This window comes from Corynebacterium yonathiae (assembly GCF_027570195.1).
GTDB classification, from domain to species: domain Bacteria; phylum Actinomycetota; class Actinomycetes; order Mycobacteriales; family Mycobacteriaceae; genus Corynebacterium; species Corynebacterium yonathiae.
The window spans coordinates 55,490-109,941 of the sequence record NZ_JAKMUZ010000004.1 but is presented as its reverse complement, the minus strand read 5'-3'; the positions used below and the strand labels follow the sequence as shown (position 1 = coordinate 109,941).

General features: G+C 58.9%; 66 protein-coding genes (2 of these 66 running past the window's edge). 46 read left to right on the top strand and 20 right to left on the bottom strand.

Features of this window, described 5'->3' with window-relative positions; genetic code table 11:
* The 3 genes in view from L8V22_RS03250 to L8V22_RS03240 are tightly spaced (each overlapping or abutting the next) and all read right to left on the bottom strand, a layout consistent with a single transcriptional unit that may run on beyond the window.
* A protein-coding gene (locus tag L8V22_RS03250; protein ID WP_238800408.1) for a dipeptide ABC transporter ATP-binding protein crosses the window boundary here: on the bottom strand, positions 1-1,293 show its 5' portion. 612 nt of this gene lie to the left of the window's left edge; the window shows 1,293 of its 1,905 coding nt (coding positions 1-1,293); it begins with the start codon at positions 1,291-1,293; its stop codon lies beyond the left edge, outside the window.
* On the bottom strand, positions 1,290-2,282 hold the full coding sequence (locus L8V22_RS03245; RefSeq protein WP_238800406.1) for an ABC transporter permease: 993 nt from the start codon (positions 2,280-2,282) through the stop codon (positions 1,290-1,292). Before L8V22_RS03245 ends, L8V22_RS03250 begins: the two co-directional genes overlap by 4 nt.
* A complete protein-coding gene (locus tag L8V22_RS03240) occupies positions 2,283-3,266 on the bottom strand; it encodes an ABC transporter permease (protein WP_238800404.1) in 984 nt (327 codons plus the stop codon).
* A 330-nt stretch (positions 3,267-3,596) separates the two neighbouring features.
* On the opposite strand from L8V22_RS03240, the gene L8V22_RS03235 reads away from it, so the two are divergent.
* Positions 3,597-4,295, top strand: coding sequence for a hypothetical protein (locus L8V22_RS03235; RefSeq protein ID WP_269966393.1), 699 nt, complete (start codon positions 3,597-3,599; stop codon positions 4,293-4,295).
* On the opposite strand, the gene amaP is transcribed toward L8V22_RS03235, so the two are convergent.
* From amaP to L8V22_RS03205, 6 genes are read right to left on the bottom strand one after another with little or no spacing between them, the layout of a single operon-like run.
* Entirely contained in the window at positions 4,284-4,859 is a 576-nt protein-coding gene (gene amaP, locus L8V22_RS03230; protein WP_238800402.1) for an alkaline shock response membrane anchor protein AmaP, read from the bottom strand. The two genes, L8V22_RS03235 and amaP, sit on opposite strands and share 12 nt — an antisense overlap.
* Positions 4,852-5,418 carry a DUF6286 domain-containing protein gene (locus tag L8V22_RS03225; RefSeq protein WP_238800400.1) on the bottom strand — a complete coding sequence of 189 codons (567 nt, stop codon included), beginning with the start codon at positions 5,416-5,418 and terminating at the stop codon, positions 4,852-4,854. Before L8V22_RS03225 ends, amaP begins: the two co-directional genes overlap by 8 nt.
* Positions 5,411-6,376: an Asp23/Gls24 family envelope stress response protein gene (locus L8V22_RS03220; RefSeq protein WP_238800398.1), complete on the bottom strand. Its 966-nt coding sequence runs from the start codon at positions 6,374-6,376 to the stop codon at positions 5,411-5,413. The genes L8V22_RS03225 and L8V22_RS03220 overlap by 8 nt, the downstream gene beginning before the upstream one ends.
* A complete protein-coding gene (locus L8V22_RS03215) occupies positions 6,376-6,570 on the bottom strand; it encodes a hypothetical protein (RefSeq protein ID WP_238800396.1) in 195 nt (64 codons plus the stop codon). The genes L8V22_RS03220 and L8V22_RS03215 overlap by 1 nt, the downstream gene beginning before the upstream one ends.
* Before the next feature lie 2 nt (positions 6,571-6,572).
* A complete protein-coding gene (locus L8V22_RS03210) occupies positions 6,573-6,920 on the bottom strand; it encodes a hypothetical protein (RefSeq protein WP_238800394.1) in 348 nt (115 codons plus the stop codon).
* A gap of 5 nt (positions 6,921-6,925) precedes the next feature.
* Positions 6,926-7,405 (bottom strand): Asp23/Gls24 family envelope stress response protein, encoded by a 480-nt coding sequence (locus tag L8V22_RS03205; RefSeq protein ID WP_238800392.1) that lies wholly within the window; start codon positions 7,403-7,405, stop codon positions 6,926-6,928.
* Positions 7,406-8,122: 717 nt separating this feature from the next.
* Between L8V22_RS03205 and rpsJ the strand changes: the two genes are divergently transcribed.
* Genes rpsJ through rpsQ form a run of 11 tightly spaced genes read left to right on the top strand, consistent with a single transcriptional unit; the run spans position 8,123 to position 13,294 of the window.
* Entirely contained in the window at positions 8,123-8,428 is a 306-nt protein-coding gene (gene rpsJ / locus L8V22_RS03200) for a 30S ribosomal protein S10 (protein ID WP_003848085.1), read from the top strand.
* Between the two features lie 23 nt (positions 8,429-8,451).
* Positions 8,452-9,108, top strand: coding sequence for a 50S ribosomal protein L3 (gene rplC, locus L8V22_RS03195; RefSeq protein WP_238800390.1), 657 nt, complete (start codon positions 8,452-8,454; stop codon positions 9,106-9,108).
* A complete protein-coding gene (gene rplD, locus L8V22_RS03190) occupies positions 9,105-9,758 on the top strand; it encodes a 50S ribosomal protein L4 (RefSeq protein WP_005322847.1) in 654 nt (217 codons plus the stop codon). Before rplC ends, rplD begins: the two co-directional genes overlap by 4 nt.
* A complete protein-coding gene (rplW, locus tag L8V22_RS03185; protein WP_238800388.1) occupies positions 9,758-10,060 on the top strand; it encodes a 50S ribosomal protein L23 in 303 nt (100 codons plus the stop codon). Before rplD ends, rplW begins: the two co-directional genes overlap by 1 nt.
* Positions 10,061-10,095: 35 nt before the next feature.
* Positions 10,096-10,932, top strand: coding sequence for a 50S ribosomal protein L2 (gene rplB / locus L8V22_RS03180; protein WP_204610252.1), 837 nt, complete (start codon positions 10,096-10,098; stop codon positions 10,930-10,932).
* 13 nt (positions 10,933-10,945) lie between these two features.
* Positions 10,946-11,224, top strand: a complete 279-nt coding sequence (gene rpsS, locus L8V22_RS03175; RefSeq protein ID WP_005276936.1) for a 30S ribosomal protein S19 — start codon at positions 10,946-10,948, stop codon at positions 11,222-11,224.
* 3 nt (positions 11,225-11,227) lie between these two features.
* Entirely contained in the window at positions 11,228-11,590 is a 363-nt protein-coding gene (rplV, locus tag L8V22_RS03170; RefSeq protein ID WP_005276938.1) for a 50S ribosomal protein L22, read from the top strand.
* Positions 11,590-12,333 (top strand): 30S ribosomal protein S3, encoded by a 744-nt coding sequence (gene rpsC / locus L8V22_RS03165; RefSeq protein WP_023027807.1) that lies wholly within the window; start codon positions 11,590-11,592, stop codon positions 12,331-12,333. Before rplV ends, rpsC begins: the two co-directional genes overlap by 1 nt.
* Before the next feature lie 3 nt (positions 12,334-12,336).
* Positions 12,337-12,753 carry a 50S ribosomal protein L16 gene (gene rplP / locus L8V22_RS03160; protein ID WP_238800386.1) on the top strand — a complete coding sequence of 139 codons (417 nt, stop codon included), beginning with the start codon at positions 12,337-12,339 and terminating at the stop codon, positions 12,751-12,753.
* Positions 12,753-12,983, top strand: a complete 231-nt coding sequence (gene rpmC / locus L8V22_RS03155; RefSeq protein ID WP_005322842.1) for a 50S ribosomal protein L29 — start codon at positions 12,753-12,755, stop codon at positions 12,981-12,983. The genes rplP and rpmC overlap by 1 nt, the downstream gene beginning before the upstream one ends.
* Positions 12,984-12,985: 2 nt before the next feature.
* A complete protein-coding gene (gene rpsQ / locus L8V22_RS03150; protein WP_123563197.1) occupies positions 12,986-13,294 on the top strand; it encodes a 30S ribosomal protein S17 in 309 nt (102 codons plus the stop codon).
* A gap of 73 nt (positions 13,295-13,367) precedes the next feature.
* Here rpsQ and L8V22_RS03145 read toward each other — a convergent pair whose 3' ends face one another.
* Positions 13,368-14,162: a siderophore-interacting protein gene (locus L8V22_RS03145; RefSeq protein ID WP_238800380.1), complete on the bottom strand. Its 795-nt coding sequence runs from the start codon at positions 14,160-14,162 to the stop codon at positions 13,368-13,370.
* 128 nt (positions 14,163-14,290) lie between these two features.
* Between L8V22_RS03145 and L8V22_RS03140 the strand changes: the two genes are divergently transcribed.
* The 4 genes from L8V22_RS03140 to L8V22_RS03125 all read left to right on the top strand — a co-directional run bounded on the left by L8V22_RS03140 (position 14,291) and on the right by L8V22_RS03125 (position 18,288).
* Positions 14,291-15,238 carry an ABC transporter substrate-binding protein gene (locus L8V22_RS03140; protein WP_238800378.1) on the top strand — a complete coding sequence of 316 codons (948 nt, stop codon included), beginning with the start codon at positions 14,291-14,293 and terminating at the stop codon, positions 15,236-15,238.
* Complete coding sequence (locus L8V22_RS03135; RefSeq protein WP_238800375.1) at positions 15,239-16,321, top strand: FecCD family ABC transporter permease; 1,083 nt, start codon at positions 15,239-15,241, stop codon at positions 16,319-16,321. It abuts the gene before it with no gap.
* Between the two features lie 5 nt (positions 16,322-16,326).
* A complete protein-coding gene (locus L8V22_RS03130) occupies positions 16,327-17,361 on the top strand; it encodes a FecCD family ABC transporter permease (protein WP_238800373.1) in 1,035 nt (344 codons plus the stop codon).
* 84 nt (positions 17,362-17,445) lie between these two features.
* A complete protein-coding gene (locus L8V22_RS03125; RefSeq protein ID WP_238800744.1) occupies positions 17,446-18,288 on the top strand; it encodes an ABC transporter ATP-binding protein in 843 nt (280 codons plus the stop codon).
* A 36-nt stretch (positions 18,289-18,324) separates the two neighbouring features.
* Here L8V22_RS03125 and L8V22_RS03120 read toward each other — a convergent pair whose 3' ends face one another.
* Both L8V22_RS03120 and L8V22_RS03115 read right to left on the bottom strand, forming a co-directional pair.
* The gene (locus L8V22_RS03120) at positions 18,325-18,717 is read right to left on the bottom strand and encodes a multidrug transporter (protein ID WP_238800359.1); all 393 of its coding nucleotides are present in this window, start codon (positions 18,715-18,717) and stop codon (positions 18,325-18,327) included.
* 176 nt (positions 18,718-18,893) lie between these two features.
* A complete protein-coding gene (locus L8V22_RS03115; RefSeq protein ID WP_238800357.1) occupies positions 18,894-19,814 on the bottom strand; it encodes a hypothetical protein in 921 nt (306 codons plus the stop codon).
* Positions 19,815-20,345: 531 nt separating this feature from the next.
* Between L8V22_RS03115 and rplN the strand changes: the two genes are divergently transcribed.
* The 3 genes from rplN to rplE are packed head-to-tail and all read left to right on the top strand — an operon-like array spanning position 20,346 to position 21,587.
* Positions 20,346-20,714: a 50S ribosomal protein L14 gene (gene rplN, locus L8V22_RS03110; RefSeq protein WP_049378875.1), complete on the top strand. Its 369-nt coding sequence runs from the start codon at positions 20,346-20,348 to the stop codon at positions 20,712-20,714.
* A 4-nt stretch (positions 20,715-20,718) separates the two neighbouring features.
* The gene (rplX, locus tag L8V22_RS03105) at positions 20,719-21,033 is read left to right on the top strand and encodes a 50S ribosomal protein L24 (RefSeq protein WP_005276967.1); all 315 of its coding nucleotides are present in this window, start codon (positions 20,719-20,721) and stop codon (positions 21,031-21,033) included.
* Positions 21,034-21,035: 2 nt separating this feature from the next.
* Positions 21,036-21,587, top strand: a complete 552-nt coding sequence (gene rplE / locus L8V22_RS03100; protein ID WP_049358620.1) for a 50S ribosomal protein L5 — start codon at positions 21,036-21,038, stop codon at positions 21,585-21,587.
* 109 nt (positions 21,588-21,696) lie between these two features.
* Here rplE and L8V22_RS03095 read toward each other — a convergent pair whose 3' ends face one another.
* Complete coding sequence (locus tag L8V22_RS03095; protein WP_238800355.1) at positions 21,697-22,278, bottom strand: sortase family protein; 582 nt, start codon at positions 22,276-22,278, stop codon at positions 21,697-21,699.
* 440 nt (positions 22,279-22,718) lie between these two features.
* Between L8V22_RS03095 and L8V22_RS03090 the strand changes: the two genes are divergently transcribed.
* Positions 22,719-23,504, top strand: a complete 786-nt coding sequence (locus L8V22_RS03090; RefSeq protein WP_238800353.1) for a formate/nitrite transporter family protein — start codon at positions 22,719-22,721, stop codon at positions 23,502-23,504.
* On the opposite strand, the gene fdhD is transcribed toward L8V22_RS03090, so the two are convergent.
* Together fdhD and L8V22_RS03080 are read right to left on the bottom strand one after the other, a co-directional pair.
* Positions 23,501-24,319, bottom strand: coding sequence for a formate dehydrogenase accessory sulfurtransferase FdhD (fdhD, locus tag L8V22_RS03085; RefSeq protein WP_238800351.1), 819 nt, complete (start codon positions 24,317-24,319; stop codon positions 23,501-23,503). The two genes, L8V22_RS03090 and fdhD, sit on opposite strands and share 4 nt — an antisense overlap.
* Entirely contained in the window at positions 24,319-24,567 is a 249-nt protein-coding gene (locus L8V22_RS03080; protein WP_238800349.1) for a DUF6457 domain-containing protein, read from the bottom strand. The genes fdhD and L8V22_RS03080 overlap by 1 nt, the downstream gene beginning before the upstream one ends.
* A 355-nt stretch (positions 24,568-24,922) precedes the next feature.
* On the opposite strand from L8V22_RS03080, the gene rpsH reads away from it, so the two are divergent.
* The 7 genes from rpsH (at position 24,923) to L8V22_RS03045 (ending at position 28,294) form a co-directional block, all read left to right on the top strand.
* Complete coding sequence (rpsH, locus tag L8V22_RS03075) at positions 24,923-25,306, top strand: 30S ribosomal protein S8 (protein WP_005322799.1); 384 nt, start codon at positions 24,923-24,925, stop codon at positions 25,304-25,306.
* A 15-nt stretch (positions 25,307-25,321) separates the two neighbouring features.
* A complete protein-coding gene (gene rplF, locus L8V22_RS03070; RefSeq protein WP_005322792.1) occupies positions 25,322-25,858 on the top strand; it encodes a 50S ribosomal protein L6 in 537 nt (178 codons plus the stop codon).
* Between the two features lie 3 nt (positions 25,859-25,861).
* Entirely contained in the window at positions 25,862-26,263 is a 402-nt protein-coding gene (gene rplR, locus L8V22_RS03065) for a 50S ribosomal protein L18 (protein ID WP_005322788.1), read from the top strand.
* A gap of 40 nt (positions 26,264-26,303) precedes the next feature.
* Entirely contained in the window at positions 26,304-26,927 is a 624-nt protein-coding gene (gene rpsE, locus L8V22_RS03060; protein ID WP_023020586.1) for a 30S ribosomal protein S5, read from the top strand.
* A gap of 3 nt (positions 26,928-26,930) precedes the next feature.
* Positions 26,931-27,116, top strand: coding sequence for a 50S ribosomal protein L30 (gene rpmD, locus L8V22_RS03055; RefSeq protein WP_238800347.1), 186 nt, complete (start codon positions 26,931-26,933; stop codon positions 27,114-27,116).
* Positions 27,117-27,119: 3 nt separating this feature from the next.
* Entirely contained in the window at positions 27,120-27,566 is a 447-nt protein-coding gene (rplO, locus tag L8V22_RS03050; protein WP_005322777.1) for a 50S ribosomal protein L15, read from the top strand.
* Between the two features lie 239 nt (positions 27,567-27,805).
* A complete protein-coding gene (locus L8V22_RS03045; RefSeq protein WP_238800344.1) occupies positions 27,806-28,294 on the top strand; it encodes a hypothetical protein in 489 nt (162 codons plus the stop codon).
* 109 nt (positions 28,295-28,403) lie between these two features.
* Here L8V22_RS03045 and L8V22_RS03040 read toward each other — a convergent pair whose 3' ends face one another.
* Entirely contained in the window at positions 28,404-29,906 is a 1,503-nt protein-coding gene (locus tag L8V22_RS03040) for an FAD-binding oxidoreductase (RefSeq protein ID WP_238800342.1), read from the bottom strand.
* Between the two features lie 11 nt (positions 29,907-29,917).
* Complete coding sequence (locus L8V22_RS03035) at positions 29,918-31,225, bottom strand: class I SAM-dependent methyltransferase (protein ID WP_238800337.1); 1,308 nt, start codon at positions 31,223-31,225, stop codon at positions 29,918-29,920.
* Between the two features lie 372 nt (positions 31,226-31,597).
* Between L8V22_RS03035 and secY the strand changes: the two genes are divergently transcribed.
* From secY to eccB, 12 genes are all read left to right on the top strand, one after another.
* Positions 31,598-32,923 (top strand): preprotein translocase subunit SecY, encoded by a 1,326-nt coding sequence (secY, locus tag L8V22_RS03030; protein WP_238800335.1) that lies wholly within the window; start codon positions 31,598-31,600, stop codon positions 32,921-32,923.
* Positions 32,923-33,468, top strand: a complete 546-nt coding sequence (locus L8V22_RS03025; protein WP_238800333.1) for an adenylate kinase — start codon at positions 32,923-32,925, stop codon at positions 33,466-33,468. The genes secY and L8V22_RS03025 overlap by 1 nt, the downstream gene beginning before the upstream one ends.
* A gap of 2 nt (positions 33,469-33,470) precedes the next feature.
* Positions 33,471-34,265 carry a type I methionyl aminopeptidase gene (map, locus tag L8V22_RS03020; RefSeq protein WP_238800331.1) on the top strand — a complete coding sequence of 265 codons (795 nt, stop codon included), beginning with the start codon at positions 33,471-33,473 and terminating at the stop codon, positions 34,263-34,265.
* A gap of 65 nt (positions 34,266-34,330) precedes the next feature.
* Positions 34,331-35,182, top strand: a complete 852-nt coding sequence (locus tag L8V22_RS03015) for a L,D-transpeptidase (protein WP_238800316.1) — start codon at positions 34,331-34,333, stop codon at positions 35,180-35,182.
* Between the two features lie 298 nt (positions 35,183-35,480).
* Positions 35,481-35,699, top strand: a complete 219-nt coding sequence (gene infA / locus L8V22_RS03010) for a translation initiation factor IF-1 (RefSeq protein WP_004566852.1) — start codon at positions 35,481-35,483, stop codon at positions 35,697-35,699.
* Between the two features lie 183 nt (positions 35,700-35,882).
* Positions 35,883-36,251 carry a 30S ribosomal protein S13 gene (rpsM, locus tag L8V22_RS03005; protein WP_005322765.1) on the top strand — a complete coding sequence of 123 codons (369 nt, stop codon included), beginning with the start codon at positions 35,883-35,885 and terminating at the stop codon, positions 36,249-36,251.
* A 3-nt stretch (positions 36,252-36,254) separates the two neighbouring features.
* Positions 36,255-36,659, top strand: a complete 405-nt coding sequence (gene rpsK, locus L8V22_RS03000; RefSeq protein WP_005322764.1) for a 30S ribosomal protein S11 — start codon at positions 36,255-36,257, stop codon at positions 36,657-36,659.
* 21 nt (positions 36,660-36,680) lie between these two features.
* Entirely contained in the window at positions 36,681-37,286 is a 606-nt protein-coding gene (rpsD, locus tag L8V22_RS02995) for a 30S ribosomal protein S4 (RefSeq protein ID WP_005322762.1), read from the top strand.
* Between the two features lie 114 nt (positions 37,287-37,400).
* Positions 37,401-38,411, top strand: a complete 1,011-nt coding sequence (locus L8V22_RS02990; RefSeq protein ID WP_005322760.1) for a DNA-directed RNA polymerase subunit alpha — start codon at positions 37,401-37,403, stop codon at positions 38,409-38,411.
* 76 nt (positions 38,412-38,487) lie between these two features.
* Positions 38,488-38,985 (top strand): 50S ribosomal protein L17, encoded by a 498-nt coding sequence (gene rplQ, locus L8V22_RS02985; protein ID WP_238800312.1) that lies wholly within the window; start codon positions 38,488-38,490, stop codon positions 38,983-38,985.
* A 136-nt stretch (positions 38,986-39,121) separates the two neighbouring features.
* Positions 39,122-40,015, top strand: coding sequence for a tRNA pseudouridine(38-40) synthase TruA (truA, locus tag L8V22_RS02980; RefSeq protein WP_420839941.1), 894 nt, complete (start codon positions 39,122-39,124; stop codon positions 40,013-40,015).
* 75 nt (positions 40,016-40,090) lie between these two features.
* Positions 40,091-41,377, top strand: coding sequence for a type VII secretion protein EccB (gene eccB, locus L8V22_RS02975; RefSeq protein WP_269966392.1), 1,287 nt, complete (start codon positions 40,091-40,093; stop codon positions 41,375-41,377).
* On the opposite strand, the gene L8V22_RS02970 is transcribed toward eccB, so the two are convergent.
* The gene (locus L8V22_RS02970; protein WP_269966391.1) at positions 41,367-42,515 is read right to left on the bottom strand and encodes a S8 family serine peptidase; all 1,149 of its coding nucleotides are present in this window, start codon (positions 42,513-42,515) and stop codon (positions 41,367-41,369) included. The two genes, eccB and L8V22_RS02970, sit on opposite strands and share 11 nt — an antisense overlap.
* Positions 42,515-43,942, bottom strand: a complete 1,428-nt coding sequence (gene eccD, locus L8V22_RS02965; RefSeq protein ID WP_238800286.1) for a type VII secretion integral membrane protein EccD — start codon at positions 43,940-43,942, stop codon at positions 42,515-42,517. Before eccD ends, L8V22_RS02970 begins: the two co-directional genes overlap by 1 nt.
* A 155-nt stretch (positions 43,943-44,097) precedes the next feature.
* Between eccD and eccCa the strand changes: the two genes are divergently transcribed.
* From eccCa to rpsI, 6 genes are all read left to right on the top strand, one after another.
* On the top strand, positions 44,098-47,817 hold the full coding sequence (gene eccCa / locus L8V22_RS02960; RefSeq protein ID WP_238800284.1) for a type VII secretion protein EccCa: 3,720 nt from the start codon (positions 44,098-44,100) through the stop codon (positions 47,815-47,817).
* The gene (locus L8V22_RS02955; RefSeq protein ID WP_238800275.1) at positions 47,818-48,951 is read left to right on the top strand and encodes a type VII secretion-associated protein; all 1,134 of its coding nucleotides are present in this window, start codon (positions 47,818-47,820) and stop codon (positions 48,949-48,951) included.
* Positions 48,952-49,084: 133 nt separating this feature from the next.
* Positions 49,085-49,399 carry a WXG100 family type VII secretion target gene (locus L8V22_RS02950; protein WP_238800269.1) on the top strand — a complete coding sequence of 105 codons (315 nt, stop codon included), beginning with the start codon at positions 49,085-49,087 and terminating at the stop codon, positions 49,397-49,399.
* 70 nt (positions 49,400-49,469) lie between these two features.
* Positions 49,470-49,757 carry a WXG100 family type VII secretion target gene (locus tag L8V22_RS02945; protein ID WP_005322746.1) on the top strand — a complete coding sequence of 96 codons (288 nt, stop codon included), beginning with the start codon at positions 49,470-49,472 and terminating at the stop codon, positions 49,755-49,757.
* Positions 49,758-50,160: 403 nt separating this feature from the next.
* Positions 50,161-50,604, top strand: coding sequence for a 50S ribosomal protein L13 (gene rplM / locus L8V22_RS02940; RefSeq protein ID WP_238800742.1), 444 nt, complete (start codon positions 50,161-50,163; stop codon positions 50,602-50,604).
* On the top strand, positions 50,604-51,137 hold the full coding sequence (gene rpsI, locus L8V22_RS02935) for a 30S ribosomal protein S9 (RefSeq protein WP_238800267.1): 534 nt from the start codon (positions 50,604-50,606) through the stop codon (positions 51,135-51,137). The genes rplM and rpsI overlap by 1 nt, the downstream gene beginning before the upstream one ends.
* Positions 51,138-51,349: 212 nt before the next feature.
* Here rpsI and L8V22_RS02930 read toward each other — a convergent pair whose 3' ends face one another.
* On the bottom strand, positions 51,350-53,269 hold the full coding sequence (locus L8V22_RS02930) for a BCCT family transporter (RefSeq protein WP_238800265.1): 1,920 nt from the start codon (positions 53,267-53,269) through the stop codon (positions 51,350-51,352).
* 181 nt (positions 53,270-53,450) lie between these two features.
* Between L8V22_RS02930 and glmM the strand changes: the two genes are divergently transcribed.
* Positions 53,451-54,452 carry the 5' portion of a phosphoglucosamine mutase gene (glmM, locus tag L8V22_RS02925; protein WP_269966390.1) on the top strand. The gene runs 342 nt beyond the window's last position, so only the first 1,002 of its 1,344 coding nucleotides appear in the window; it begins with the start codon at positions 53,451-53,453; its stop codon lies beyond the right edge, outside the window.

The following is a 54,452-nucleotide window of genomic DNA, read 5'->3' as shown; positions in this document are numbered from 1 at the left end:
ATCTTTCCCATTGAGCACCACCGTGCCGTTTTCAGGCTTTAAGTCCATGATTTCCAGCAAGGTGGTGGTCTTGCCGCAACCGGACTCGCCCACGATGGCCATGCATTCGCCCTTGCGGATATCGAAGGTGAGACCGTCAACTGCCTTGACCGTTCCTACCCGGCGCTTGACCAGTGCGCCCTTGGTGAGCGGGAATTCTTTGCGCAGGTCCGTGACTTCCAAGGTGGCGGGACGCTCATCGCGGGGAATGCTAGCCATGACATCCTCGGACAGCTGCGGCGGTTTGAACATGAGCTCGCCGTCGATCTTGCGGTTGCGGATTTCGGGCGCGCGCAGGCAAGCACTTTGGTGCGAAGGGGCATCGTCTAGCGGGATAAGCGGCGGCTCGCCGTCGGAGCAGGCGGGCTGCGCCACGGGGCAGCGTGGCGCAAATTGGCAGCGTTGTTTCAGGTCTACCAGCACCGGCGGACTGCCCACAATGGGAGTGAGCGGTTCTTCGGCCGATACGTCGGGGCGTGGCGTGGAGCCGAGCAGGCCCACCGTATAAGGCATACGGGGCTGGGAGAAAATGGTATCCACATCGCCGCGCTCGACGGGACGGCCGGCGTACATGACCATGACATCATCGGCCGTTTCTGCCACCACGCCCATGTCGTGGGTAATCATGATGGTTGCAGCCCCGGTCTCACGTTGGGCGAGCTTGATAACGTCCAGAATCTGCGCCTGAATGGTTACATCCAGCGCAGTCGTGGGCTCATCCGCGATAAGCACGCGTGGATTATTAGCAATCGCGATGGCAATCACTACACGCTGGCGCATGCCGCCCGAGAACTCGTGTGGGAATGACTTTAGGCGCAGGTGCGGATCGGGGATGCCTACCAGGTCGAGCAACTCCGTGGCCTCTTTGAGGGCCTGCTTCTTGCCGACGTCCCTATGGGCCTGAATTGCCTCCACCAACTGTGATCCGATATCGAAGACTGGGGTGAGTGCGGAGAGCGGATCCTGGAAGATCATGCCAATGCCATTGCCGCGGATATCGGACATTTGCTTATCACTAAGCCCGAGCAACTCGCGTCCGTCAAACTTCACGGAGCCGGTGATCTTCGCGTAGTCCGGGAGAAGCCCCATGATCGACATGGAGGTTACGGATTTTCCTGAACCGGACTCACCCACGATGCCGAGTGTGCGGCCAGGATAGAGATCAAAATCCACGCCACGGACGGCGGAGACGGATCCGGCTTCGGATGGGAAATTTACGCGCAGGTCTTTAACGGACAAGACTGGCGAGGTCATGCTTTACCTCCGGAATTCGAGTTGGGGTCGAGCGCATCGCGCAGGCCATCGCCGATGAAGGCCATAGACACGGTGAGCAAGGTCAGGGTGGCTGCAGGGAAGTAGAACAGCCACGGGGAGGATTGCACGGCGGCGGTGCCGCCCTGCAGGAGGGTACCGAGGGAGACGTCGGGAAGCTTAACGCCTAAGCCCAGGAAGGACAGGGCCGTCTCCGAGCCCACGGTGCCCACCACGCCGAAGACGAATTGGATGATGAGGAGCGAGCCAATATTGGGGATAACGTGGCGCACGATGGTGCGCAGCTTGGAAACACCCATGTAGCTGGCCGCGCGGACATAGTCCTGCTCGCGCACTGTAAGCGCCAAAGACCAGATAACGCGGGCCTGGTACATCCATCCAAAGACGATGAGTACGACGATAAGCAACTTCCAATCGCCGCCGGAATCCGCTACTACCAGTGCAATGAGGAGGAAGGTAGGAATGGATAGTAGGAAGTGGATGACCGCCAGCACCGCCTTTTCTGCAATGCCTCCCCACAAGGCTGCGGCCGATCCGACGAAGGCGGAGATGACCAAGGTAGCCAGAGATACCACAATGGCGATTGTGAGCGACCTTCCCAAACCGTGAATGGTCTGGGCATAAAGGTCATTGCCGGTGTCATTCGTGCCGAACCAATGCTCCGGGCTCGGTGGCTCCGATAGCGCAAGGAAGTCGGGTTCGGAGTAGTCCCACTTGGCAAAGAAGCCGCCGAAGAGGGCTGCAAGCACCAGGAAGGCCAGAATGATAAGGCCCAGGGTGGCGAGTTTATTGCGGAAGAAGCGGCGCAGGTACAGCTTGTAGCGTGAGGTGCCACGCGGCATCTGCTCCAGGGTGGCTACCTGTTCGGCCTCAGCGGGGGAGAAGGGGTCTCCCGTAGCGACTTCGCTGTGTGCGGTGATTTCCCCACGCGGTTCCTGCTTGAAGTAGTTGCGGTCTTTAGACGGGGTCATTTAACTCACCCTCACTCGTGGATCAAGCGCGACGACGACCAGGTCCGCCAAGACGGCGGAGATAGCCGTCATAGCGGCGCCAAAGGCGGCGACGGCCGCTGCACCGTTGACGTCGTTTTTGCTAATGGTCTCGATGAAGTATTGGCCCATGCCGTTCCAGCCAAAGATGCGCTCCGTCATCACCGCACCGGTAAAGATTCCTGGGATGGAAAAAGCCACCGAGGTTGCGACGGGAATGATGGAGGTGCGCAACGCGTGCTTGCGAATCGCCTGTTGGCGGGTCAAGCCCTTGGCGCGGGCAGTGCGCACGTAGTCCGCATCCAAGTTATCTAGCAGTAAGGTGCGTTGGGTCATGTGATAGCTGGCGTAGCTGATGAAGACCAGTGAAATGGTGGGAAGTACCAAGTGCTGTGCGGAGTCTATTAGCTTGGGGAAGAAACCTTCTACGTCCAGCGAATGGGAGCCGACAACGTAGAAAATCTTCTTGCCGGTGAGCTCGTTGATCTTCAACGCGCCCCACACCACAGCGATAGAAGCGACCACGACGTGGGTATTCATCGCGATGATGGATATGCCCTGCCAAATGCGGTCGCCGGTCTTGTACTGACGCGAAGCGGTATAGACGCCTACGGCCACGCCGAGGAGGATAGACAAGATGGTAGAGAGCAAGAGCAGCTGTGCGGAGACCCAGATGCGGTAACTAATTTCTGAATTCACCACCTCGCCGACCGGGGAATGGCCCCAGTCCCATTTGGTGAGGATATTGGTCAGCCACGTCCACCAGCGTTGCACTAATGGGGTATCGGGGCTGAGGTTATAGGGCTCGAGGAGGTTATTGATTTCCTCCGCTGAAAGCGGTGGGCGGCGTCCGGTGTAATTGGACCGTGGGTCCAGAAAGCTGGCCGCCAAGAGATAGGCGAGGTTGGTAGCCAAAAAGATCATGAGTAACCAGCCCAAGGTCTTTTTGATCAGATATTTAGTCATAGAGATTCTCCGTGCGTGGTTAAGCAGGAAACGGGGATGCAAGGTGTATCCAACGAGCAAATCGTTGTATGTGACTAATTTAATAAGCTGTTATACAGAGCACAATCAAAATAGCCCCGTGACATAAATCCCCAATAATGTGACAGGTATTAATTGGCGCGCTAAGGGTTGTATATCGTGTAATAAATGCACTTTAAGCAGGTATTACGGTGTTGAAAATTGTTGAACATTTATAGTATTTATTTAATTGAATGAAATTAACTCGGGGGTGAAAAAGTTTCTCCGCCCCTCTCGCCTGACCAGTGCCAGCGCTGGGTAGTCTTGGCGGATATGGATGACCCCACCCGCATCGATCCCACCCTTGAATCCCTCCGCCGCGCCTGGGAGGGCCAGCCCGATCTCAGCCTTCCCACCTTCTTTGCCATGCTGGCTAACCAAGGCATCGGCTGGGGCGCGAGCGATGCAGAGCTGGTAGCGGAATTAGAGCGCCAAGTGGACGTTCACCCGCCCCTGTTGCCATTGGAGAACGGTCGCGTTACCGCAGGGGAGTGGCTCGTGCTTGCCGACGCCCCCGCCAACCGCATCACTGCTACCCCCGCCCGCATCATCGTGCGCCGTCCCGATAGCCAACCCGTGGTGTGGGCTTATGAGTCCATTCGTCCCACAGGGCCCGGCCGCCCATTTACTATTCGGGATACCGAGGGCTTCGAGCACCGTTTTGGCGCGGTCTCTAGCCTTATGCGGCTAAGTCTTGAGCGTCCGAACCTCGGCGGCCTCAAGCGGCAGGACTTGGGTGATTTCGTCTTCGTCCTCCGGTTCGCAGCGGCCATTGGCGTGCTCGACCACGGCCTGCACCTTTTTGCTAAGGAAAACCGCCGGGTTAGCCGCCAAGATTATTCTTGGCAGCGCATAGAAAAATGCCGCCCCGGTGAGGAGCTGGAAATGATCCTCGGGGGCGGCGAGTCGGCCCGCTTCGGGACCGTTCAAGAAGTTTTGGTGGCAGAGACTCCGAACCCGCTATTCGGATAGGTCCTTCATCGGCCCCACCTTGCTGAACTGCAGCTTATAAATGGTGTCCAAATCGGCGTCCGGAAACGCGGCGCGGAAATCGCCTTCATTGGTTTCCACGGCGCTGGTAAGGCGCTCCACCGGGGTGTCGGGATTTGCCGTGACCGTGTACTGCAGCGTGGGCCGCGCGCGGTCATAGGCCACAAGTCGCTCCACATGCTCGACGCCCTTGACTCCATCCAAATCCTGGGCCACGGCGCCGGCAATCGCATTCATTGACGTCGTGATAGAGCCTTTGTCATTAGACGATGCAGATTCCACGTTATTGAAGCGACGGTGGCGCAGGTTAGCCACCACAATCCACAGCCCCACGATAAGCAGCAGCGCGGAACCGCCGGCGAGGGCCCAGACCCACCAGTCATTGTTTGCCAGGTTTTTCCACGTATCGTGGTCCACCCACAGGGCTAAGTACTTGGCAAACTCCACATTAAAGTGGATAAGGATGGGCCATATACCCAAAGCAATGAGGATGATTCCCAGCAGGCCGAGCAGGATGCGGTCAAAAGTAGCAAGTTTTCTAGACATTGTTATCCAACTCCGGAATCTTCTCTACAGCCACGTTAACCTGCGGCGGATTCTGCAAGTGGGCCAGACACTGCGTTACCGCGGTCTCTACTCGGCCCTGCAGCTCGGCATCATCGGTATCGCCATTGACGGTGACTTTGGCGGTCTTGCTATCCGCGGAGGTCTGTGCGGAGGCAACGCCCGGTACACGGCGAGCCGTGGCCGAAGATAGGCGCGCGATATCCACCGGACGCATCCACATGGACGCGGTATCGGAGGTCAGCTGCATGTGCGTTGTGCGGCGCGTCTTTAGTGCCGCAAACAGGAAGACAAGTCCGACGACGATAGAGGCGACACCGGCCCAGATCATCCAGGTCTGCAGCTCTTCAGTGGCAATGAGATCAAGTACCGGCTGAATCCACGACTGCGCATCGGAACCCGAGCCAACTAGCCACGTCTCGCGTACGCCGACGATGCCTGCGGCGAGCAAAAGCAGCCCTAGAATCACGGCCCAAGTGCGCGCCGCTGGAGACGCCTTGGGCTGCTGCCCAAAGTGTTCAGGCATGCGCTGATCAGCCATTATTGCCTCCTTGCGGGCGGTACGGATTAATCGAAATGGCGCGCAACGGCTCGGGCCGCGGCGCGTCTACGTGTAGTGGGCGAGGGTTTGCCGGGGTGACCTCAATACGCTTGAGCGGCTGTGGCCGCGGAACCTCGACCTTCCGTGCGGGAGCCGCTTTGGGGGCCTGCACGCGACGCGGGGCCCACTCGTGGCGAATTTCGATCTCGCGTAGCGGCTGCGGCCGAGGAGTTGCTACCTGTACCTTCCGTGCCAGTGGACGAATCTGCCCACTAGGGACCAACTTGGCGGGACGTGGTGTCGCTACGCCGTGGACACGTACTGGCTGAGGCTCCTGGACCGGCCGCACCGAATGGTCACTTGGGGAAGATACCTCGCGCAGCTGGTGGTCTGGGAGGTTGGCGGAAATGCTGCGCACCTCGGCCTCGCGCGGGGGCTTGATAGACCGCACTGCGACGCCGGTCGACGGCGCAGCGATAGTGCGAACCGGTGCTTCCTGTGGGGTGGCGATACTGCGCACATTCACCGACTCCGCTGTGACTGGCTGCCACACCGGCAAGGGCTTGATGCGTGGGGCGACGGTAGCAGCAAGTTGGCGCTGCTCCACCTCCGTGGCAGTCACGCGCTTGCCCGGAACGGAACCGCCAACGATGACATTAACGCGGGTGGTGGAGTACCCGGTGTGTGCCGCAATGGCCTCCGAGATGGCGGCGCGAGTATGCTCCGCAACTGTGGTAACCGGTGAAGGCCACACCACGCCAATAGTGGCGTTGACGGCAGCTACCTCGCGCTCGGAATCCATTTGGACCGAGACCCGTGGAAAACCGCGGCCGCCGATGCCCGCTAGCTTGGCCTCAATGGCCTTAGTGCCGGGCACACTAGCAATCGCGGCGGTAACGATGTGTTCCATGGTCCGCAGCGAGATACGCGTGTGGCCCTGAGTGGAACTATCTGTCATTAACCTTGGCCTTTCTCCTTACCAATGAGGCCATTCCACACAGAAGTGAGATCGATACGGCCATCAAAGTGTGCTCCCACAATGCCGCCGATAACGGCAAGGAGTACGGCGAGCAGGGTAGGACCCCAACCTAGGTGCAAAAAGAAGGCAAGAATAAGGCCGGAAATGATGCCCAAAGTGGTGTAATTCTTCATATCTATTCCTTCGATGGAGCAGCGGATAAGCCATCTACGGCGTCAGAAAACTCAACGTCAATGCGCTGCAGTTCGGGACAAGCCTCACGGGTTGCGGACCGAATATGTTTTGCCAAGGCATAAAGGTCCGGCGCGGTGCTGATATCAACGCAGACGTTGATTTGCAGGTGGCGATCATCGCGCGGATCTGGTCGCCTCATTCCAACGATGCGCTCACCCGGCAGGTATAAACTCACCGAACCAAACGAACCGCCGTCGAGCGCGGCGACGCCGCGAACCTTCTGGACTGCTTCTGCAATAGCGCGGGCGTGGCTTACCTCGAGCTCGAAACGTGCTCGGGGCTCAGGCATTGGGCTTAAGCCTGACCCTGGTTCAAAGCAGCCTGGCCCTCCGCCTCAGACTCTTCCCTTGGCAGCTTTACGTCGTGTACAACGACGTTGACACGCTCGACGCTCAGGCCGGTCATGCGCTCAACCGCATTCATGATGTTACGGCGGATAGCCTCAGCGAGCTCGTGGATGGCCACGCCGTACTCAGCGGTGATGGCAATCTCGATGCGAGCGGTGCCCTCTGCTACCTCTACGTCTACGCCCTGGCGGACGTCTTCGGAAGCACCGAAGGACTCGCGGATATTGCCAATCATGCGAGCGCCGCCGCCACCCAGGGAGTCCACGCCGGAAACCTCGCGGGCAGCAATGCCGGCAATCTTAGAAACCACGACATCATCGATAGTGGTGGTGCCGTACTGGGTCTCGAGGTTGTTGTTAACCTCGCGTTCCTCGGAAGCTGGAACCTGGTTGTCGGTATTCTGTGCGGGAGTCTTGTTCTCAGACATGGGCGATTGTGCCTTTCTTTATTGGATGATGTATGAACGCGATATTCAACTATCGAGGCAGGACAAACAGTCCTCAGCCAACGTCTCCGAGCTTAGATACATCTCGGCCGAATGTGTGCTGGGGAGCAATAAAATTTTCCAAAACGTGATTTTTGGCACGGTTTGGGAAGCGGCTTGAAAACCGCAGCCCAACATGCTTAAATACAAAGGTTGCTTTAACAGGGCAGCGAGAACCGAGACTCGGTGCTGGCGGCGGACGTCGCCAAGCGTGAGTCTTGGGGAGACGCTGAGCTGGTAAAGCGAACATGACACCTTCGTTGTCGCCATGGTTCAGGGAAACCTGAAGCATTGACTGGAAGGTCATCCAATCGGGCTAGGTCCGCGTTAGAGCAGTGACACCCCGAGAAGATGGACCGGAGAAGGGGCATGGCAAATAAACAGCGGCAGTAGACGAATTGGACACTCTCCACGTGTAATGCGTGAAAACCGTCCTCTTCACAATACTTTGACTACGGGTCTTGTACCCCGTCGAGAGCACTGCGTTCTGGCACTTGCCATGTACCGCACTCTTGGTCGTCATGGCAGTCAGACCACTGGCGTTGTGTCAGGCCCCAAGCCCGGACAACGTTATAGAGAAATCGAGAAGCAATTTCCCACCGCTTCACGCCCCGGAAACGCCGGGAATGTGAAAGTGGGGAAGCGAGGAAGAGGATAAGCGTGGCGGGACAAAAAATCCGCATTCGGCTGAAGGCCTATGACCACGAGGCTATCGACGCTTCTGCAAAGAAGATCGTCGAGACCGTTACCCGTACCGGTGCTCGTGTAGTTGGCCCAGTGCCGCTCCCAACCGAGAAGAACGTATACGCAGTTATTCGTTCTCCGCACAAGTACAAGGACTCTCGCGAGCACTTCGAGATGCGCACTCACAAGCGCCTGATCGACATTCTCGACCCAACCCCGAAGACCGTTGACGCTCTTATGCGTATCGATCTTCCGGCAAGCGTCGACGTGAACATCCAGTAAGCGACTTTGGTGGAGAACAAATAATGAGTGAAAACGAGATCAAGGGCATTCTGGGCAAGAAGCTCGGCATGACCCAGGTCTTCGACGAGGACAACCGCGTTGTACCGGTTACCGTCGTCGAGGCAGGGCCATGCGTTGTCACCCAGATTCGCACCCCCGAAACCGATGGCTACAGCGCCATCCAGATCGCCTTTGGCGAAATCGACCCACGCAAGGCCAATAAGCCGGTTGGTGGACACTTCAAGAAGGCTGGCGTAACCCCGCGCCGTCACGTTGCGGAAATCCGCATGGACGACACCTCCGCATACGAGGTCGGCCAAGAGGTCAAGGTAGACATCTTCGAGGGCATCTCCTTCGTTGACGTCACCGGCAAGACCAAGGGCCACGGCTACGCCGGCGCCATGAAGCGCCACGGCTTCGCAGGCCAGGGCGCAGCTCACGGTAACCAGGCCGCTCACCGCCGCGTTGGCGGCATCGGCGGCGCTGCTACCCCGGGCCGCGTCTTCAAGGGCAAGCGCATGGCTGGCCGTATGGGCCACGACCGCGTGACCACCCAGAACCTGAAGATTCAGAAAATCGATGCCGAGTCCAACCTGCTGCTCATCAAGGGTGCTATCCCAGGTGCGCGCGGCGGCCTCGTCACCGTTAAGACCGCAGTGAAGGGCGGTGCACACGCATGAGCAACCTCAAGCTAGACGTCCACACTTCCGAGGGTAAGACCAACGGCTCTGTAGACCTGCCAGCTGAAATCTTTGACACCGAGGCATCCATTGCTTTGATGCACCAGGTTGTTAATGCTCAGCTTGCTGCTGCGCGCCAGGGCACCCACGCAACCAAGACCCGCGGCGATGTCCGCGGTGGTGGTCGCAAGCCTTTCCGTCAGAAGGGCACCGGCCGTGCACGCCAGGGCTCCATCCGCGCACCGCACTACACCGGTGGCGGCACCGTCCATGGCCCACAGCCACGCGACTACGCACAGCGCACCCCTAAGAAGATGATCAAGGCTGCTCTCTTCGGTGCACTGTCTGACCGTGCTCGCAACGAGCGCATCCACGTCATCGAAGAGCTCGTCCCGGGCCAGAAGCCGTCCACCAAGTCGGCTAAGGCCTTCCTCGAGTCCCTGACCGAGCGCAAGAACGTGCTCCTGGTCATCGGCCGCGAGGACATCAACGCTCGTCGTAGCGCTAATAACCTGCCAAACGTTCAGATCCTGGACGCTGGCCAGCTCAACACCTACGACGTTCTCTACTCCGATGACGTTGTGTTCTCCGTTGAGGCGCTACACACCTTCATCAACCGCGCAACCGGCGCGGATAAGGAGGAGAACTAATGGCTAAGATTTCTAACCCGCGCGATGTCATCATCGCCCCGGTTGTATCCGAGAAGTCCTACGGTCTGATGGAGCAGAACGTGTACACGTTCTACGTCTCCACGGACTCCAATAAGTCCCAGATTAAAGATGCCGTAGAGCAGATCTTTGACGTAAAGGTCGACTCCGTGAACACCGTAAACCGTGCAGGTAAGCGTAAGCGCACCCGCACCGGTTTCGGCCAGCGTAAGTCCACCAAGCGTGCATATGTGACGCTCCGTGAAGGCAGCGACTCCATCGACGTCTTCGGCGCCGGCGCTTAAGCGCCACCGGAGAGCCGAAAGGAAAAGGAAGAATTATGGCTATTCGCAAGTACAAGCCGACAACTCCGGGTCGCCGCGCATCCTCCGTTTCTGAGTTTGACGAGATCACTCGTTCTACTCCGGAGAAGTCCCTGCTGCGCCCGCTGAGCAAGACTGGTGGCCGTAACAACTACGGTCGCATCACCACCCGCCACATCGGCGGTGGCCACAAGCGCCGTTACCGTCTGATCGACTTCCGTCGTAACGACAAGGACGGCATCCCGGCAAAGGTCGCTCACATCGAGTACGACCCGAACCGCACCGCAAATATCGCACTGCTTCACTACGTTGATGGCGAGAAGCGCTACATCATCGCCCCGAAGGGCCTCAAGCAAGGCACCATCGTCGAGTCCGGTCCGAATGCAGATATCAAGGTTGGCAACAACCTGCCTCTGCGCAACATTCCGACCGGTTCCATCATCCACGCTGTTGAGCTCAAGCCGGGCGCTGGCGCTAAGCTGGCTCGCTCCGCTGGTGCTTCCATCCAGCTGCTGGGTAAGGAAGGCAAGTACGCAGTCCTGCGTATGCCGTCTTCCGAAATCCGCCGTGTGGACATCCGTTGCCGCGCCACCGTTGGTGAGGTTGGCAACGCCGAGCAGATGAATATCCGCTGGGGCAAGGCCGGCCGCATGCGCTGGAAGGGCGTGCGCCCGACCGTCCGCGGTGTCGTTATGAACCCGGTTGACCACCCACACGGTGGTGGTGAGGGTAAGACCTCGGGTGGTCGCCACCCTGTGTCCCCATGGGGTCACAAGGAGGGTCGCACCCGCAACCCGAACCGCTACTCCAACAACATGATCGTGCGCCGTCGTCGCCCGAACAAGAAGCGCTAAGAGGAGGTAAACAATGCCACGCAGCCTTAAGAAGGGCCCGTTCGTCGATGAGCACCTCCTCAACAAGGTGGATGCTCAAAACGATGCAGGCACTAAGCAGGTCATCAAGACCTGGTCTCGCCGTTCGACCATTCTCCCCGATTTCATCGGTCACACCTTCGCCGTCCATGACGGCCGCAAGCACGTGCCGGTTTTCATCGAGGATTCCATGGTCGGCCACAAGCTGGGCGAGTTTGCACCAACCAAGACCTTTAAGGGTCACGTCAAGGATGACAAGAAGGGACGTCGATAAGCGATGAGTGAGACCATCACCTCCGCATCCGCCACGGCCCGCTACGTCCGCGTCACCCCGATGAAGGCACGTCGCGTGCTCGATCTGGTCCGCGGCAAGTCCGTAAGCGAAGCCCTGGCTATCCTGAAGTACGCACCGCAGGGTGCTTCCAAGCCAGTTGCTAAGGTCGTTGCTTCTGCAGCCGCTAACGCTGAGAACAACTTCGGCCTCGACCCACGCACTCTGGTCATCTCCGAGGCTTATGCCAACGAGGGTCCGACCATGCGTCGTTTCCAGCCACGTGCACAGGGTCGTGCATTCATGATTCGTAAGCGCACCAGCCACATCACCGTGGTGGTCGAAAGCCAGCAGGAAGGGGCCAAGTAATGGGCCAGAAGATCCATCCTCACGGCCTACGTTTGGGCATCACTTCCGACTGGAAGACCCACTGGTTCGCCGATAAGGACTACGCGAACTACGTAGCCGAAGACATCAAGATTCGTAACTACCTCAACAAGGGACTCGAGCGCGCCGGCATTGCCGACGTCGTTATCGAGCGCACCCGCGACCGCGTCCGCGTCGACATTCACACCGCTCGCCCAGGCATCGTGATTGGTCGCCGCGGCGCTGAGGCCGACCGCATCCGTCGCGAGCTGGAAAAGCTCACCGGCAAGATGGTTGCCCTCAACATCCTCGAGGTCAAGCAGGTAGACGCAAACGCAACTCTGGTTGCTCACTCCATCGCGGAGCAGCTGGTTAACCGTGTCGCATTCCGTCGTGCAATGCGCAAGGCTATCCAGTCCGCTATGCGTCAGCCACAGGTCAAGGGCATCAAGATTCTGCTGTCCGGCCGCCTGGGCGGTGCAGAAATGTCCCGCGTTGAGCGCTACCACGAGGGTCGCGTTCCGCTGCACACTCTTCGCGCCGAAATCGATTACGGCACCGCAGAGGCCCACACCACCTTCGGCCGCATTGGCATCAAGGTGTGGATCTACAAGGGTGACGTCGTCGGTGGCGTACGCGAGTCCGAACTGAACGCTCCGGCACAGGGCCGTGGCCGTGACCGTAATGGTCGCTCCCGCCGCGGTGGCCAGCGCCGCCAGCGTGCACAGCAGAAGCAGGAGGGCTAATCCATGCTGATTCCTAAGCGTGTTAAGTACCGCCGTCAGCACCGCCCGAGCCGTCGCGGCGTGTCCAAGGGCGGTAACCGCATCAACTTCGGCGATTACGCTATTCAGGCTCTCGAGCCGGCGTACATCACCAACCGTCAGATTGAGGCCGCACGTATTGCCATCAACCGCCACGTCAAGCGTGGTGGCAAGGTGTGGATCAACATCTTCCCGGACCGTCCGTTGACCCAGAAGCCGCTCGGCGTTCGTATGGGTTCCGGTAAGGGTCCGGTTGAGAAGTGGGTGGCTAACGTTAAGCCGGGCCGCGTACTTTTCGAGATGAGCTATCCAAACGATGCCGTTGCAATCGAGGCTCTGCGCCGCGCTGGCCAGAAGCTTCCTTGCAAGGTCCGTATCATCAAGAAGGAGGACCAGTTCTAATGGCAACCGGTACCCCCGCCCACGAGTTCCGTGAGCTCGACAATGCTGAGCTGCAGTCCCGCCTGAAGGATGCGAAGGAAGAGCTGTTCAACCTTCGCTTCCAGAAGGCCACCGGCCAGCTGACCAACAACCGCCGCATCGGCACGGTTAAGCGCGACATTGCCCGCATCTACACCGTTCTGCGCGAGCGCGAGCTGGGCCTGTCCGTTGCTCCGGGAGCTGAGGCTTAATCATGAGTGAGGCTAACGTGACTGATTCTAAGAAGGCACCTACTCCGAAGAAGGAGAAGGTCAAGGGCGCTCCTAAGGTTCGCACCGGCTACGTAGTATCCGACAAGATGAGCAAGACCATCGTTGTCGAGCTGGAGGACCGCAAGCAGCACGCCCTGTACGGCAAGATCATGCGCTCTAACAAGAAGGTTAAGGTGCATGACGAGGAAGAAACCGCAGGCATCGGCGATCTTGTACGTATCGCTGAGACCCGCCCGCTGTCCAAGGACAAGCACTTCCGTCTCGTTGAGATCATCGAGAAGGCTAAGTAAAAACTAGCCAGCGCAGCCCCTGCTCCGAACCCTAGGGTTCGAAGCAGGGGTCGTTCGCCGTTTTAGGGCTTTTCTACGGCCGGGCCTTCCCATAAAACCAGTAGGGAACCCAGGTGACGTTTTTGGTATCCAGGCCCCACTCATACACCGCGAGGCCCCGTACGCTCTTTGCTAGCTCCCCCTCGCCGGAAGCCCACACGTACCCTGGCCTCGGCGCACTGGCGTAGTCCGCTCTCAGAGCGGTAATGATAGCGTCCGTCTCCTGGTGCGGTTGGGTATGAATGATTCGCAGGCTGTGGACGCTCGCCTCCCACCTAGCTGCGAGGCCCGGCTCTACCTCGTCGTCGCTGGTCACCACGGCCATAACGTCGGTGGTGCGAAGCATCGATGGGTTATGGTCTTCTTGGTAGGCCAAGATGTTTCGTAGCGCGGGCAGAGCGGATGCGTCGGCGACTAGAAGTTGTGCCGCCTCGGTTGGTCGCCACAGGTCGTTGCAGGTAAAGAATCCCGCCGTATCACCGGCTTGCGCGCGGCAAACCCACCGCGATCCAGGTCCGGAATCGCCGTGGGTGACCACGTCGACGTCGACTGTGGCCTCCTCTGGGTGGAGCGCGCGGACGGTGTACCAGCGCAGGTTCGGCCGCTTCTCCTTATCAATCGCATTCACCGCTGAGCGGAGGTTTATGCCGTCGACGGGGAAGGGCGTAAATTCCTGTTCAGCCTGAGGCATGACGAGTCCAAAGAATTCATCGGGACCGGTGAGGGTGTACGTCCGGAACGCCTCGGCATAAAACGTGAGACGGTGCAGACGCGGGCGGATCCGTCTGTTAGCGGTCAGGATAACGGGAATGAGTTCGTGTTCAGGCATCGGGGACGATTGTAGACAAGGGGACATGCATCTAATGTATTCGCATTAAGCTAAGGCTTGCCTAATCAACCCTTTCCGTTATAGGGTAAGCAAGATTATTTACTTCCTTTATTGAAAGGGTTAGCCTCATGAAGATTTTCGGCCGTCGTACCTTGGGTGCCGTAGCAATAGTTTCCGCTGGAGCCGTAGCCCTAGGCGGTTGCTCGCGCGGTGAGGGCGATGAAACGGCTCAGGCGACTGAAGCTGCCAGCGAGCAGCGCGTGGCTAGCCTAGGGCTGGGTGACGCCGACACTTTGCTTGCCCTGGGGATTACTCCGGTGACGGTGGCGCCGTGGGGTGCTGAGGGCGATGGCGATCCTTCCGGCGTCGGCCCCTGGGTAAAGACGCTTTTGGGCGATGCAGAGCCTGAGGTAATTTACAATACCGCGACCGGATTTACCGCGGATACCTTTGAGCAGATCACCGCGGCAGACCCCACCCAGATCATTGCGGTGAACCAGGCAGTAGATGCGCGCACGAAGGAGTCTCTGGAAGAGATCGCGCCTGTCACCGTAAAGCCAGATGACTATGAAGACTGGCAGGTGCCCTGGGAAAAGCAAGTGGAGACCATCGCAGATGCGGTGGGCAAGGAAGACGAAGGCGATAAGCTTATCGGTGATACCGAAAAGGCCTTCGAGGAATTCCGCCGCGAGCACACGGAATTGCAGGGCAAGTCTGCGGCCATCGTCATGCCTTATGACGGCAAAATTGGCCTGTACACCGAGGAGGACGGGCGCGGACAGTTCATTGAGGATCTTGGCATGGAAATCCCCGATGCGTTGCAGGGCGATGGTGGCAGCTTCTTCGTCGATATTGCGCCAGAAAACTACACGAAGCTTAACCAGGTTGATTACCTCTTTGTTCTGGACTACAACGGCTCCTCCGGTGCTTTGAAGAAAGACAAGATCTTCCAAGGCCTCGACATTGTCAAGGATAGTCGCGTGCGCTACCTGGATACGGATACCGGCAATGCCATGAGTATGCCGAACCCGGTGACCATCCCCTGGGCAGTAGATAAGTTTGAAGAGAAGCTGTAATTGTTAGCAACCACGAAGGGCGGCGAAATAGTCCAGCCGCTTTCCATAGCAGATAGTTCTAGCACCACCGGCATCGCTACATCGGTAAGGGCGCGGGCACAGGGGCGCAAGATTCTCCTCGTCGCCCTCATCCTCGCCAGCCTGGTATTGGCGGCGGCGTCCTTGGCTCTAGGATCCCGGTCGATTCCGCCCGGGGAGGTTATCGCTGCCCTGCGCGGAGCAGGGGAGCAGGATATCCGCGATATCGTGTGGAACCTGCGCATGCCGCGCACCTTCCTGGCTTATTTCGCTGGCGCGGCCCTTGCTGTGGCCGGGGTACTGGCGCAATCGTGGACCAGAAACCCGCTAGCGGATCCAGGATTTATTGGTGTTACCGCGGGCGCGTCATTCTTCGTCGCCTTAGGCACGGCCATTGGCATTGCTTCCTCTACCGGCATGCGCACCACCCTCGCGCTTGCAGGCGCGGGTATTACTACGCTGCTGGTCTTAGCCGTATCGCGGCGGTTTCAGGATCCCCTGACGCTCATTCTGGTAGGTGCCGGCGTATCCGCCTCCTTGGGATCGGGCGCGATGATCATCGGTCTATATTCCACGGACGTCCTCGATAGCATGCGGCGGTGGACCATCGGCTCGACCTTTGGCCGCGGCCCAGAAGACGTCGCGATCGCAGGCATAGGGCTTGTTATCGGCCTAACGTGTGCGGCGATGGCAGCTAGACCCCTCGACCTTTTGGCCATGGGGGAGGAGTCCTCCCTCGCCTTGGGCGGATCACCCACCACCGCGCGGGTGGGCTCGGCGCTCAGCGTCGTGGTGCTGGCCGGCAGTGCAACGGCAGCAACGGGCCCCATTGCCTTCGTCGGCTTTGCCATTCCCCACATCGTGCGGCGGGTGGTGGGCCCTAGCGTTGCCACCATGCTTTTGCCCTCCGCGTTCTTGGGTGGTTGTGCTGTGCTTGCCGCCGATATCATCGGCCGCCTCATTGTGGGTAACTCGGAGCTGGAGATGTCCATCGTCCTCGCGGTAGTGGGCGCACCTTTCCTCATTTGGGGTGCTCACCGCGGCGTGGGCAGAACGTGGGGGTAAAACGCATGACCACGATCAACACATTTTTAAAAGCGCAGCAACGCCGCCGGCACGCGCGCGTGCTCGCTTCCACGCTGGCATTCATCCTTATCGCATTTATCGCGTACTTAGTATTGCTGGGACAAGGTCCCATGGAACTGAGCCCGCTACAAGTCATCGATGTCCTCACCGGCGGCGGCAGCGAGAGCCACATCAGGGTGGTGTGGGACTTGCGCCTGCCGGTTGCCATCGCCACCATCATCGTGGGCGCCGCCCTCGGCTTGGCCGGTTCTTGGACGCAAACCATGGCGCGCAACCCGCTGGCCTCACCGGATATTTTAGGCGTTACCGGCGGGGCATCGGTGTTGGTGGTTTTGGGCACCGTGCATTCGCGCCCCGGTTTCGCCGAGGGCATCCCGGAGTTTTGGTGGCGGGCATGCTTGGCGATGATCGGCGCCCTCCTCGTTGTCATCCTCCTCGCGGTCCTTGGTGGCATCGGTACGAGCAACCGCATCGTCATCGTCGGTATTGCTTTATCGCTGATGTTCCAGGCCCTCGTGGCATATTTGATGCGCAGCGCCCAGATCCTGCGCGCTGCAGAGGCGCAAACGTGGCTCGCGGGGTCGACTGGATTTGTTCGCATGGAGGTTATCCTTCCACTTCTGGCGGCATTAGCGCCGTTTCTCGCTATAGGAATCTGGTGCGCGAGGGAGTTGCCGCTGCTTTCCCATGATGATTCCTCCGCAACTACCCTGGGCGTGAATATTTCCCGCCAGCGCGCCCTGCTGCTTATTGCGGCAACCGGTATCAGCGCCGTGGTGGTCTCGGTGGTGGGACCCATTGGCTTCATCGCGCTGCTAGCGCCGCACCTGGCGCGGATGGTGGCGCGCACCCCCACGCCATCGCCGCTGGCATCGGCGGCCGCTGGTGCGGCGCTGCTTACCGTGTGCGCTGTCATCGCTGGCGCAATCCCGGTAAATGCGCCGGTAGGGGTGGTTTCCTCTGTTCTCGGCGGCTGCGCCTTGGTGATATTGGTGTGGAATGCGGCCGGGCGCAGCTAAACATTGTGCCCCGGCACAGCGGGGAAACTGACAAGTACAGCGCCGGATGGTGCTACACAGTCATACGTGGATGAAGGAAAAGATATGACGGAAAATCGGCCTAATCGGCCTAATCAGCCCACCAGCCCGAAGTCTCGGTGCAGTGTCCAAGCCACCGGCATTCATGCGGGATATAAGGATGGCGGGGATATTCTTGCCGGCGTCGATCTGCACGCCCGCGCCGGCGAAGTCACCACCCTCATTGGGCCCAATGGCTGCGGTAAGTCCACGCTGCTGAAAACTCTCTCGAAAATCCTGGCCCCACGGCAGGGCAGCGTCATGGTCGGGGGAGCTGACCTACATGCGATGTCCGCGAAGGATGCCGCGCAGCAGGTGGCGCTGCTGCCACAGCACCCCGTGGCCCCCGATGGGCTGCGGGTAGGCGAGCTGGTCGCGCGCGGGCGTCATCCTTATCAAGGGAGGATGCGCGGCCTTTCCGCCACGGACCGAGAAATCATTACGCAGGCCTGCGAGGCTACCGAAATCGTGGACTTCCTCGATCGTGATATCGCTTCGCTATCGGGTGGGCAGCGCCAGCGCGTCTGGCTGGCGTTGGCACTGGCACAAGATACGCCTGTGCTGCTTCTCGACGAACCCACGACCTTCCTCGACCCTGCCCATGCCATGCGCATGCTAGAGCTGGCTCGCGCACAGGCGCAGGCGGGCAAAACAGTAGTTGTAGTCCTGCATGATCTCATGCTGGCGGGCCACTATTCTGATTCCATGGTGGTGATGAAAGCCGGCGAAATCATCGCTCGAGGGGCGCCGAAGCAAGCGCTGTCCCCGAAGGTATTGGCGCAGGCCTATGGCATCGAGGCTGAGGCCTGGGACGATCCGGATAGTGATGCCCCGATCATCGTTCCCCGACGCGTCGTAGCGGCGCATTAGTGGAAACCTGCCAATAGTGGCTGTTTCCCAGACGCTCTATTGGGCCTTTCGCTGTAAATCTAGAAAGGAAATTGCCACTACAAAAAGATTGAGCACGCTTCCCGCGCCGAGTAAAAAGGTGCCAATTCGATAGGAGCCTGTGCCGACGGCCGCCATATTGCCGTAAATATAGACCCAGATGCCCCAGCCGATGATCAGAACCAGGCCGGCCAGACCAGAGAGCAGGCGGAGGCTACGAGGCGAAGTGGGGGCGAAGAATTTATAGGCGGCGTCGACAAGCGTGCAAGCCGCAAGCCCCAGACTCAGCCCGCCGGTCAACCAGACAGGAAGCAGAGCGGAGGTGCCAAAGACTACGGGCAGGATAAACGCGAGAAACGCGAGGATAAAGAGCGCGGAGTGTAGCCACAGGGTGCGCTTGGTGTAGGTCATACTGGAAACTGTACTAAGAATTACCCGGCGTCCGGGTATTTCAATCTTGTTGGGGTCTTCGTCTTCCGTTTACGTGGTTCTTGTTCTTGACGGAACAAAACTGCGCCGGCCGGACCGAAGCCCGACCGGCGCAGCCAGTCTCAATTCAGTTTCCTATTTAGCAGGAAGGCTCTTGCTTAAGCGAAGAACTTGCGGCGTGCGGCGAAAGCGCCAGCGGCAACCATTGCAGCTACAGCCAGAGCAGCCGGCGCCTGTGCAACGGAGTTGGAGCCGGTCTCAGCGGACATACCACGTGCGGAGTCTGTGGACTGGCCAGCAGCTGGTGCAGACGGAGCGGAAGGAGCGTCAGCCTGAGCAGCGTCGCCCTCGGCGAGCTGACCGCCTTGGGCGATAACTTCGTCCTTGTTAGCGTTCAGCAGCTGCTCGGAAGCAGCCTTCTCCTCAGCGGTTGGCTGCTGGTTCTTGCGTGCCTCGTCCTTGACGTAGGTCTTGCCGTCCTGGGACAGGTACCAGGTGATGCCACCGATGATCAGGGCGGCTGGCAGTGCCAACCAAGCCAGCTTCTTCTTGTCAAACTCAGGCTTTGCATCCTCAGAAGGGAATGCCTCAGCGTAAGCATTGCGCATCTCGTCGGTGATCTCTTCATTCACCAGAGCCGGATCGTTGACGTAAACGTTTGGATCCTTCAGGCTCTGGTACCACTCGTTGCCCTCTGCGTCCTTCTTCGTAGCTGGAGCAGGGATATCGACGGTGTCTTGCTGCTCCTCCACGAACTTTTCGGCCTGCTCTGGGGTCAAGCGAACAGGATTGCCTGCGACGGGCTTGGACAGCCAAGAACCGTCTTCCTGCTTGAAGTGCTCGACACCATCGACGGTAATCGGATCAGCAGCAACATCGTGGCGTTCAACGTCACTGGTGCCCTCTTCAGCTGGGGTGCCTTCGGTGTCGGTCTCTTCATCCGCGGACGGGGTAGGCATCTCGGTCAGAGGCTTGTCTTCTACTGGGGCCGGAACTTGGGCCTGAGCAACAGCTGCGCCACCAAAGGCGAGTGCGCCGGTCAGTGCAGCAGCGGTCAGGGTCTGTGGCAAACGCTTCATGTGTTTCTCCTTAGGGAAATATGGGAAAGCGCAAAGAAATGTCTTTCGCGACGCAAATAACAGTGGTCACATAATTCGCAGTTGTCACACGGAAATCAGAAGTTAACTGCAATTCTCACGCGTTACAGCTGTGAAAATCTGATTATTAGAATGGCCGTGCGACAGGCTTTGCACTGAGGGGTGCTAAAGTGTGGTTCATATGTGCAGATTGTGGCGATGATTTTGGAGCCTATGCGTGTCGTATTGTTCGAAATAAGAGGCCGAGGGCTAGGTGGGTGTACTGACGGAAATATATGTGGAGGTAGGGGGGGCGTCGGTAATCACTAAGCGGCGTTTTGGTATGGGCGCTGGCGTGTGGTTGAATGTATAGGTTGCAAAAGCTGGTCGGCCCGTAGCGGTGCGTTTCCGAACCGTCGGTCCGAGACCCTTCGGCATAGTCCGTTGTCAAAGCTTGAGCATCGCAAGTTTGTAGACCGCGTGCGGCAAGGACGGAAATCTTACCGCACATCAATCCAGGTCAGGAGACCCATAGTGATTCAGCAAGAATCGCGTCTGCGCGTCGCCGACAACTCTGGTGCACGTGAATTGCTGTGCATCCGCGTTCTCGGCGGCTCTGTCCGACGCTCCGCTGGCATCGGCGACGTTATCGTCGCGACTGTCAAGGACGCTGTCCCAGGTGGCAACGTCAAGGAAGGCGACATTGTAAAGGCAGTTATCGTCCGCGCGAAGAAGGAAACCCGTCGTCCAGACGGCTCCTACATCCGCTTTGACGAGAACGCTGCAGTTGTTCTCAAGGGCGATAGCGAGCCCCGTGGTACCCGTATCTTCGGACCGGTTGCTCGCGAACTTCGTGACAAGCGTTTCATGAAGATCGTTTCTCTCGCACCGGAGGTGATCTAGTCTTATGAAGATCCATAAGGGAGATATGGTGATCGTCATTTCGGGCCCAGACAAGGGCGCGAAGGGCAAGGTCATCGAGGCATACCCAAAGCGTGAAAAGGTCCTCGTTGAGGGCGTTAACCGCATCAAGAAGCACGTCGCTAACTCCGCTACCGAGCGTGGCGCCGAGTCCGGCGGAATCGTTACCCAGGAAGCTCCGATCCACGTGTCCAACGTTGCGATCGTTGACTCCGAAGGCAACCCGACCCGCGTGGGCTACCGTTTCGACGAGAACGGCAAGAAGGTCCGTATCGCGCGTAGCAACGGGAAGGACATCTAAAAATGAGCGAGAACTACACCCCGCGTCTGAAGACTCGCTACCGCGAGGAAATCCGTAAGACCCTGAATGACGAGTTCAACTACGACAACGTCATGCAGATCCCTGGTGTTACCAAGGTTGTTGTCAACATGGGTGTTGGCGAAGCTGCACGTGACTCCAAGGTCATCAACGGCGCACTCGAGGACCTGACCGCTATTACCGGTCAGAAGCCGCAGCTGCGTCGCGCTAAGAAGTCCATCGCGAACTTCAAGCTTCGTGAGGGCATGCCCATCGGCGCCCGCGTTACCCTGCGCGGCGACCGCATGTGGGAGTTCCTGGACCGCCTGCTGACCATCGCGCTGCCACGTATTCGTGACTTCCGCGGTCTGTCTGATCAGCAGTTCGACGGCCACGGCAATTATACCTTCGGCCTGTCCGAGCAGTCCATGTTCTACGAGATCGACATCGACAAGATCGATCGCCCTCGTGGTATGGACATCACCGTCGTTACCACCGCTACTAACGACGACGAGGGCCGCAAGCTCCTGCGCGAGCTCGGCTTCCCGTTCAAGTAAATAGAGCGCTAAGAAATCCCAACTCCCCGGAAGGGGCGTTGGGATTTTCTAGTTTTACCGGGTGGGGCGGAATCTAGTGGTCGAAAGCGCTGGCTTCTGCATGTGCGGCTTAGGCGCTGTCGGCCTCGGTGCGCGTAGCGCCCTCGTAGTGCCAGCCGACGACCGTGTTGCGGGCCGCCGCCTCCAAAGGGTTGGCAGGTTGGATACAACCGATGGTGAGTAGGCGGCCAGGCATGGGTGCCTCGCCCCAGATAGAGGCGTCGTCAGACAGCCCCTGTTTATCTGGGTCGTGTAAGTCGGTAGCGGTATAGACGAGCCAGTTCTGGCCGGAGTTTTGCCTGCGGACGTAGAGCTTGTTGCCTAAGCGCACCTTGTGCTCGTTCGCGGAGCCATCGTAGAGATTATTAAACACGGCCGGCACCCCCGCCCCAGTATGCCCGGCGATGACGACGATGTCTTGGGCTGTAGTGCCCGGCAGTGAATAAGGGCGGTCTTCGGCAGTATAGGTGCAGGCCTTATTCATGGAGTCCGGATTGATGGCACCGTTTACTACGCGGCAGGAGCCGTCTTGAAAATCTGCATGAACCTCAATGGCCGGGATGAAGAGCTCGACTGCGGGGGAAGGGTCAATAGCAGGGGCCTCTTCCGCGGTGACCTCATTGGTTTCCAAGCCTTCTGGGGGATTGACCACACGATTAATCGTGCAGGCGAGTAACACTGTGGCGACGATGCCGACGACGACCCGAAGGATGCCAGAGGATCGCCACGCCTTTGTGATTCGTTCCTATAGCGTGGGTTTGCACCGGTTCCGGGGAGGTGCGGTGTCCTCAAGGCAGTGTGGGGAACGTTGGCGCTGCTGTCAGCGAGTGCGCGTTTCGGTCTGGCGCCATTGGCGATCACCATTTGTGTGGTCGGATCGCGATGGAACGCTCCGGCGCCCACTAGTAGGAAGCCGATTCGGTTCCCTCCGCGGCCGGTAGTGGGAATCCATGCGACCTCCGAAGAGAAAATACGGGTAATAGGAAAGTTCTAGCTTACAACGCAGTGTTATGCATACCCGGAATTGACGCGGAATCAGGTGGTCAGGATAAGATTAGAAGGATTTAATACTCTTTGATTAATGAGGTAGAAATGTCTCTCAATGATGCCGCCAAGGCGGCGGCCGTCAAGAAGGTCACCTTATTAGATGAATCCTTCGCTCGCTTTGCAGTTCGCGCTACCTTGGCGGGTGTGTACCTGTGTATCGGTACTGCTTTTGCCGGTGTGGTAGGCCAGGCCGTCAACGGCGTTGCGCAGGGAATGGGCTCCGTGGCTTTTGCCCTATTTTTCGGCGTGGGCCTGTTCGCCATTCTGCTCTTGGGCGCCGATCTGGCTACCGGCAACATGATGTACATGGTCTATGCCGCCAGCAATAAGCACGTGGCGTGGGGCAAGGCCTTTTACTTGTTGCTTATTACCACCATTTTCAATCTGGTGGGAGCGATCATTTTTGCCGCCATTATGGCGATGTCCGCCAAATTTGCTGACTTGGATCCTTCGCACCTTCTGGTGACGGTTTCTGAAGGCAAGCTCACCAAGTCCCCGCAAGGCATGCTGGTAGAGGCCATTGCCGCCAACTTTGTGGTCAACATGGGCATCGTCGGTGCCATCTTCGCCAAGGACGCAGCGTCGAAGTTCTTTGTCATCATCCCGATCATTGGCGCTTTCGTGGCGTTAGGCCTAGAGCACGTTATCGCGAACTTCTGCCTGTTTAGCATCACGCTATTCGCCTCTGACCCGGTGCCGGCAACACTGACCGCCGGCAACGTAGCCCTCAATTGGATCCTAGTGTGGATCGGCAACTTTATTGGCGGCGGCCTTTTGGTTGGCGGCGTCTACGCGTGGCTCAATCGCGGCCCGGAGGCCTACCGCGACTAAGCGAGCTTTCCGGAATAAAGGTTAAAGCGGTCACCGCGGGCAAACCCCACGAGCGCCATGCCGGTTTCGCGGGCCGTTTCCACCGCTAGGGAGGAAGCCGCGCTTACGGCAACCAGCATTCCGAAGCCGGCCATCGCGGCCTTTTGGACGAGCTCAAAGCTGGCGCGCGAGCTCATCGCCAAAATGAGATCGTCTGCAGGCAGTCGATCTTCCAGCAGAAGGTGACCGATGACCTTATCGGCGGCATTGTGTCGGCCGATATCTTCGCGGATTACCACCGGCTCACCGTCCAGGGTGAAGGCACCGGCAGCGTGAATGCCGCCGGTCTTTTTAAATTGTTTCTGTTCGGCGCGAAGTGCCTCGGGCAGCTGGGCTATGACATAGGGATCTACCGGCACTTGGGGAATCGGGTAGCGTGTCTGCTTGGTCAATGCCTCGATAGAGGAGGTACCGCACACGCCGCAGGCGGAGGTTGTGGTGGTTAACCGCAAATCGCTTAGGTCAATCACGTTCCTTTTTCTCAGCTCGACGTCGAGCAAATTGTAGGTATTCATGCCATCGACGGTGGCACCGGCGCAGTAGCGGGCCTCCGCGACGTCGCCAAGCGAGGCAATATGGCCCTCCGAATGCAAGAAACCGTGCGCGAGCTCCACGTCATGTCCAGGAGTACGCATAGTGGTGGTGATAGTCTGCCCGCCCACGCGGATTTCTAGTGGTTCCTCGCCGGCGACGGTATCTGCGCGGGTATCGACCTGCAGGCCATCTCCCAAACGGACCTTGGTGACAGCGAAGGTGGAATTCTTGCGGCCGGCCATTACTGCAGCACCTGCTTTAGGGCGTCAATATTGTTGCGGGCTTCATCCACGTCGCTGGAGGCAAGGCCGACGAGGAAGGCGGTAAGCGGTGCGGCCGGGCGAGAGCGATTATGCGCTACGTCCTTGGTTAAATCCAGAATTTCGCGGGTGAGGGTGGTCGCCTCCCCGGGATCGAGGCCGAGGTGTCGGGCGGCTTCTTCCAGCCACTCGTGCGCGGATTGGATGGGGTCCTCGTGCATCTCGCTCATGACCAACTCCTTATATATGTTCGTGCAGGTCCCGACTTTAATGAAGGCACGGGACCATTTGGAAAACCGCAGGTAATGGCGTAGCATAGTACCTCGTGCTTGCGCCGAGGCATTGGCGTGCCTAAGTCACTGTGAATTTTGGCGCGCTGAGCTGCAGAAAGCGCCGAGCCGATGCAAGAACTGAACATCAACTTTGTTGTAGGCCCCTCGCCGTAGATAGCGGACCGTTGTCTGAATCAAAGGGTGGCGAGCGCCTTACGGTATTGACCGTAGGGAGCGTGAGTAGCCCGAAATCACACGGAGAACGCTTTGGTGAGCACGGGAACCGCAACGAGAAAGGTACACGGTCACTCATATGACTATGACTGATCCTATTGCCGACATGCTGTCGCGCGTGCGCAACGCAAGTAATGCGCACCATGACACCGTGTCGATGCCTACCTCCAAGCTGAAGGCAAACATTGCTGACATTTTGAAGCAGGAAGGCTACATCGCTGACTACACCGTCGAGGGCCACACCCTGTCCCTCGAGCTGAAGTACAACAACCGCGAGCGCTCCCTGTCTGGCCTGCGTCGCGTGTCTAAGCCGGGTCTACGCGTGTACGCAAAGTCCACCGAACTGCCACAGGTCTTGGGCGGCCTGGGCGTGGCTATCATTTCCACGTCCCACGGCGTGCTGACTGACCGTCAGGCTGAGGAGAAGGGCGTAGGCGGAGAAGTTCTCGCCTACGTCTGGTAAAGGGAGGTTTGACACATGTCTCGAGTCGGTCTAGCACCAATCGCCGTACCGAACGGCGTCGAAATCAAGATCAACGGCCAAGACGTTGAGGTTAAGGGTCCTAAGGGCACCCAGAGCGTTAACGTTCCAGAGCCTATCGCCATCAACCTGGAAGACGGCGTACTGTCCGTTTCCCGCCCTGATGACCACCGCAAGCACCGTGCACTGCACGGTCTGTCCCGCTCCCTGCTGAACAACGCCGTTGTTGGCGTGACCGAGGGCTACACCATCAAGATGGAAATCTTCGGTGTCGGCTACCGTGTTCAGCAGAAGGGTAAGGACCTGGAATTCAGCCTGGGCTACTCCCACCCGATCCTCATCGAGGCTCCGGAGGGAATTACCTTCGCAGTGGACGGCGCAACCAAGCTGTCCATTACCGGTATTGACAAGCAACTAGTCGGACAGATCGCCGCTAATATCCGTCGTCTGCGTAAGGACGATCCTTACAAGGGCAAGGGTATTCGCTACGAAGGCGAGCAGATCCGTCGCAAGGTCGGAAAGACGGGTAAGTAAGCAATGGCAAACACTGAAAACACCAAGCGCACTCCAGTCGGCAAGGACATCTCCTCCCGTCGTCGCGAAGCACGCGCACGCCGTCACTTCCGTATCCGTAAGACCCTGCGTGGCACCCCTGAGGCACCGCGTCTGGTTCTTCACCGCTCCTCCCGTCACATGCACGTCCAGGTCATCGACGACCTGGCAGGCCACACCCTGGTCTCCGCATCCTCCATGGAGGCGGACGTTCGTGCACTCGAGGGCGATAAGAAGGCCAAGGCCGCCAAGGTAGGCGAGCTGGTTGCCGAGCGCGCTAAGGCCGCTGGCATCGAGCACGTCGTATTTGACCGCGCAGGCTACAAGTACCACGGCCGCGTCGCTGCGCTGGCTGACGCCGCACGTGAAGGTGGTCTGAAGTTCTAATGATCATCGTCAACGGAAACATCAACGGAAGGAACGCCTAATGTCGGACCGTGAACAGCGTGACGGCGGACGCTCCGCCGAGAACAACAAGAACAACCGCGGTGGCAACGGCCGCCGCAACGATCGTCGTAACCATCAGGACAACGAGCGCGATAAGTACATCGAGCGCGTTGTGACCATCAACCGCGTCTCCAAGACCGTTAAGGGTGGCCGCAACATGTCCTTCACCGCCCTCGTCGTCGTTGGTGACGGCCAGGGTCAGGTTGGCGTTGGTTATGGCAAGGCCAAGGAAGTCCCAGCCGCAATCCAGAAGGGCGCTGAAGAGGCTCGCAAGAACTTCTTCCGCGTTCCGATGATTGCTGGCACCATCACCCACCCGGTTGAGGGTCGCGACGCAGCTGGCATCGTTATGATGAAGCCTGCCGCACCTGGTACCGGTGTTATCGCTGGTGGTGCTGCTCGTCCAGTGCTCGAATGCGCTGGCGTGCAGGACATTCTGTCGAAGTCTCTGGGCTCCGACAATGCACTCAACGTCGTCCGCGCTACCGTGGACGGCCTCAAGCAGCTGGTCCGCCCTGAAGAGGTTGCCGCACGTCGTGGCAAGTCCATCGAAGAGGTCACCCCGGCCCGTATGCTGCGCAAGCGCGCAGGTCAGGAGGCATAAGCAATGGCTCTGAAGATTACACAGGTAAAGGGCCTGGTGGGCACCAACCCGAACCACCGCAAGAACATTGAGGCTCTCGGCCTCAAGCGCATCGGTCAGTCCGTAGTAAAGCAGGACACCCCGATCATTCGCGGTATGGTTCACAAGGTTCGCCACCTGGTCACCGTCGAAGAAGTGGCAGGGGAGTAAACCATGGCTGATATCATCAAGCTGCACGACCTGCGCCCAACCGCAGGAGCAAATAAGCCTAAGACCCGCGTTGGCCGCGGTGAGGCATCCAAGGGTAAGACCGCTGGTCGCGGTACCAAGGGCACCGGTGCTCGTAAGCAGGTTTCCGCTGCTTTCGAGGGTGGCCAGATGCCGATCCACATGCGTCTGCCTAAGTTGAAGGGCTTCAAGAACCCGAACCACGTTGAGTACCAGGTAGTCAACGTTGCTGACCTGGCCGAGAAGTTCGCAGATGGCGGCGACATTACCGTTGCTGACATCGCAGCTGCTGGCCTGGTCCGCGCTAATAAGCCGGTCAAGGTTCTGGGCAACGGCGACATCAACGTTAAGTTGAACGTCACCGCTGATAAGTTCTCCAAGTCTGCTGTAGAGAAGATCGAAGCTGCTGGCGGATCCGCCAACACCAAGTAATCTCTTTCAAGTAGATTTTCGTCCCCCTCTCCGCACCAGCGGAGCAGGGGGATGATTTCGTTTGGTAAGCGCCCTGGTGCCGGTATAGAGCGCAGTACCTTGGTTATGGACACAATTGGTGCTGGAAATAGCTGACAGGAAACCTTTATTAATAAATAAGGTTGCCGGTATGGCGATATATATTCATGAGTGTTAAAGTCAATCTTAGTTGAAAATCATCTACCGTTAAGGAGACTCTTATGTCGTCTATTTCTTCGCTGCTCGCAACCGCAGTCGCTGCCATCATGCCATTTGCCGGCTCTACCGGCCCAGTCGACGCCCAGGAACAGCTCTCCCAGCCGGATCCTGCTGAGACCACTCAGACCGCGCCTGCCGAAGTTGGCGAGCAGAACGCTCAGGACCAGCAGCCCGGCGCTCACGCTGAGAAGGGCCGTATCACCGGTGACAAGGAAGACGTCATCAACGGTGACGCAGAGGGTACCGAAGAGGTCGATCCAGGGTTCAACGGTGGCAACCTGCAGAGCGGTAAGCTGGCCGTGCAGCGTGAGCTGGCCCTAGCTACCCAGGAGGCCGGCCACGAGTTCATGAACATCGAGTTTAAGGATGACCACTCTGCTCACCTGACCTTCCCGGAGACCTATAACCCGGAGAAGGATGAGGCAGCTGTGCAGCGCGTCATGGACGCCCTGAAGATCAACGGCTACGACAACATCACCGCGGCCTACTAAAGCGCGAGTGTCCCAAGACTTCGGGACGAAAAAAGAGGGTGGAACGCTCGGGGAGGGCGTTCCACCCTTTATGCTTTTCCAACCAGGGTAGGCGCGGGGGAGGGAAGGCCTAGGCCTCGTCTACGGTTTTTTCGTACAGGCCAGGGAAGCGGTCATCCGGATCGGTAACCGCTTTGATGGTGGCGGGAAGGTTGCCACCGTAGAGTTCTTCGAATTTTTCCCGGGAATAGAAGGCTTCGGAGTAGAGGGACTTGTGTCCGCCAAGCTCGTTGACCTTGGATTCAATGACGCGGTTGAAAGCGCCATTATTCGGGGCGGAAGGGTCGACGTGGTCGCCTTCTACGCCGGACCAAAAGCCAACATTGACCCAGGTCTGCCCGGGGCGAAGCGGGTAGAGCGGCCAGGGGTCCCTCGAGTTAGAGGCGAGGTCGCCGGTGCCTACTAGCTCTTCCACGCCATCGCGAAGTCGGATTGGACAGAGCCACACCGGCTGGATATCGGAAGCATTAAAGAACCAATGGAGGAATTCCGGCAGGTTTTCTGGAGTGACCTCGATATCTTGGACCACGCGTTCAGCACGTGGCTTGCCGTGGGGCTTTTTGATGAAGTTATATTCCAGCTCGTATTTGCGGTCGAGCCGGACCAATTTCCAATAAAAAGAACTGCGGCGCAATTCGCGCGGCCACACCTTGCGCACCTTCGGGTTCTGCGCGCCAAAGGCGCGCGAGCACCAGAACCAGTCGGTATCCCAGCGCCAGATATAGTCGCGGATGGTCAGGCGGTCGCGCCGGATGTCAGAGGCGTGCTGGAGGCTGCGGTAGTAAATCTTGTCCCGCGTGTAATCGGAGGTTGGGCCCTCCTCGTCGGTAAAGCGGGCGAAGACGAGGTAGGCCTCGTCCTCGGAGAAGACCACGCCGTCGAGGCCATGGACGGGCTCGCCGCGGTGCGTGTGGGAAGAGGCGACGTCGGCAAGCACGCGGCTCGCCTCCTCCACGGTGTGGAAACGCTCCTCGCGCAATTCCACATAGGCGGGCACGGGCTCTAACTCGATCTTCAGGCGCACCGCATAGCCCAGCGAGCCATAGGAGTTGGGAAAGAGGCGGAAGAGATCTACATTTTCTTCGCGGGAGCAGGTGAGAATCTCGCCGGTTCCGGTTAGCACATCCATCTCCAGCAGGGACTCGTGTGGCAGCCCATTGCGGAAGCTGGTGGATTCCACGCCCATGCCAGTAACAGCGCCGCCTAAGGTGATGGTTTTTAGCTGCGGCACGACGAAGGGCATAAGGCCATGCGGCAAGGTGGCATCGACAAGATCCTCATAGGTGCACATACCCTGCACATCGGCCGTGCGAGCTACTGGGTCAACCTCGATGACGCCGCCCAGGCCAGAGACATCTAGGCCCTCCTGCTCTTCGCTGCGGCCCCGGAACAGGTTGGAGGTCTTCTTAGCTAGGCGCACGCGCTTTCCGGCCGGGACAGCACGGAAACTCGTCAGCAGCTTGTCGACGCCCTCTTGGTGCGCCGTCCATCCCACCGGCTCAATGGGCATGGCATCCACCGGTCGCGGTTGGGCAGCGGCGAGGCGTTCGCGCAGATTATCAATGAGAGTCATGGCACCCCTCCTTAAAAACGGCTATCTTCCCACCAGCGGCGCTCAGGCACACCGGCGCGGGAGCCGGCCTCGCCCAGCTTGACGCCGAGGAAGTGATACAGGTTGATGATATTGCGCTCAAATCCCCACTCGGAACCGGCCATATAAATGCCGTAGAGGCGCGCGGTGGGCAGGCCCACGGTTGCGCAGGCCTCGTCCCAATTTTCCTTCAAGTTCTCGCACCAATCATGCAGGGTGCGCATGTAATCAAACCGGAGGGACTCGGTGTGGATGACTTCGAAGCCATTGTCTTGCATCGCCTTGGTGACATTGCCGGAGCCGGTGAGCTCACCGTCTGGGAAGATATAGCGGTCAATGAAACCGCCCTTAGGCGTCTTGTGATTATCCGGGTAGGTGATGTTGTGGTTGAGCATCAGGCCGCCCACCTTCAACTTGCCGTGCAGGAACTTGAAGAAGTCGTTGTAATTCTTCACACCGATGTGCTCGATGATGCCGATGGCGGAGATAGCATCAAAACCCTCTTCGGTGATGTCGCGGTAATCCATGAATCGGACCTCCGCTAGGTCTTGAAGGCCTTCCTCTTCTATCTTGCGCTGGCCCCACTCGGCCTGTTCCTTGGAAAGAGTGACGCCGATGGATTTCACGCCGCGGCGCGCCGCATAACGGACCATGCCGCCCCAGCCGCAGCCGACGTCCAAGTGGCGGTCGCCCTCCTGGAGGCGCAGCTTGTCAAAGATGAGGCGGTACTTATTCTCCTGCGCTTCCTCCAAAGTGGCGTCTGGGGAGGGGTAGTAAGCGCAGGTATAGGTCATCGAATCGCCCAAGAAGAGCTCGTAGAAGTCATTGCCCACATCGTAGTGGTCAGAAATGACATCCGCGTCGCGCTGCTTGGAGTGTTTGGATAGACCATCGTGCAGCTTGCGGCGCAGCCAAGAGGCGCGCTCCACCTCTGGAACGGGCTGGATCTGGAACGCACCCATGGATGCGAGGGAGCGCACTACGCGAGCCAGCGTCTTGGCATCCGGCTTGTGGAATTTGTCGTACATGGCATGCAGGGCGTCGAAAATGCCATAGGGGTGAGCCGGATGATCGCCATGTACCGTGATGCCGTCGGTGACATAAGCGCGAGCAAAACCCACATCACCGGGGTGGGTGGCAATAAAAGACAGGCCCTCAAGGCTATTGATAGTCACCTTGTACTGGGCATCCTCCGGCCCGGTAGCGGACCCGTCGAAGGCTTCCCAGCGGAAGGGGTTGGGGCTAGGGACAAATACGTCGATGATCTCAGCAACGGTCATCGGCGTGAATATCTTGTTCATAAGTACTTCTTTCGAAACATTTGGTTCACACCAATAACGGCCTCGTAGGGCAGGGGCCTGTGAGGTCGGAGATTTCAGTGGACTTGCGCGCACGCAATACTCCTTATGGTAAACCCCGAAGACACAACGCGCGAAAGAACAAGCAATCATAGTCACACTATTGGGTCTCGATGTGGCTATGCCGGGCAAGGCTGGTAGGGTAATGGGGTCATAAGTGTTCAACCGTCCCTGAAGGAAACCTAAATTTCCCCTAAGCTTTCCGGCTCGGGGGGTGCGGTTTCCTTGGGGTAGATGAGTATCCACCTCCGTGTAAGCACGCGAAGTCCTCCCTAGATTTCGTGTTCGGCAGCGGTAGGCCAGGAGGATTTTGTAGTGTCCGCCATTGTCCAGGCTTTCAAGGATGCCGACCTACGTAAAAAGATCATCTTCACCATCGTGATGATCATCGCGTATCGCGTCGGCGCACAGATTCCGTCCCCGGGAGTTGATTATGCGTCCATTGCAGGACGCTTGCGCCAGCTGACCGAGCAGTCCGGAGACCTTTACTCTGTCATCAACCTCTTCTCGGGCGGCGCATTGTTGCAGCTGTCGATCTTCGCCATCGGCATCATGCCGTACATTACGGCCTCGATTATCGTGCAGCTGCTGACCGTGGTCATTCCCCGCTTCGAGGAATTGAAGAAGGAAGGCCAGTCCGGTCAGGCCAAAATGACCCAGTACACCCGCTACCTGACCTTGGCGTTGGCGTTGCTGCAATCCTCCGGCATCGTCGCGCTGGCAGACCGCGAGCAGCTGCTGGGCCAAGGCGTGCCGGTGCTGGCAGAAGACCGTAACTTCTTCACCCTCATTGTCCTGGTAATCACCATGACGTCGGGCGCTGTGCTGGTGATGTGGATGGGCGAGCTTATTACTGAAAAGGGCATTGGCAACGGCATGTCCCTACTCATCTTTGCCGGTATCGCCACCCGTCTGCCTACCGATGGCGTGAGCATTTTGCAGAATAACGGCGGCCTCGTCTTTGCCATGGTCGTTGCTGGCTTGGTTGTCCTAGTCGTGGGCATCACTTTTATCGAGCAAGGCCAGCGCCGCATCCCGGTCCAGTACGCCAAGCGTATGGTCGGTCGCCGCCAGTACGGTGGTTCCTCTACCTACCTGCCGCTGAAGGTTAACCAGGCCGGCGTTATCCCGGTCATCTTTGCCTCCTCCCTTATCTACATGCCGGTTCTCATTACCCAAATTGTGAACTCTGGCTCCCCCGGCACCCCTGATAACTGGTGGCAACGCAACGTCATCGCGCACCTGCAGGCACCTTCCTCCTGGCAGTACATTGTGCTCTACTTCGTCCTGACCATCTTCTTCGCTTACTTCTATGTCTCGGTCCAGTACGATCCGGCGGAGCAGGCGGATAATATGAAGAAGTACGGCGGCTTCATCCCGGGTATCCGCCCGGGCCGCCCGACCGCGGAGTACCTTGGTTATGTGATGAACCGTCTGTTGTGCGTAGGCGCCCTGTATCTGGCAGTTATCGCCATATTGCCGAATATCCTCTTGGACCTCGGCGTGGGCCGCGCTTCTGCCAGCGGTACGTCCGCCTTTGGCGGTACGGCCATCCTGATTATGGTCTCTGTCGCTTTGACTACGGTCAAGCAGATCGAGTCCCAGCTACTGCAATCCAACTACGAAGGACTACTTAAGTAATGCGTCTTGTACTTCTAGGACCTCCCGGTGCCGGCAAGGGCACCCAGGCAGCTATCCTCAGCGAGAAGCTGAACGTTCCGCACATCTCCACCGGCGACCTCTTCCGCGCCAACATTGGCGAGGGTACCCCGTTGGGTGTAGAGGCAAAGTCTTATATCGATGCAGGCAAGCTGGTACCTACCGACGTCACCGCTCGTATGGTCGAGGATCGCCTCAACCAGGACGATGCTAAGAATGGCTTCCTGCTGGACGGCTTCCCTCGTACTACCGAGCAGGCAGACATCCTGGGAGAGCTGCTGTCCAAGAAGGGCGAAAAGCTCGACGGAGTTCTCAACTTCGAGGTATCTGAGGACGTAGTTGTCGAGCGCATGATGGCCCGCGGCCGTGCCGACGATAACGAGGAGACCATCCGTACCCGCCTCGGTGTGTACCGTGAGGAAACCTTCCCGCTAATCGAGCACTATGGCGATGCCATTATCCCCATCAAGGCCGAAGGCACTGTTGAGGAAATCAACGCCCGTGCGATGGAAGCACTGGGTAAGTAAGCATGGCTTTTCGACGCCGCACTAAGCGCATCCCCGCCCGTACCCCGGGTGAGCTAGACGCCATGCAGGCCGCCGGCGAGATCGTCGGCAAGGCACTGCAGGAAGTCCGCGCTGCTGCGGCGTCTGGCGTATCCACTCTTGAACTAGATGCAGTGGCAGAGCAGACCATTCGCGATGCCGGAGCATATCCCACGTTCAAGGGCTACGAGGGCTTCCCCGGCTCCATTTGTGCTTCTGTTAATGATGTCATCGTCCACGGAATCCCAGACCAAGAAACCGTCCTCGCCGAAGGTGACCTGGTTTCGATTGATTGTGGTGCCACGCTCGACGGCTGGGTCGGCGATAGCGCTTGGTCCTTCGCTGTGGGGGAGCTTGATGCAGATGTTGACGCCTTAAATAGGGCCACCGAGTGGGTCCTTATGGAAGGCATGCAGGCTATGGTTCCGGGCAACATGCTTACCGACGTCTCCCACGCCCTTGAACAAGCCACTCGCCGGGCCGAGGAAAAGTTCGGCGTAGACCTGTTTATCGTGGACGGTTACGGAGGGCACGGCATTGGTCGCACAATGCATGAGGATCCCTACCTAGCCAACGAAGGCCGGCCGGGTCGGGGCCCGCTGATCCAAGAAGGTTCCGTACTGGCCATTGAACCCATGCTAACTTTGGGCACAGAGGATTCTGCCGTCTTGGAGGATGATTGGACGGTCGTAACCCTCGATGGTTCCTTTGCCGCTCACTGGGAGCATACGGTGGCCGCGACCGCCGATGGTCCCCGTATTCTCACCCGTCGCTACTGACATATATTCCCCAATATTGCCTGTTGTACTAGGCAGATACCCCCCGAAAGGTTATACTCACAGCTATGTCTAAATTTAGCTTCCGCAAGTTCCGTGCCACGGTCGCAGCGCCCGCAGTCGCTAGCGTGATGGCCTTGAGTGCCACCGTTGCGGCTCCTGCCGCTACTGCCCAGGAGGTTCCTAACCTGGATCAGCTCCGCTCCAAGGCAAACTCTGACCTCGCACAGCTCTCTTCTCAGTCCGGCCTAGATAGGCTCACCGCTGATGCAAAGGCACAGCTGGATAATTTCTACGGCCAAACCCGCGAGCAGGCGTGGAACACCCGCAACCAGATTTTGGACCAGGCGGAGAAGTTCTCTCCTGAGCTGGCTCCTAGCGTTCAGACTGCGGTGGATGGCGCCGTTGAATTCCTCTTCCCGGGTCTGATTGCTCAGAAGAATGAGGAAGCACGCAAGGCCCGCGAGGCGGCTGCCCGCGCTAATGCCGAGCGCGTTGCCGCTGAGAAGGCTCGCTCCGAGGCTGCCGCACGTAAGGCGGAAGCGCAGCGCCGCGCCAACGAGTTTGACCGTGGTCCGTGCCCTGCGGACGCCAAGGTTTGTGTTGACTTGAACGGTCGCCGCACCTGGCTGCAGGACGGTGGCAAGGTCTCCTATGTCTCCCCGGCAATGTCGGCTGGCATGCAAGGTCAGGAAACCCCACGCGGCACCTTCCACGTCACCCGCAAGGTAGAGCACGAAATCTCCCGCGAGTTCAATAACGCGCCGATGCCGTACTCCATCTACTTCACCAATAACGGTCACGCTTTCCACTTGGATGACCCGGCCGTTGACTCCAATGGTTGCGTACACCTGCCGCCGGACGCTGCAAAGCGTTACTGGGATAATGTGCAGGTCGGCGATAAAGTATTCATTTACTAAAGTCTCCCGCCACTGCGCTAATTGATTCCCCCGCGTTGGTTCTCCGTGAAGGAGGGCCGGTGTGGGGGATTTCTTCTCTCTGGCGGTCTTAAAATGCTGACTGTGGGCACAAGGCTAGGGGAGAGGGAACCGCATAACTCGACGTCGAAAAGCGCACTGGTTTGGAAAACGTGTCGCTGCAGCGTATGCTGTTAAGTCGGTGTATTACGCCAGTGAGGCTGGCGCGGATACGCCACCGCAGTAGACAACAAACATGCAGGTGACGGCACTCTTGTCCGTCTCCAGAAAAGTAGAGGTTATGGCTAAGGAAGGCGCAATCGAGGTAGAAGGCCGCATTATCGAGCCTTTGCCCAACGCAATGTTCCGTGTCGAGCTCGACAATGGACACAAGGTTCTTGCACATATTTCTGGCAAGATGCGTCAGCACTACATTCGCATCCTCCCAGAGGACCGCGTGGTTGTAGAGCTGTCTCCTTATGACCTGACCCGTGGACGCATCGTCTACCGCTACAAGTAAAAACTGTAAGCCTCCTCACCCAAGGGTGAACCTGTAGGTTCACCCTGTCCACCTCAGGCTACGGTGGCCTGAGCCCGCACTGGTAAGTAACCCAAGGATTCCCGGCACGGTCCGGGCGAAGCGTTGCATGGAGTGGGACGGATGGGGAGAAAACCGCCGTAACAACCCGAAAGGACACGCCATATGGCACGTCTAGCTGGTGTTGACCTCCCACGCAATAAGCGTATGGAGGTCGCTCTCACCTACATCTACGGCATCGGTCCAACCCGTGCCAAGGAACTGCTAGAAAAGACTGGCATTTCTCCTGACCTGCGCACTGACAACCTGGATGATGACCAGCTGTCGGCGCTCCGTGACGCTATTGAGGCTACCTGGAAGGTTGAGGGTGACCTCCGCCGTCAGGTTCAGGCTGATATTCGCCGCAAGATTGAAATCGGTAGCTACAAGGGTCTGCGCCACCGTCGTGGCCTGCCTGTACGTGGCCAGCGCACCAAGACTAACGCGCGCACTCGTAAGGGTCCGAAGAAGACGATCGCAGGAAAGAAGAAGTAATTCATGCCTCCAAAGACTCGTTCCGGCGCACGCCGTTCCGGCCGTCGCGTCGTAAAGAAGAATGTGGCTCTCGGCCACGCATACATCAAGTCCACCTTCAATAACACCATCGTTTCGATCACCGATCAGACCGGTGCTGTTATTTCTTGGGCATCCTCCGGCCACGTTGGCTTCAAGGGTTCCCGTAAGTCCACTCCGTTCGCCGCTCAGATGGCTGCTGAAAACGCTGCCCGCAAGGCAATGGATCACGGCATGAAGAAGGTTGACGTATTCGTCAAGGGTCCGGGCTCCGGCCGCGAGACCGCCATCCGTTCCCTGCAGGCTGCAGGCCTCGAGGTTTCCTCGATCACGGATGCAACCCCACAGCCGCACAACGGCTGCCGTCCGACCAAGCGCCGCAAGGTTTAAGGGAAAGGAAGAGGTAAGAAAATGGCTCGTTACACTGGCCCCGCTACCCGCGTATCCCGCCGTCTTCGCGTCGACTTGGTCGGCGGAGATATGGCATTCGAGCGCCGCCCGTACCCACCGGGACAGGCTGGCCGCAACCGCATCAAGGAATCTGAGTACCTGCTGCAGCTCCAGGAGAAGCAGAAGGCAAAGTACACCTACGGTGTGCTGGAGCGTCAGTTCCGTCGCTACTACGCAGAGGCTAACCGCCTCCCAGGCAAGACCGGCGATAACCTGGTTATCCTGCTCGAGTCCCGCCTGGACAACGTAGTTTACCGTGCAGGTCTGGCACGCACCCGCCGCCAGGCTCGCCAGCTTGTCTCCCACGGTCACTTCACCGTGAACGGCAAGAACATCAACGTTCCTTCCTACAAGGTCACCCAGTACGACATCATCGATGTCCGTGACCGCTCCAAGAAGATGGAATGGTTCGAAGATGCTCAGGACGCCCTCATCGATGCCAACGTACCGGCATGGCTGCAGGTTGTTCCTGATACCCTGCGCATCCTCGTGCACCAGCTGCCCGAGCGCGCTCAGATCGACATTCCGCTGCAGGAGCAGCTCATCGTCGAGCTTTACTCGAAGTAAACTGTTATACCGCACGGCCTTTGAAGGCTTGGCGGATAACCAGGAATCTTCAATCCCGAAGATTTTTACCCCTCTACCGGCGTCAAATAGCGGTCGCCGAAAAGGAGAATTGCAATGCTCATTTCCCAGCGTCCTCAACTCACCGAGGAATTCATCGACTCGTCTCGTTCCAAGTTCGTCATCGAACCGCTCGAGCCGGGCTTTGGCTACACCCTCGGTAACTCGTTGCGTCGCACCCTGCTGTCGTCCATTCCGGGTGCAGCAGTAACCTCCATCAAGATCGATGGTGTTCTCCACGAGTTCACCACCATCAACGGTGTGAAGGAAGACGTTTCCGAGATCATCTTGAACATCAAGAGCATGGTACTTTCTTCCGACTCCGATGAGCCGGTTGTTATGTACCTGAGCAAGGAAGGCCCGGGCGATGTTACCGCGGGCGATATCCAGCCGCCGGCTGGTGTGGAGATTCACAACCCGGATCTGCACATCGCTTCCTTGAATGACACCGCCAAGCTGGACATTGAGCTCGTCGTCGAGCGCGGCCGTGGCTACGTCCCAGCCGCTCCTACCTCCGGTGAGATCGGCCGTATCCCGGTCGACCAGATTTACTCCCCGGTTCTGAAGGTCTCTTATAAGGTCGAGGCAACTCGTGTTGAGCAGCGTACCGACTTTGACAAGCTGACCATCGACGTCGAAACCAAGAACTCGATTTCCGCACGCGATGCCCTGGCTTCCGCCGGCGGCACTCTGGTCGAACTCTTCGGCCTGGCTCGCGAGCTGAATAACGCTGCCGAAGGCATTGAGATCGGACCCTCCCCGCAGGAGACCGAGTACATCGCTGCTTATGGCATGCCGATCGAGGACCTGAACTTCTCCGTCCGCTCTTATAACTGCCTGAAGCGTCAGGAGATCCACACCGTGGGCGAGCTCGCTGAATGCACCGAGTCCGACCTGCTGGATATCCGCAACTTCGGTCAGAAGTCGATCAATGAGGTAAAGATCAAGCTGGCTAACCTGGGCCTGGCTCTCAAGGACACCCCTGAGGACTTCGACCCAACCCAGCTCGAGGGCTACGACGCAGAAACCGGTGACTTCAAGGATCCGGCTGCTGAGGATTCCGAGTAAAGAACCCCGCTGACTTGCGGCAATATTCATTCTTATTGCCGCGCGCTCAACTTTTACCGCATACGAGGAGTACACAATGCCAACCCCTAAGAAGGGTGCCCGTCTCGGCGGCTCCGCCAAGCAGCAGGCTCACATGCTGAGCAACTTGGCAGCCAGCCTGATCGAGCACGGCGCTATCAAGACCACCGATGCCAAGGCGAAGGTCCTTCGCCCGTACATCGAGAAGATCATCACCAAGGCTAAGTCCGGCACCGTTGCTGACCGCCGCGCAGTTCTGAAGCTCATCCCCCGCAAGGATGTTGTTTCTTACCTGTTCGACGAGGTAGCACCGAAGTTTGAGAACCGTGAGGGTGGCTACACCCGCACCATCAAGCTGGATAACCGCACTGGTGACAATGCCCCGATGTCCCAGATCTCCCTCGTTCTCGAGGAGCCCGTGACCTCTGAGGCTAACCGCGCTACCCGCGCTGCCGCTTCCAAGGCCGCTGAGGCTGAGGAAGCTAAGGAAGACGAGGCTGCAGAGACCGAGGCACCTGCCGAGGAGACCGCAGCTGAGGAGTCCGAGGAGAAGTAAATCCTCCTTCGGCCTTAGCGCTTCGCCGCCGCCTTTCCCACTTCTGGGAGGTCGGCGGCTTTTTATGTCTCCAGCCCGTTGGGCTGCTCTGAGGGTGGTGGCCCTAGCAGCGGCGCTCCGTGTTTACTCCGGTAGCATGAAGTCCACTATGACTGATGCAGCATCCACTTCGCCGGAAGGTCCGGCGGACGGTTTCGTTCGCCTGCGCTTGGACTTGGCTTATGACGGCACGGATTTCCACGGTTGGGCTAAGCAGAAGGGAAGTCTGCGCACCGTGCAAGGCGTGCTGGAAGAAAAACTCGCGATGATTGCCCGCGCAGAGGTTCCGCTGACGGTCGCCGGCCGCACGGATGCCGGCGTTCACGCGCGTGGTCAGGTCGCCCACGTCGACGTTCCTACGGAAATGCTCGAGCAGCGTTCGGTGGCGGGGGAGCCGGGGAAGCTGGTGCGTCGGTTAGCAAAGCTTTTGCCTTCAGACGTGCGGGTGCATGGCTGCGAGTTTGCGCCCGCGGGCTTTGATGCGCGTTTCTCGGCGTTGCGCAGACATTATGTGTATCGCGTTACTACCAGTCCGCGGGGCGCGCTGCCTACGCGCGCGCGGGATACCGCCGAGTGGATTAAGCCGGTGGATATCGATGCCATGCAGGAAGCAGCTACCGCGTTGGTAGGCCTGCATGACTTTGCAGCCTTCTGCAAGGCTAAGCCGAATGCCACGACCATTCGTGAACTGCAGGAGTTCTCTTGGCGGGATGTTTCAACTCCTGAAGAACCGGAGCTCTTCGAGGCACGCGTGAGCGCCGATGCTTTTTGCTGGTCGATGGTTAGGTCCCTGGTGGGCTGCTGCCTGCGTGTGGGGGAGGGGCGCCGCGATGCCGACTTCGCCGCGGCGTTGCTCCACGAGACTAAACGTTCCTCCAGCATCCCCGTGGCCCCAGCGAAAGGGCTTTCTCTGGTGGCCGTGGATTACCCGGCGGCAGATCAGCTGGCCGTCCGCGCCGAGGTTACTCGCGAAAGGCGCAACGCCGACTAGCTTTCCAGGTGGCGGTTTAAGCCCACCTGGGATAGCCTGTGTGCGGGGTGTACACAGACTTTTCGGGGGAAAATCATGGCGCGTCCGCTGCTTACTACTAAGGCCCAGGTATCAGGCCATAAATTTCTACGTCGCCGCGTTGAACATGGGCTAGTACTGGGCGATATACGCATGATTCACGATCCTTTGGCCAGGCGCCGCAAAGCACTCCTCTTCGGAGGGGTTGCCGTGGCCTTCTTGGCTGTGGGGTCCGGAATGTTGGCGTGGCTGCAGCCGAGCCCACAGCCGGGCGATGCACCCATCGTACGCTCGGAGCAGGGGCAGCTTTTTGTGGATGTCAATGACACCTACCACCCAGTCTTCAACCTGGCGTCTGCGCGGATTATCACTGGGCAGGCCGCCGAGGCACAAACGATTGGGGATGAGCACCTGCACGAAGCTCTCCTGGGGTCACCGGTGGGCATCTCGGATGCGCCGGGCTACCTCGCGGCAGCGGATGAGGTTCCTCAGCAGCGATGGGTGGCCTGTTTGGCCGGCAAGGATGAGACTCCGGTAGCAGAAAACCCGATCAGCATTGGCGGCCAGCAGGTCGCTTCGCAAGCGGTCATCGTCCTCGTCGAGCCCGAACAGGAAGGCTTGGGCCGCGAGCGCGCTGCCCTTGTGGAATCCGAGGGCTCCCAGTGGCTTATTACCGAGGAAGGCCGGGTGGCGTTGCCAGATCCTTCCAGCACTGAGGGCCGCGTAGTGCGCCGCGCGATTGGCGTGGAAGATAGCACCCACGTCTGGCCCATGCCGGCCGAACTACTCAATTCCTTTGCGGAGCTGCCGCCGCTACACTTTCCGGCGGAGCCGCCAGAGATCGTCGATACCGGCCAGGGGCTGTGGGCGCGTATGCCCAGTGGCGTCGCTGAGCTGACGCCCACACAAGCGCAGATGCTTACCGGCTTAGGAGCTAAGGAGACGACATCTACGCCGCAAGAGGTAGCCGCGCTTGCCGACGTCCCTTTAAACCTCAATCTTCCTTCCGCATCCTTCCGTTTCTTAAGCCCAGAGGATGGCTGGATGTGTGCTGATTCTGATGGCGCCGGGGTAGTGGTACCCGCCCAATCCGGTACCGTCGCCTTAGCAGGTGAAGCGGTCGCGCATCGCTTTGGCGGGCTCAACGCCGGCGGCGTAGGAGTAGACAGCGGCCATGGCTATCATGTGGTCTCACCAACGGGGCAACGACACGCGGTCAAAGATAAGGAGACCTTGGACGCGCTTGGAACCGGCGTGGGAGCGCAGGTGCCGTGGAAAATCCTGCGCTTGTTGCCGGAAGGCTCGGCACTGAGTCGTGAGCAGGCCCTGCAAGCTAGCTCTTAAGCCGCAGTCCGCGCCACGCGGCCCACGCGGCTAGCGCTAGCGCCAACCCGCCGAGCGCCCAGGCGCTGCGCATAGGTGCGCGCGAGGCATCCTCTTCGGCCGGGCGGATGGTCATCGCCCGGGTATCGACTTCCGCGGCTGATTCCACATGGGTGAGCACCGTGAGCGGGTCGATAAAGCCGTGGCCTGGCTCTGCCGCGGCCTCCAAGCGTGCACGGAGGGCTGCCGGGCTATCATCGGGAAAGCGCTGCGCTAGTAGGGCAGCGGTGCCGCTGACTACCGGCGCGGCAAAGGAGGTGCCGTGAAATTGTGACGTGCCGTCCGTGCCCTCTTTGCCGTCGGCCCATCCGCCGGCGGGATTGAGTGCGAGTGGTACAAATCCTTGCGCGGCCAATTGTGGGCCATCCGCCGAAGTCAGAGAGTAGTCAGCAAGCTCGTGCGAATCCTCCTGGGCGCTTACCGAGAGCACGGTGGGCGAATCCGCGGGGAAGACTCGGTCACCCATTTCGCAGTTCCCGGAAGAAGCATTGCCGGATGCAGCAATCACCACGGCTCCAGAGTCTTCTGCATGTGCTAAAGCACCATCCAACCGGGAAGTATCCACCTGGGCGGCCACGTCCGGCGGGACACAGGAAACAACGGAGATATTGATGATGCGGGCGCCGGCATCGGTGGCGTCATCAATTGCCCGGGCTAAGGTCTCTAGCGAGCCGACAGTACTATCTTCTGCCTCCTGGCGGTAATGCGCGCTGGTCTGGCGTACAGCGTAAATCTCCGCCCGCGGGGAAATCCCGATATCGTGCCCGGCGATGACACCGGCCACGATGGTGCCGTGCAGGTCACAATCGCGGTGCGGCTCCGGAGCCTCCGGCGCAATGAGGTCGGCGCCGCCGCTGAGCCGGCGCAGTTGTTCATGATGCGCCACACCAGTATCGATGACGGCTACTTTTACACCTTCCCCGGTGGCAAAGGAATGAAGACGAGCCCGGTACTGACGCTGATCTTCGCTGGGATGGGGTGAAAGGGGAGAAGAATGCGCGGTGGCACATTCGCGGTCCGGTTCGCGCGCGTCTGCGAGGGGAGCGGCTGTCAGTCCCGCAGTAGCTGCAGCAACTAAAGCAGTGGGTAGCACGCGCATTAACCGAGCCCCCTGATGAGTACAAAGACGCCGGCTAGGTGCGCGGCCAATGGCAAGCTGGCTGCGATGGCAAGCGATTCGACGCGCTCAAACCATGCGATGGTGGTGGGCTCTAGCCTAGCTACCTGCGGTGCCCATAGCGGGGTGCTCATCATGACGATAAGAACCAGACCAGCAATAAGGGTTGGTGCCCAGGCATCAGCAAGCCCGGAATCTGCCACCGCGTGGCTAGCGCAGAGGCAAGTAGTAAGGCATGCGGTAATTGCCAGTAGCATTAGTGCCCAGCTGGCTAGCGCACGGCCGTGCCGGGCGGCGTGCATCACGACGGCGCCCGCAGTGGTAAGGCAGAGTGCTTGGACAAAACCCACCCCGGTGTGTTCGGAACCAAAAAGCACCGCAACATAATCGGCAAAAGAACTAGGTGCCTCGCTAGTTGGTGCCAGGACGGGACCACTACCCGTAAACGAAAGCCCGATGAGGGCCGGGATGAGACAAATCGATATACCGCAGCACATTCCCTCATAGGCGCCGCTGGCGCGTTGGGCGCGGATATCCACATCCGGTTGGATTGTGTCTGAAACCGCGAGGTCTTGGCCGGCTGTTGGCAGCTGTGGGACCTTGAGCCCTGCGGTGGCAATAGCCAGAGCAGGAGCTGCGGCTAACAACACGATGCCAGCGATAATCACACAAGCGGCGGCCGCCGTACCGTGGCTAGCGCGTAGACCTGTCTCTGGTCCGGGCAGCAGGTAGCCCAGTGCCGCGACCATTAGGAGCGCAGAGACACAAAGCGCAGCGGCGGTAGTGCGAACCGTGCTCAGCCCAATGACGTGGCAGGCAAGCAGCACTATGAGGAGGGCAGAACAGGCGGTGAAGGCGGCAAAGGGGGCATCGCTAAGCGAGGGCGAAATCGCCGCCCAGCCGCACGCCATGCCGGCTACTAGGCTCAGGTGTACCAGCGAGACGGCGCGGGTCCACAGAGCGAGTAACCATGTCCCTGCGGTCAACGCTGCCCACGCCGCCAAAGGGAGGGTGCTAACCCAGATCAAAGCGAAGGCGGCAAGCAATCCCGCCCACGCCCAGACAGTGGGAAGAGCAGCGGTAGTATCCTCCTCGGCCGTAGCGGCGAGCGATTCCGCTGCATCCCGGATCACCGGCGCGGGGCGGCGCTCGCGCGGACTAATCACCAGGATGGATCCTTCCGTGAGCGCAGTGGCAGCCAGTGGAGCGGTGAGATCAATGGCGCGGCCAGAGGCTGTACTAGCGCGCCACGGCTCAGAGATGGTGGGCGCATCGACTAAGTCAGTGATCTCGGCTAAAAGCTCGCCCACGCTGGAGCTTAGCGGCAGAGCCACGTCTGCTTCCTTGTGGAAGGCGCCGGCATGAATGCGAACGGTAAGGCGCAGATGATGCGCCGTATCAGTGGTCATGATTTCCCCCGAAAAATGTATGGATTGTGGGCGTCCCCCCTTGCCCAATGCCACATATTGTGGCTTACTAGTGGCGACGTGTCCACCGCAGCGCGGGGAATCTTGGCAGGGGGCCAGGAGCGCTTGGCGCGTGGCTCGGGGGAGGTTACCTAGGCATGCTTGGGATCGGGGATACCCGCGTAATTGAGCCGTTGACTATGCCATTGCGGGATGCAGCACCGCCGCTGCCCACCGGCAGCATTGAGGCTGAGGAAGTCCCGGAAGCGGTGCGCCCGCAACCGGTGCCGCTGGTGCGGTTACTGCTTCCAGTGGTGATGATTGCGGCGATGCTTGGCATGGTCGCTCTTATGGTGTTGGGAGCAGATGATTCACGGCAAATTAGCCCCATGGCCTTGATGTTTCCACTGATGATGCTGGCAAGTATGGCCATGATGTTCGGGTCCAATAACAGCGGGCAGGATCCGGACGAAACCCGGCGCACCTACCTGCGCCACATCAAAGCCTTGCGGGAAAAGGCCCTGCGAAATGCGTCTGCGCAGCGCGCACATGAGAACTATCGGCACCCCGCACCAGTGGAATTGAGCGCGCTGGTGGGTTCGCGTCGCATGTGGGAGCGCGGCCCTGATGACTCGGATGCCCTGGAGGTACGAGTGGGAACTGGCCCCACCACTTTGTGCACACCCATTAATGTGCCGGATTCCGGTGCCACCGAGGACCTAGACCCAGTGTGTGCGGTGAGCATGCGCCAGACGATCAAGGCGGTGGGAACCGTGCCCGATATGCCGGTGGTCATTCAATTACAAGCCTTTCGCTTCCTGTCCGTATCCGGCACGGCGTCGACGCGGGGCAAAGAACCTACAGATCCAGCCCGCGATATGGTTCGAGCGATGGTGCTCCAGATGGCACTGGCGCATGGTCCGGAAGCTTGCGGTATCGAAGCTATCGGTGGTCAGTGGGAATGGCTGAAGTGGTTGCCCCATGCCCGCACGCCGGAGAAAGCTCGTTTTCGCATCCTCATAGTTGATGGTGTACTGACCACGGGCACTGAAGACTTCTTTCACGATGATTCCTATACCACCATCATTGAAGTGGGTGGAGCGCCATCCTCAGCGTTAGGGGTGCGCGCTGAGCACGAGGGGCTAAGCCTAGTGGCAGGACAGCAGCTGCAGGTGGTGACCGCGGCTGGTGTGGAAGACCTAGGGAAACCTGATGGAATGAGCACGGCTGCCGCGACGTTGCTCGCCCGCAGTATGGCCGCTTTCCGCCGCCCCGATAGCACTTCCGGCCGGCGAGGAAGCGACCTTATGGGGCTTTTGGGCTATCGTGATGTGGAAGAGCTAGCGGCCAGCGGCATGTGGCATGGCCGAGAGGGCTCGGCGCGTCTCATGGTGCCAATCGGCATCGATACTGTAGGCCAGCCCGTCACGGTGGATCTCAAGGAATCTGCCCACGGCGGTATGGGCCCGCATGGCCTGTGCATCGGCGCGACCGGCAGCGGCAAGTCGGAGTTGCTGCGCACTCTCGTCACTGCGCTTGCGGCTACCCACAGCCCAGACGAACTCAACCTAGTGCTGGTGGATTTCAAAGGCGGTGCGACGTTTCTAGGATGTGACCACCTGCCGCATACCTCCGCGGTGATCACCAACCTGGAAGAGGAATCGACGCTGGTAGAGCGCATGTATGATGCCATCTCCGGCGAGATGAACCGGCGCCAGGAGCTATTGCGCACCGCCGGCAACTTTGCCAACGTCAGCGAGTACAACGCCTCCGGCGCTGCCGTGCGCGAGCACGGGCCGCTGCCGGCCTTGGTCATTGTTGTCGATGAGTTTTCGGAGCTTTTGGGCCAGCACCCCGATTTTGCAGAGCTCTTCGTAGCCGTCGGCCGACTGGGGCGCAGCCTTCACGTGCACCTGCTTTTGGCCTCCCAAAGGCTCGAAGAAGGCCGATTGCGGGGGCTGGATTCCCACTTGTCCTACCGAATCGGTCTGAAAACTTTCTCCTCGGCGGAGTCCCGTCAAGTTTTGGGAGTAACCGATGCTTACCATCTGCCCGGCCAGCCCGGCGCAGGCTACCTCAAATCCGATGCCGAGGCGCTGACTCGCTTTCAGGCCTCTTATGTATCTGGACCTGTGCCGCGCCGTGCACTTGCTGAGGCTCACCCGGATCGTCCTGCCGCGCTCCGTGGTCGCGTGCAGCTCTTTCACGGCTGGTCACAAGAGGAGGAAAGTAACAACTCCGCGATGGTTCTTGATGATTCCACCACGGTGCTTACTGAGGTCGTGCGTGCCGCGGCAGACGAGGCCCAGCTGCGCGATCAATCGGCGCACCGCATTTGGCTGCCGCCGCTACCGCCGCACATTGAGCTATCCGCGTTACCGGGACTTTCGGAGGCACAAGGAGCGGATGCGACCACGCCCGCAGCGGACCAAGAGCAATTGCTTGCCCCCATCGGCATTATCGATAGGCCGTATTACCAACGCCAGGATGAGCTGATTATTGATTTTACCCAGCACGGCGGGCACATGGCGTTGTGCGGCGGTCCGCAGTCTGGTAAATCGAGCGCATTGCGCACTATTGTCTCTGCACTGGCGCTGCGACATGGCCCCCAGGAGGCACGCTTTTATGTCATCGATCTTGGAGGCGGTCAGCTAGCAGCCTTGGAGCGCTTGCCTCACGTTGCCGGAGTTGCCGGGCGCGAGGACAGCGAAAAGGTGCGGCGCATAGTGGACGAAGTAGCCGGGTTTATCCGCCGCCCGGAGCGGTGCGCAACCTTCCTTGTCATTGACGGCTGGCACCACATTGGCACCTCCAACGCGGAGTTTGAAGACATCGCGGAGAAAGTCACCGAAATCGTCGCCGATGGTGCCTCCGCTCATGTGCATGTTGTCATTGCGACCTCGCGATGGACCACGATGCGCCCTGCCATCCGCGATCTCATTGCTAACCGCCTCGAGCTGCGTCTGGGCGAGGCCCTGGATTCGCTCATTGACCGCAAATTGCAGCAGAAGCTCCCTAGCGCGCCAGGCCGTGGGCTCACTTTGGTGGGCGAGAATATGCTTTTAGCTCGAACTGCGAACCAGGACATCGCCCACATTTGCCGCGTTCACGCTGCTGCTAAACCGGTACCGCAGCTCAAGATGTTGCCTGCTGTGCTCACTCCGACTGCGCTCGCGGCGCAAGGTGACGTGCCCATTGGCGAGATCGCCTGGGGTATTGGCGGGCGCGACCTCGATACGCTGACGTGGAACCCGTCCAGCGAGCCGCACCTAATGGCAATTGGTGCGCAGGGGTGTGGCAAGTCCACCTTCCTGGCGCAGATAATGTGCGGGATCAGTGCCTTTGCGCGGGAAGACGCCCGCTTAGTGGTTATCGACCAGCGCCGAGCCCACTTAGGAACCTTGGACCAAACCATGGTGGCTGCCTACGCCGCGACGCAGTCGAGCGCACAAGAAACCATTCTCGATACAGTCCGCACCCTGGAATCCCGCTTGCCGGGCACAGACATTACCCCGGCGCAGCTCGCCGCACGAGATTGGTGGGAGGGCCCTGATATCTACTTAGTAATCGATGATGCCGACCTATTGAGCGATATTGCCCTCTCTCCGTTGCTGGAGCTGCTTCCGCATGCCCGCGATATTGGCCTGCACCTGGTCATCGCGCGCAAATCCGGTGGCATTGGCCGCGCACTATTTGGCCAGTTCTTCTCTGCGGTGCGCGATCTACAACCAGCGCTGCTGCTTTTCGACGCCGACCGGGACGAAGGCACCATCTTCGGCCTCAAACCCAGCCACCAACCACCCGGCCGCGGTCAGTGGAGTATCCGCGGTGAAAACCTCGGCATCGCTCAAGCGGTGTATCCAGAAGGAGAGAAGTAAATGACCACCAACCTCAGCGCGCATACGCATACTGACTCCCCAAGTACTACCGATGGGGAAGCCAAAGCTGTACCGATAACCATCACGATTCTGGATGCGGCCACCATCTTTGAAGGACCCGAAACGGTCTACCGCTATGACCTGCCGGGCTCCGGCATCGTAGAAGGCTGGGCCTTGGGCCAAGTCATGGATCAGATATCCAAAATGGGCGGACCATCCTGGCCCGACGTGGAAGCATGCGTCGTGGCAGATTCTTCCGGCACGGATATTGCGCAGGAAGCAACCACCATCATCCGCCGGCAACTAGAGGTCACGGGGGTGCACCTCATTGAGCCAGAACCAGCAATCTCTCCACTAGCTGCGTCAGACCCACTTTCCCGGCATCGTCTTCCTGCTACCGAAGTTACGGAATCGGCGCCGCCCACCACGGTGATGGAGGCACCCGCCTACGAAGAGCCAGTAACCCCAAGCTGGTCCAACCGGCTGCGCGGTTGGCTGGGGACTATCGATATATTTCATATCGCCATAGCAGTGGTCGTCATCGCCGTAGCGGGAGCCTCTTGGTGGGCCATCGGGGCCCAAGCATCTAGCGATGATGACTCTGTGGCGGATGCTTCGCATTCGCAATCACGTGCCGCTGAGCCACGCCGCGATGAGGAGGCGGAATCCGCGCCGAACTCGCCGCATTCCGGCGCGCCGGGCACACCGGATTCTGGCAGTGCCGAATTAAATCCGGGGGAGAAGCGTCTAGACGTTGAGGGGATGTCGGTGGTCGTCCCCAGCGGGTTCCACACCAAGGTGGAGGATGGCTTGGTTACCGCTACTGGCGAAGACCCGAACCTGCGCATCCTTTTTGCAGCCGATGAGATGTTTAATGTGCCGGCAGATGCCCTCTTTAAAGAAATCCATGTGCAAGTCGATGAAGACCCGGCGCTTCGCGATGCAACGGAGAAAGCCGGGCGCCTGCGCTATACCGAAGACCCTGGGGATGGCTCGTTGGTGGAATGGACCACTTGGGAGGATCGAGGTCACCAGATGTCCGTGGGGTGCCATACCCGCCACAACGCCAACGCTGTCCAAAAGGCAGCCTGCCGCATGGCCACGGAAAGCCTGATTAAAAACAGTCCTAAATAATTTTGGCTAAGCCGGGAACCGTTTGACGCAAAGTCCAGTCCAATAAAAGTGAGAAAGCACAGATGCGAAGCACAGCTGCTTTTTCGGGGGAAATATACACAATCTCATCCGCCCTAAGGAGGGGCGCACTCTTATGTCTCAGACTTTCAAGACACAAGCCGATGTCATGATCGCCACCGCTGGCAAAGTCGATAACACCAACGATGAAGTCCAGGGGGAGCTCACCCGCCTGCAGGGCGTCGTCGACTCCGTGCGCGGCAGCTGGGTAGGCCAGGCGCAGGTCTCTTTCGATGACCTGATGCAGCGCTACAACACCTCTGCACAGCAGCTGCGTGAAGCATTGGCTGCTATCTCTGACAATATCCGCAGCAATGCCCACAACTTCGACAACGTGGAAGCAGAAAACACCCAGGCTTTCTCCAATGTTGGCGGCGGCCTCGCCCTCTAATTTGCCCCGCACACTTCACTAGTCCGCAGCCCAAAAGCTATAAGATTCACAGAAGGGAACCCATCACCACATGTCCGAGATCAAGTACGAATTCGGTGCCATTTCTTCCGCCGCAGCCGATATCAACGCCACCTCTGGTCGCATTAACAGCACCTTGGCAGACCTGAAGGCACGTTTGCAGCCGATGGTGAGCACTTGGGAAGGCGAATCCGCCGTGGCTTATAACCAGGCACAGGCCAAGTGGGATAAGGCATCGCAGGAACTCAACACCGTGCTCGCCACCATATCCAAGACCGTTTCCCAGGGCAACGATGCAATGAGCGACGTTAACCGTCGCGCCGCCGCAAGCTGGGGCTAAATCCACGCGCTGGTTATACGGTTTCACGCTGTCCTGGTCGAGACTGCGGTGCTACCGGCCACATCCACGTGGCAGGAGGCGGACGCAGCCGCAGTCTCGCCCTAGATTGCAGCGTGACAATGCTTTTCCTTACCTTTCTTTTTTAATCTCTCAAACCCCTTTAAGTCGTACCTTTCTGGTCCACACCCTTAAGCCGGCACCTCCCGTTCGAGCCGCGGAAGGTGCCGGCTTCTGTGTTTTGGTTTTCAAGCAGGTGAGCAAGTAGGGTAGGAGACCTATGTGTTCGCTCGTCGGCAAGCAGCTGGCGAAGCGCTCCCTGCAGGTCTCCACCGGCCGCTGTACGGGAGTGAATGGATGCTTAGCGCTGGCCGGCAGTTCCGAGACAGACTTTCAAGGAGTCAAATTGTCTACTTTCCACCCAAAGAGCGGTGACATCACCCGCAAGTGGTACGTCATCGACGCTACTGATGTGGTGCTGGGCAAGCTCGCTTCCACCGTTGCAGACCTGCTGCGCGGCAAGCACAAGCCACAGTTCGCACCGAACGTTGACACTGGTGACCACGTCATCATCATCAACGCTGACAAGATCCACGTTTCTTCCGTTAAGCGCGGCCGCGAGATGCGCTACCGCCACTCCGGTTACCCGGGCGGCCTGAAGTCCATGACCCTGGGTCAGTCTTTGGACGCCAACCCGGTTCGCGTTATCGAAGAATCTGTTGCCGGCATGATGCCGCACAACAAGCTCTCCCGCGCTTCCATCAAGAAGCTGCACGTCTTCGCAGGCGAAGAGCACCCGTACGCCGGCCAGAAGCCGGAAACCTTCGAGTTTAAGCAGGTGGCACAGTAATGGCTGAGCAGAACATCGACAACAACGTAGCCGACGCTGCTGACATCGCTGCAGCAAGCGCCGCTACCGAAGAGTTCACCAACACCATCGGTGATTCCATCGCACCGGCCGAGACCGAAGAGGTTGAGGCTGCTGCTCCGGTACACGAGGGCCCAATCCAGACCGTCGGTCGCCGTAAGCGCGCCGTCGCACGTGTTCGCCTCGTTGCTGGCTCCGGCCAGATTGAGGTTAACGGCCGCGAGTTCGACGAGTACTTCCCGAACAAGCTGCACCAGCAGGACATCCTCACCCCGCTGACCCTGCTGGAGCGCGAGAACCAGTTCGACCTCAAGGTCACCGTTAACGGCGGCGGCCCAACCGGTCAGGCTGGCGCCCTGCGTCTGGCTATCGCTCGTGCACTGAACATCTACAACCCGGCTGACCGCACCGCCCTCAAGAAGGCTGGTCTGCTCACCCGTGATGCTCGTGCAGTTGAGCGTAAGAAGGCTGGTCTGCACAAGGCACGTCGCGCACCGCAGTACTCCAAGCGTTAATTTCGCTTATACTGCACGCGCAAGCGCTACGAAAGCCGCTGCTTCCTTTTGGAGGCGGTGGCTTTTGTCGTTTTGGGTTTCAGTCGTGTTGCTTCTTAGGACCGTAGGAGGAAGGTCTAGGTGGGAATAACAGAGCCCGTCTGCCACCGCGGACGTTAGGGGAATCAGGGTGGGTCAGACGGGCTTAGCGGTGAAATCGAAAGTGGATGAGACTATTCCTCGTGTGCCGAATCCTTTTTATGCTTTTCTTCGAATTCTTCGAGCTCTGCTCGTTGCCGATCCCGCACGGATGCTTGGTCTGCTAGGTACTCGTCCGTTGCCGATTCGGTGTACCATTCGTGGAGGTACGGATCATCGCTTTCAATCTTTGCTCCGGCGCCTTGGCTTTCGGGAACGGCAGACGAGCCGAAAATAAAGTCACCGTTATGCTCTTGAAGGCCGTGCTGGACACCTCGGGCGATAGCGGCAGTGGCGTAATTCCTCCGTAATATTAGCGGATCTCGTGCTAGATCTTTGCCCCACGCGACCATGATGCCGATCAGGATGAAGGCAAAGGGCAAAGAGCAAGACACCATGATTGACTGCAGACCACTTAGGGCATCTTGGCCGGCGATAAGAAGAAGCGCCAAAGAGATCCCTCCCAGTGCAGCTCCCCAAATGATGGAGATTGGTTTTGCAGGCACGGGGCGGCCGGATTGGGACATCGAGCCCATCACATTGGTGGCGGAATCAGCGGCAGTATTAAAGAATACGACCACTGCTACGAGAACAGCGATTGTACTGATGCTAGAAAGCGGCAGCGTTCTCATGAGATCGAACATGACGTTTTCACCGGAATCTTTGATTTCGATGCCGCGTCCGTCGAGGTGAGTCTTGATAGCGGTGGCACCAAAAATCACGTACCAGAGCAGCGACAGCGACGTTGGCACGAGCATGATGACCAGTACAAATTCGCGGATAGAGCGACCGCGCGAGATTTTTGCTATGAACATACCAACGAAGGGCGACCAAGAAATCCACCATGCCCAGTAGAGCATTGTCCAAGCGGTAACAAATTCTTTTTCGGTCTCACCTTGCGAGGGCGCAACGGACATCATGTCTGCGAAGTTGTTGAAAAACTGCAACAGTGACGCTGGAATCAGATCGAGAATATACATCGTCGGACCCGTAATCAGGACGAATATGCCCAAGCCAATAACGAGGCCCATGTTGGTATTCGACAGAATGCGAATACCTCGTTTGATGCCGGACATCGCCGAAATGATGAAGATGACGGTGAGTATGGAAATGATAGCAACGAGTATTCCGTCGCCTTCCAGAGGCTTTCCAGTAACAATCGATGTTCCAGTACGGATCTGTAGCGCGCCAATTCCTAGCGAGGTCGCCGTACCAAAAAGCGTCACTAGGACAGAAAAAATGTCGACGATTTTTCCTATGACACGGTTATTGGAGTTGGTTGCGATGGGCTCGAAAAGGGAGGAAATGAGCGGTAGACGGCCGCGGCGGTAGGCGGCATAAGCGAGGGACCCACCGACTAGCGCATACACCATCCACGGCAGTGTAGCTTGGTGGAGAATAGCTTGCGAGAAGGCTGGCAGGACTGCTGCCTCGCTGGCTGGTTCCACACCGGAGAGATACGGCGGTGGGGTCAAGAAATGGGAAAGCGGCTCCATAGGGCCGTAAAAGACCAGCCCGATCCCCAATCCTGCGGCAAATAGCATTGCTATCCACGAGGAACGGGAGAAGTCGGGTTCCGAATCATCAGAACCTAATTTGATTTTTCCTGTGGGGGCGACTGCAATGGACAGCAGAAAAATCGTAGCCGTGATCATGACAATCGTGAAAAGCCAACCGAAGTGTTGAACCACCCATGCTTGCAGGTTGGTTCCCGTGTTGGCTAGGTTTTCTGGTGCCACGATCGCCCACACGGTGATCGCGATGGTCGCGGCAAGAGCGACTGCGAAGACAGTTTTATTTGTCTTGAAATCGGCACGCGTATCTTCAACGCTGACACCGGGAATGAGCGCAGGATGGATAGAGCGCTCGCCCGAAGCCGCCTTGGCTATAGCCGATCGTGCCTTCTGCGAAGCAGATTCAAGTGAGTCGTCACCTATTGAGCGAGATCTCGTCATGAAAAGTTCCTCTCTAAAGGGTAAGAGCGAAATGTCACTTTCTAGATAGTTGCATACTTCATCCGAAATGGGACACCTAATCATTTCTCCGGGGATATCAAGGAAGGACTGGTAGGGGGTAAACCTGCCTAGGGTCGCCCCAACATGCAATCGCTGGGCACAGACGTGCATAATTGACTGCATGACTCGACTTTTTGGAACCGATGGCGTTCGCGGCCTCGCGAACAAGAAGCTGACCCCGGTTCTGGCCTTGCGACTCGGCCAGGCCGCTGCAGAGGTTTTTACCGCTAAGCGTGAATCCTATGAGCGCCAGCCGCTGGCCATCATCGGCCGCGATCCGCGTGTTTCTGGTGAGATGCTGGATGCGGCGATTGCGTCCGGTTTGGCCTCCCGCGGTGTCGACGTGGTCCGCGTGGGCGTGCTGCCGACCCCAGCTATTGCCTACCTGACGGATGACTACGGCGCGGATCTCGGCGTAATGATTTCTGCCTCCCATAATCCAATGCCGGACAATGGCATCAAGTTCTTCTCCGCAGGCGGCAAGAAGCTACCTGATGAGGTAGAAGACCAGATTCAGGCCACCATGGAAAAACTCACTGAGGATGGACCGACTGGCACCAAGCTGGGACGTATCCTCTCGGAGGCCCCAGACGGACGCGAGCGCTATCTCAATCACTTGAAAGAAGTAGTTTCTACCGACCTGAGCGGCATTAAGGTGGTCGTGGACACCGCCAATGGTGCAGCCTCCAAGGTCGCTCCTATCGCCTACGAGGCGGCCGGTGCTGAGGTTATTGCTATCCACAATAAGCCGAATGCCTTCAATATCAATGAAGACTGCGGTTCGACGCACATTGAAAACGCACAGGCAGCCGTCGTCGAGCATGGCGCCGATTTGGGTCTCGCCCACGACGGCGACGCTGACCGTTGCCTGGCTGTGGACGCCGAGGGCAATGTTATTGACGGCGACCAGATTATGGCGCTGTTGGCCGTTGGCATGAAGGATGATAATGATCTGCGCTATAACACCCTGGTAGCAACTGTCATGTCCAACCTGGGCCTGAAGCTGGCAATGCAGGAACAAGGCATTGAGGTGCGCCATACCGCGGTGGGTGACCGCTACGTCCTAGAAGAGCTCAACCGCGGAGACTTCTCCTTGGGCGGCGAGCAGTCCGGACACGTGGTG

Bases quoted from the DNA above. Each gene is read 5' to 3' on its own strand.
- rpmD (WP_238800347.1), top strand. From the start codon at position 26,931: ATGGCTCTGAAGATTACACAGGTAAAGGGCCTGGTGGGCACCAACCCG.
- L8V22_RS03040 (WP_238800342.1), bottom strand. From the start codon at position 29,906: ATGACTCTCATTGATAATCTGCGCGAACGCCTCGCCGCTGCCCAACCG.
- eccD (WP_238800286.1), bottom strand. From the start codon at position 43,942: ATGACCACTGATACGGCGCATCATCTGCGCCTTACCGTTCGCATTCAT.
- L8V22_RS02970 (WP_269966391.1), bottom strand. From the start codon at position 42,515: ATGCGCGTGCTACCCACTGCTTTAGTTGCTGCAGCTACTGCGGGACTG.
- rplE (WP_049358620.1), top strand. From the start codon at position 21,036: ATGAGCGAGAACTACACCCCGCGTCTGAAGACTCGCTACCGCGAGGAA.
- rplW (WP_238800388.1), top strand. From the start codon at position 9,758: ATGGCTAAGATTTCTAACCCGCGCGATGTCATCATCGCCCCGGTTGTA.
- L8V22_RS03125 (WP_238800744.1), top strand. From the start codon at position 17,446: ATGACGGAAAATCGGCCTAATCGGCCTAATCAGCCCACCAGCCCGAAG.
- rpsD (WP_005322762.1), top strand. From the start codon at position 36,681: ATGGCTCGTTACACTGGCCCCGCTACCCGCGTATCCCGCCGTCTTCGC.
- L8V22_RS03145 (WP_238800380.1), bottom strand. From the start codon at position 14,162: ATGCCTGAACACGAACTCATTCCCGTTATCCTGACCGCTAACAGACGG.
- eccB (WP_269966392.1), top strand. From the start codon at position 40,091: ATGGCGCGTCCGCTGCTTACTACTAAGGCCCAGGTATCAGGCCATAAA.
- L8V22_RS03215 (WP_238800396.1), bottom strand. From the start codon at position 6,570: ATGAAGAATTACACCACTTTGGGCATCATTTCCGGCCTTATTCTTGCC.
- L8V22_RS03235 (WP_269966393.1), top strand. From the start codon at position 3,597: ATGGATGACCCCACCCGCATCGATCCCACCCTTGAATCCCTCCGCCGC.
- rpsS (WP_005276936.1), top strand. From the start codon at position 10,946: ATGCCACGCAGCCTTAAGAAGGGCCCGTTCGTCGATGAGCACCTCCTC.
- rplV (WP_005276938.1), top strand. From the start codon at position 11,228: ATGAGTGAGACCATCACCTCCGCATCCGCCACGGCCCGCTACGTCCGC.
- eccCa (WP_238800284.1), top strand. From the start codon at position 44,098: ATGCTTGGGATCGGGGATACCCGCGTAATTGAGCCGTTGACTATGCCA.
- rpsQ (WP_123563197.1), top strand. From the start codon at position 12,986: ATGAGTGAGGCTAACGTGACTGATTCTAAGAAGGCACCTACTCCGAAG.
- rpmC (WP_005322842.1), top strand. From the start codon at position 12,753: ATGGCAACCGGTACCCCCGCCCACGAGTTCCGTGAGCTCGACAATGCT.
- rplC (WP_238800390.1), top strand. From the start codon at position 8,452: ATGAGTGAAAACGAGATCAAGGGCATTCTGGGCAAGAAGCTCGGCATG.
- rpsH (WP_005322799.1), top strand. From the start codon at position 24,923: ATGACTATGACTGATCCTATTGCCGACATGCTGTCGCGCGTGCGCAAC.
- L8V22_RS02955 (WP_238800275.1), top strand. From the start codon at position 47,818: ATGACCACCAACCTCAGCGCGCATACGCATACTGACTCCCCAAGTACT.
- rpsE (WP_023020586.1), top strand. From the start codon at position 26,304: ATGTCGGACCGTGAACAGCGTGACGGCGGACGCTCCGCCGAGAACAAC.
- L8V22_RS03045 (WP_238800344.1), top strand. From the start codon at position 27,806: ATGTCGTCTATTTCTTCGCTGCTCGCAACCGCAGTCGCTGCCATCATG.
- L8V22_RS02945 (WP_005322746.1), top strand. From the start codon at position 49,470: ATGTCCGAGATCAAGTACGAATTCGGTGCCATTTCTTCCGCCGCAGCC.
- L8V22_RS03140 (WP_238800378.1), top strand. From the start codon at position 14,291: ATGAAGATTTTCGGCCGTCGTACCTTGGGTGCCGTAGCAATAGTTTCC.
- rplO (WP_005322777.1), top strand. From the start codon at position 27,120: ATGGCTGATATCATCAAGCTGCACGACCTGCGCCCAACCGCAGGAGCA.
- L8V22_RS03245 (WP_238800406.1), bottom strand. From the start codon at position 2,282: ATGACCCCGTCTAAAGACCGCAACTACTTCAAGCAGGAACCGCGTGGG.
- L8V22_RS03025 (WP_238800333.1), top strand. From the start codon at position 32,923: ATGCGTCTTGTACTTCTAGGACCTCCCGGTGCCGGCAAGGGCACCCAG.
- L8V22_RS03080 (WP_238800349.1), bottom strand. From the start codon at position 24,567: ATGAGCGAGATGCACGAGGACCCCATCCAATCCGCGCACGAGTGGCTG.
- L8V22_RS02950 (WP_238800269.1), top strand. From the start codon at position 49,085: ATGTCTCAGACTTTCAAGACACAAGCCGATGTCATGATCGCCACCGCT.
- L8V22_RS03210 (WP_238800394.1), bottom strand. From the start codon at position 6,920: ATGCCTGAGCCCCGAGCACGTTTCGAGCTCGAGGTAAGCCACGCCCGC.
- rplR (WP_005322788.1), top strand. From the start codon at position 25,862: ATGGCAAACACTGAAAACACCAAGCGCACTCCAGTCGGCAAGGACATC.
- rplX (WP_005276967.1), top strand. From the start codon at position 20,719: ATGAAGATCCATAAGGGAGATATGGTGATCGTCATTTCGGGCCCAGAC.
- rplB (WP_204610252.1), top strand. From the start codon at position 10,096: ATGGCTATTCGCAAGTACAAGCCGACAACTCCGGGTCGCCGCGCATCC.
- rpsM (WP_005322765.1), top strand. From the start codon at position 35,883: ATGGCACGTCTAGCTGGTGTTGACCTCCCACGCAATAAGCGTATGGAG.
- L8V22_RS03090 (WP_238800353.1), top strand. From the start codon at position 22,719: ATGTCTCTCAATGATGCCGCCAAGGCGGCGGCCGTCAAGAAGGTCACC.
- L8V22_RS02990 (WP_005322760.1), top strand. From the start codon at position 37,401: ATGCTCATTTCCCAGCGTCCTCAACTCACCGAGGAATTCATCGACTCG.
- rpsI (WP_238800267.1), top strand. From the start codon at position 50,604: ATGGCTGAGCAGAACATCGACAACAACGTAGCCGACGCTGCTGACATC.
- L8V22_RS03220 (WP_238800398.1), bottom strand. From the start codon at position 6,376: ATGACAGATAGTTCCACTCAGGGCCACACGCGTATCTCGCTGCGGACC.
- L8V22_RS03130 (WP_238800373.1), top strand. From the start codon at position 16,327: ATGACCACGATCAACACATTTTTAAAAGCGCAGCAACGCCGCCGGCAC.
- L8V22_RS03120 (WP_238800359.1), bottom strand. From the start codon at position 18,717: ATGACCTACACCAAGCGCACCCTGTGGCTACACTCCGCGCTCTTTATC.
- rplD (WP_005322847.1), top strand. From the start codon at position 9,105: ATGAGCAACCTCAAGCTAGACGTCCACACTTCCGAGGGTAAGACCAAC.
- infA (WP_004566852.1), top strand. From the start codon at position 35,481: ATGGCTAAGGAAGGCGCAATCGAGGTAGAAGGCCGCATTATCGAGCCT.
- L8V22_RS03225 (WP_238800400.1), bottom strand. From the start codon at position 5,418: ATGGCTGATCAGCGCATGCCTGAACACTTTGGGCAGCAGCCCAAGGCG.
- rpsK (WP_005322764.1), top strand. From the start codon at position 36,255: ATGCCTCCAAAGACTCGTTCCGGCGCACGCCGTTCCGGCCGTCGCGTC.
- rplQ (WP_238800312.1), top strand. From the start codon at position 38,488: ATGCCAACCCCTAAGAAGGGTGCCCGTCTCGGCGGCTCCGCCAAGCAG.
- L8V22_RS03115 (WP_238800357.1), bottom strand. From the start codon at position 19,814: ATGAAGCGTTTGCCACAGACCCTGACCGCTGCTGCACTGACCGGCGCA.
- L8V22_RS03205 (WP_238800392.1), bottom strand. From the start codon at position 7,405: ATGTCTGAGAACAAGACTCCCGCACAGAATACCGACAACCAGGTTCCA.
- rpsC (WP_023027807.1), top strand. From the start codon at position 11,590: ATGGGCCAGAAGATCCATCCTCACGGCCTACGTTTGGGCATCACTTCC.
- L8V22_RS03240 (WP_238800404.1), bottom strand. From the start codon at position 3,266: ATGACTAAATATCTGATCAAAAAGACCTTGGGCTGGTTACTCATGATC.
- L8V22_RS03035 (WP_238800337.1), bottom strand. From the start codon at position 31,225: ATGAACAAGATATTCACGCCGATGACCGTTGCTGAGATCATCGACGTA.
- map (WP_238800331.1), top strand. From the start codon at position 33,471: ATGGCTTTTCGACGCCGCACTAAGCGCATCCCCGCCCGTACCCCGGGT.
- L8V22_RS03015 (WP_238800316.1), top strand. From the start codon at position 34,331: ATGTCTAAATTTAGCTTCCGCAAGTTCCGTGCCACGGTCGCAGCGCCC.
- amaP (WP_238800402.1), bottom strand. From the start codon at position 4,859: ATGTCTAGAAAACTTGCTACTTTTGACCGCATCCTGCTCGGCCTGCTG.
- rplP (WP_238800386.1), top strand. From the start codon at position 12,337: ATGCTGATTCCTAAGCGTGTTAAGTACCGCCGTCAGCACCGCCCGAGC.
- fdhD (WP_238800351.1), bottom strand. From the start codon at position 24,319: ATGGCCGGCCGCAAGAATTCCACCTTCGCTGTCACCAAGGTCCGTTTG.
- rplF (WP_005322792.1), top strand. From the start codon at position 25,322: ATGTCTCGAGTCGGTCTAGCACCAATCGCCGTACCGAACGGCGTCGAA.
- L8V22_RS02930 (WP_238800265.1), bottom strand. From the start codon at position 53,269: ATGACGAGATCTCGCTCAATAGGTGACGACTCACTTGAATCTGCTTCG.
- truA (WP_420839941.1), top strand. From the start codon at position 39,122: ATGAAGTCCACTATGACTGATGCAGCATCCACTTCGCCGGAAGGTCCG.